Source organism: Trabulsiella odontotermitis (genome assembly GCF_001188485.1).
GTDB lineage: Bacteria > Pseudomonadota > Gammaproteobacteria > Enterobacterales > Enterobacteriaceae > Trabulsiella > Trabulsiella odontotermitis_A.
In genome coordinates this window covers 1-57,252 of record NZ_JNGH01000103.1, presented here as the reverse complement: position 1 = coordinate 57,252, position 57,252 = coordinate 1, and the positions used below count along the sequence as shown (strand labels likewise).

The window sequence follows — 57,252 nt, the reverse complement described above, 5'->3', positions numbered from 1 at the left end:
GATCGTATTCACTGTCCGGCGCTTCCGCTGCAGGCTCATACGGCAGGGCGAAGATGGTCGCTTTGCCATCCGGCTTACCGTAGAACTTGTAGCTTTCACCGGCTTTCACGTACGGGTCGTTGCCTTCGCTGTAACGCCACAGAGTTTCTTTACCGTTGATGACTGGCCAGCGCAGACCGCGCGCTTTGTGGTAGTCGTCGAACGGCGCCAGGTCGTGAGCGTGACCGCGGCCAAACGCGGCATACTCTTCGAACAGCCCTTTTTGCAGGTAGAACCCGACGTCATGGGACTCGTCGTTAAGCTGCCCTTCTGCCAGCTCAGTGAGCGGGAATTTAGTGGTTTCAGAGTTGGCGAACAGTACGTCAAACAGCGTTTTGCCACGCAGTTCCGGTTTCTTCGCCAGCAGCTCTTCGGTCCACACCTCTTCGGTTTTAAATCGACGGGCAAACTGCACCAGCTGCCACAGGTCGGATTTAGCTTCGCCCGGCGCTTTGATCTGCTGACGCCAGAACTGAGTACGACGCTCGGCGTTGCCGTAGGCGCCCTCTTTCTCTACCCACATGGCGGTTGGCAGGATCAGGTCCGCAGCCAGCGCGCTCACCGTCGGATACGGGTCAGAAACGATCACGAAGTTACGCGGATCGCGCCAGCCAGGCATACGCTCCTGGTTAATGTTCGGACCAGCCTGCATGTTGTTGGTACACATAGTCCAGTAGACGTTCAGCTTGCCGTCTTTCAGCGCGCGATCCTGCGCCACAGCATGGAGACCGATTTTCGGCGGAATGGTGCCTGCCGGGATCTGCCACTGCTTCTCGGTGATTTCACGGTGTTTCTCGTTGGTCACCACCATGTCGGCTGGCAGACGGTGGGCGAAAGTACCGACTTCACGCGCCGTACCGCACGCGGAAGGCTGCCCGGTCAGGGAGAACGGTCCGCAGCCTGGCTGCGAGATTTTACCGGTCAGCAGGTGCAGGTTGTAAACGAGGTTGTTGGCCCAGACGCCACGGGTGTGCTGGTTGAAGCCCATCGTCCAGTAAGAGATGACTTTTTTCTTCGGATCCGCATAGAGTTGCGCCAGTTTTTCCAGCTGATCGGCCGGTACGCCGGACATCTGCGCGGCTTTCTCGAGGGTATATTCCGCGACAAACGCTTTGTACTCGTCGAAGGTCATCGGCTCAGAAGTATCCGCGCCGGGGTTTTTCGCTTTTTGCTCCAGCGGATGGTTCGGACGCAGACCGTAGCCGATATCCGTCGTGCCTTTACGCAGGGTGACGTGTTTATCGAGGAAATCCTGATTCACCGCGTTGTTCTGAATCAGGTAGTTGGCGATGTAGTTGAGGATCACCAGATCGGTTTGCGGCGTGAAGACCATGCCGTTATCCGCCAGCTCAAAGCTGCGGTGCTGGAAGGTCGAAAGAACGGCTACAGTGACGTTCGGATCCGCCAGACGGCGGTTGGTGATGCGCGACCACAGGATCGGGTGCATCTCCGCCATGTTTGAACCCCAGAGCACAAACGCGTCGGCATGTTCGATGTCATCGTAACAGCCCATCGGTTCGTCCATGCCAAAGGTACGCATGAAGCCGACCACCGCCGACGCCATACAGTGGCGGGCGTTAGGATCGAGGTTGTTGGAGCGGAAACCGGCTTTGAACAGCTTCGCGGCGGCGTAACCTTCCCAGATGGTCCACTGACCGGAACCAAACATGCCAATGGATTCTGGCCCTTTTTCCTTCAGCGCGGTTTTGAACTTCTCTTCCATGATATCGAAGGCTTGTTCCCAGCTGATCGGGGTAAATTCGCCTTCTTTGTTGAATTTGCCGTCAGTCATACGCAGCAGCGGCTGTGTCAGACGGTCTTTTCCGTACATGATTTTGGGCAGGAAATAGCCCTTAATGCAGTTCAGACCACGGTTAACCGGCGCATCGGGGTCACCCTGACAGGCAACAACGCGCCCGCTCTGCGTACCCACCAGCACGCCACATCCGGTACCACAAAAGCGGCAGGGTGCCTTATCCCATNGCCCCCCGCCGCAGCGGCCGCAACGGCGTTAGCTTTCATAAAGCTACGACGACTGAGTTTCATGGTGCTTCCTCACCTTGCTCATCCTGCTGGTGATAAACCAGCGAAACCGCCAGCACGCCCTCTACGTTGCGTACTGACTCGATAGTGTCTAACAGCATCTGGCTTTCTGTCGCTTCAACCACCACCACCAGATTGCCGCTTGTGACATCAGAAACTGCGACTTCACAGCCAGGTAACCCGCTCAGCGTTTTGCTGACCTCCGGGACCCGCTGATTTTTTGCCTGAACCACGAGGCTACAAACCTGCCAGAGCGTTTCCATGGCTATACTCCGCCGTTATTGCATTGATCGGGCAACGGGTGACGCACGCGCCACAACCACTGCACGTTTCCTGATTTAATTCCGGTTGCCAGATGCCGCGCATCCCGGGACGAAAGACAATCGCCGATGCTTCACAGCTATCCTGACAATGGCGACAGTCGATGGACTGTTGCGCCAGGCAGCGATCCCCGATGGTGACTGAGAGATCCCATGCCCTGGTGTGGCGCGGCATAAAAAGAGTTTCGGGGCAGGCATCAGCGCAGGCATAACAAAACGTGCATTCACCGCGCGGAAAGTCGATGGTGGGATATCCCCCGGATCCACGTTGCAGCACGCCGGTTTCGCAATGCGCCACACAGCGGTCACAGCGCGTACAACGTGCGAGAAAATCCGCTTCATCACCACTCCAGGGTGGGCGGATGGCCGGAACGGCATTACGCCAGGATCCGGTTAGCATGCCGCGACGCGTGACATCAACCATGACAACTTCCTTGCAAGGCTCAGGGATTGATCAAAAACCCTTTATTTATTGCGTACCCATCTACTGTGTACGTTATGTGAGGAAGGGTGACAGGTGCATACCCCGATGGAGGTAAATGCCGTGGCGGGATCAAAAAGAGTTACGATTTGTTACACACAGGGGGCGATAGCGTCTGTGCAGACCGGATCACAACCGATCTGATTGCGGACAGATTCAACGATTTAAGATAAATTCTTGCAAAATGGCTGATAAAGTGACCATTATTTTTCAGCCACGCTCTGTGGTGAAGCCAACGGATTTACCCATAATACAGGAAGTTAATCGATGAAAATCAACGCCATGTTTAGCGCGCTGCTGGTCAGTTCTGCGCTGTTTCTCTCCGCTTGTGATAGCGCCGACTCCACAGACAGCGATAAAGCCACCAAAATCCTCGATGGCAAAGCGTCTGTTGTGTTGCCGGAAGGCTTCGTGAAGATGCCGAAAGAATTGATGGATAAGAAATACACCAACCCGGGTCAGCGTCCGCAGGAAGCCTGGTACGTGGAAAGCGAAGGCGGCAAAGTGACGCTCGCATTCGCTCAGACCGACAACCGCATGACGGAAGCCCAGCTCCCGCAGTTCGCCACCGTCCTGAAAACCCAGATGAGCGCTTTCTCACCGGCGGTGTCTGACGTGACCGTCGACGGTAAAAAAATGACCCGTCTGGAAATGACCACCCCGAGCCCGGACGGAAAAATCTTCAACGTGATGCAGATTTCCTCTATGGACGGGAAGCTGATGATCTCCACGTTTAACGCCACGGAAGACATCAAAGATAAATACGCGCAGGCGGGCAGATACGCCCTTTCCACCCTGAAATATTAATCTCGCTTCTCACGCTCTGCCGACACGCGCCGTCGGCAGAGCGCATATACTTATTCTCAGTATTCACAGAAAGCAGGTATAGCGATGAATCTCACCGACATAGATGTGCTGTTTATTGCAGGCTTTGGCCCCATCTCTCGTGATACAAAAATCAGTCAGGCGTTTTACCAGCAAACGCTGGGGCTGCCGCTGAAGGCGATGGAAGGGAATGAAGAATATCTGCTCACCGAAGAAAACGCGCTGGATGGCGTGAAGCATTTCGCTCTGTGGCCGCTGTCGCAGGCGGCGGAATCCTGCTTCGGCACCCGCGAATGGCCTGCGGAATTGCCGCTCCCTCAGGCGTGGATCGAATTTGAAGTACAGGACATCGATCGCGCCACGCGCACGTTGGTCGCCCGAGGCTATCAGTTGCTGGTCGCCAGACGTGAAGAGCCCTGGGGTCAGACGGTGACGCGCCTGTTAAGCCCGGAAGGGCTGCTGACCGGCGTCACTATCACGCCGTGGTTGCGGGTGGAAAATCAGTAATCCCCGCACACGCTACTCGCAGAAATAGAGCAGGAAAGTCTGATAAACGTGGCCGAAATACCCTGAAATCAATAAGGTGTTTCGGCCATTTTTTTGCCGTTTCGCAGCGTCGCTCGAATGTAATATATTACCCACCGAAATTAATCTGTCGCCGATTCACGACACTTGTAAGTTGCTAAAAATAAATAAAAAAATCCCTCTTGCTACCCCTCTTTTTTAGGCGTACATTAGCGCCGTCTGGAGCGAGATCGCACAGAATTCTGAGGTGGTGCCAGAGTGAACGCGGGAGTATTCCTAATTCTGTTTCAGTCGGGTGTCAGCTCTCTATAATCAGTCATTTGAGCGTATCAGTACGACGCGGAGTGGTGAGACGTGAAATATTTCTTTATGGGCATTTCTTTTATGGTCATCGTGTGGGCCGGTACCTTTGCCCTGATGATCTAAACTGAGCATAATGCAAAAAAAAACAGGAGCCATCTGGCTCCTGTTTGCGTTTTTATGACGCCTCTTCGGCTGACGTTTTTGCCGTTGAAGGCAGCAGGCCATCAGCACGGAACATCGCTTTAATGCCCCTCACCGCCTGGCGGATACGGTCGCGGTTTTCAATCAGCGCAAAACGGACGTGCGTATCGCCGTAGTCGCCAAAGCCGATGCCGGGGGAAACGCAGACCTTCGCATCCTTCAGCAGCTTCTTGGCAAACTCCAGGGACCCCATTTCAGCGTACGGTTCAGGGATCTTCGCCCACACGTACATCGACGCTTTCGGCATGTCCACCCTCCAGCCCGCCTCGTGCAGTCCTTTCACCAGCACATCGCGACGGCGCTTGTACTGCGCGGCAATGTCGCGAACACATTGCTGATCGCCTTCCAGCGCCGCAATCGCCGCCACCTGCAACGGCGTAAAGGTGCCGTAATCGTGATAGCTCTTGATGCGCGCCAGCGCGTTGACCAGCACCGGGTTGCCGACCATAAAGCCGATGCGCCAGCCCGCCATGTTGTAGCTTTTCGACAGGGTAAAGAATTCCACGGCAACGTCCCGCGCCCCCGGCACCTGCATGATCGACGGCGCTTTCCAGCCGTCGTAAACGATATCGGCGTAGGCCAGATCGTGAACCACCAGCACGTCGTAGCGTTTCGCCAGCGCGACCACTTTCTCAAAGAAATCGAGCTCCACGCACTGCGCCGTCGGGTTGGACGGGAAGCCGAGGATCATCATCTTCGGTTTCGGGTAACTTTCGCGGATCGCCCGTTCCAGTTCGTTAAAGAAGTCGACGCCTTCCACCAGTGGTACCGAGCGCACCTGCGCGCCCGCAATCACCGCACCGTAAATATGGATCGGATAACTGGGATTTGGCACCAGCACCGTGTCACCATGATCGAGCGTTGCCAGCATCAGGTGCGCCAGCCCCTCTTTCGAACCGATAGTGACAATCGCTTCGGTTTCCGGATCGATATCGACATGATAGCGATCCTGATACCAGCGAGAGATCGCCCGACGCAGGCGCGGAATGCCTCTGGAGGCCGAATAACCGTGCGTATCCGGGCGCTGCGCCACGGTACACAGTTTCTCAACGATATGCGGCGGTGTCGGGCCATCGGGGTTGCCCATGCTGAAATCGATAATATCTTCGCCGCGCCGACGCGCAGCCATTTTCAGCTCAGCGGTAATATTAAATACATAGGGGGGAAGACGATCGATACGCGAAAAACGGCGTTCAGGACTGATGTCAGCCATAGATTCCTCGGATTAACGTTAGCGCCCGGACCGTCCGAGCGACGCTGCCACGTGTGTGGCGTCATTAGAAAATACGCTGAAAAATTTCACGCTGTCGAGAGGGTGAGCAAAAAATAATTAAATAAGGAACTCTTTCGGGCAGTGAAACCCTGACTCTGTTCCGCAAATTCACGAAATGATATTTTTAATTAACACAATAACATCAGATTTTTTACTTTCATTTTTCCCTGTCGCCACGATTTCCTTGCGTTACGGAAAATCCGTAACAATCCCCTTTTAAAATTAAGGTTTTTCCGGTTTATGCGCCTGATGCGGGATAACTGGTCATTCGCCGCCAGGTTTCTTATCATACCTTCTCCCTGCGTTATCGATGACACCCCCATGCACGAAATATTCACCATGCTGCTCGCGGTCTTCGATCGGGCCGCGTTGATGCTGATTTGTCTGTTCTTCCTGATCCGTATCCGCCTGTTCCGCGAGCTGCTGCATAAATCCGCCCACACGCCGAAAGAGCTGCTGGCGGTGACCGCGATCTTCTCGCTGTTTGCCCTGTTCAGCACCTGGTCCGGCGTGCCGGTGGAAGGATCGCTGGTCAACGTGCGCATTATTGCGGTGATGTCCGGTGGCATTCTGTTTGGCCCATGGGTCGGCATTATTACCGGTCTGATCGCCGGGACGCATCGCTATCTGATCGACATCGGCGGCGTGACGGCGGTGCCCTGTTTTATCACCAGCATTATTGCAGGCGTGCTCTCCGGATGGATCCACCGCCGCATCGCGAAAGCACAGCACTGGAAGGCGGGGATCCTGGGCGGCATGCTGTGCGAATCGCTAACGATGATTCTGGTGGTGGTGTGGGCACCCTCAACCGAACTGGGCATTGATATCGTCTCCAAAATCGGGATTCCGATGATCCTCGGCAGCGTCTGTATTGGCTTTATCGTGCTGCTGGTACAGAGCGTGGAAGGCGAAAAAGAAGCCAGCGCCGCGCGTCAGGCCAAGCTGGCGCTGGATATCGCCAACAAGACGCTGCCCCTGTTTCGCCATGTTAACAGCGAATCGCTGCGCCAGGTCTGCGATATCATTCGTCGTGATATCAGTGCCGACGCCGTCGCCATTACCAATACCGAACACGTGCTGGCTTACGTCGGCGTCGGGGAAAAGAACTACCGTGACAGCGACGATATTGTCAGCCCGACGACCCGCCAGTCGATCAACAGCGGTAAAATCATCATTAAAAACAACGATGAAGCGCACCGCACGCCCGAAATACACTCGATGCTGGTGATCCCGCTGTGGGAGAAAGGTATTGTGACCGGCACACTAAAAATCTATTACTGCCACGCGCACCAGATCACCTCTTCGCTGCAGGAGATGGCCATTGGTCTGTCGCAGATTATCTCCACTCAGCTGGAAGTCTCCCGTGCCGAACAGTTACGCGAGATGGCAAATAAGGCAGAGCTTCGCGCGTTGCAAAGCAAGATCAATCCCCATTTCCTGTTTAACGCTCTCAACGCCATTTCGTCGTCCATTCGTCTGAATCCCGATACCGCGCGGCAGCTGATTTTTAATTTATCGCGCTATCTGCGCTATAACATTGAATTAAATGACGATGAACAGATCGATATTAAGAAAGAGCTTTACCAGATAAAGGACTATATCGCGATAGAACAGGCGCGTTTTGGTGACAAGCTGACGGTGATCTACGACATTGATGAGGAGGTCAGTTGCGTGATCCCGAGTCTGCTGATCCAGCCGCTGGTGGAAAACGCCATCGTGCATGGCATTCAACCCTGCAAAGGCAAAGGCGTGGTGACCATCAGCGTCGCCGAATGCGGTCATCGGGTGCGCATCAGCGTGCGTGATACCGGCAACGGTATTGACCCGAACGTGGTGGCGCGTGTGGAAGCCAATGAGATGCCAGGCAATAAAATCGGGCTGCTGAACGTGCACCACCGCGTGAAGCTGCTGTATGGCGAAGGGTTGCACATTCGCCGCCTCGAGCCAGGCACTGAGATTGCGTTTTACGTACCGAACCAGCGTTCGCCTGTCGCTGCGCCAGTCACGCTCTTACCCTGAACCGGAGTTCATATGAAAGTCATTATTGTTGAAGATGAATTCCTTGCACAGCAGGAACTGACCTGGCTTATCAAAGAACACAGCCAGATGGAGATCATCGGCACGTTCGACGACGGGCTGGACGTACTGAAGTTTCTGCAGCACAACAAAGTGGACGCCATTTTCCTCGATATCAACATCCCCTCACTGGACGGCGTATTGCTGGCGCAGAACATCAGCCAGTTTGCCCATAAGCCGTTTATCGTATTCATCACCGCGTGGAAAGAGCACGCAGTAGAAGCCTTCGAACTGGAAGCTTTTGACTACATTCTGAAACCGTATCAGGAGTCGCGGATCATCAATATGCTGCAAAAGCTGGAAAATGCCTGGCAGCAGCAGTCGGGGACAAGCACCCCGGGTGTGACGCGTGAAAACGACACCATCAATCTGATCAAGGACGAGAAGATTATCGTCACCAGCATCAACGATATTTATTACGCTGAAGCGCATGAGAAAATGACGTTCGTTTATACGAAGCGCGAATCCTACGTAATGCCGATGAATATCACCGAGTTTTGCAGCAAACTGCCGCCGTCACACTTTTTCCGCTGCCACCGATCCTACTGCGTGAATCTTAATAAGATCCGTGAAATCGAACCGTGGTTTAACAACACCTATATTCTGCGCCTGCGGGATCTTGATTTTCAGGTGCCGGTCAGCCGCAGCAAAGTGAAAGAGTTTCGCCAGCTGATGCACCTGTGAGGACAGGGCCCGGCGACGACCGGGCCAGCAAGATTAGAGGAACTGCCCCAGAATCTGACGCAGATGCGCGCCGGAACCGAGAAGCCCCGGATTTTCATGGACGATCAGGTACACCGGGATATCCTGCACGTAGGATTTAAAACGCCCTTTATCCTCAAAACCACCGCGGAAACCGGAGGCGGTAAAGAAGTCGAGGAAGCGCGGCACAATGCCACCCGCGATGTACACGCCGCCGAACGTGCCCAGCGTCAGCGCCAGATTCCCGCCAAACCGCCCCATGATGACACAGAACAGCGACAGCGCGCGACGGCAGTCGATGCAACTGTCGGCGAGTGCCCGCTCGGTGACGTCTTTCGGCTGCAGGTTTTCCGGCAGGCGACCATCTGATTTCACAATCGCCCGATAGAGATTGACCAGCCCCGGCCCGGAGAGTACGCGCTCTGCAGAAACGTGCCCAAGTTCGGTGCGCAGCTCTTCGAGGATAATCCCCTCTTCTTCGCTGTTCGGCGCGAAATCCACATGGCCGCCCTCGCCTGGCAGGCTGACCCAGCGCTTGTCGACGTGAACCAGATGCGCCACGCCCAGCCCGGTTCCTGCACCAAACACTGCCACCGGTTTACCGTCAACCGGTTCAGCACCGCCGAACTGGATCAGGTTCTCTTTTTTCAGCATCGGAATGGCCATCGACACCGCGGTGAAATCGTTGATGATTTCCAGGTGCGAGAAGCCCAGATTTTTTTTCATCTCTGCGATAGAAAAAGCCCAGGTATGGTTGGTCATCGCCACCCAGTCGCCGGTAATGGGGCAGGCAATGGCGATGCAGCCATCTTCGACCTCCACATTGTGCTCTTTGAGATACACACGTACGACCGCTTCCAGACTGGGGTAATCCAGCCCGGAATAGGTTTTGGCCAGTGAAATCTCACCGCTGGTCATATCGCACAGAGCCAGACGCGCATTGGTACCGCCAACATCACCCACTAACGCAAACTTTGTCATTCTGTTACTGCTCCGCTAAAGTCAGAATACTTTTCTGCAAACACTGTAAATTCATGACGCCAGAACGACAACGCCCGCCGCACGAGCACCCCAGGATTATCGATCTGCGTCACAGATTAAGTTTATCGTTTCAGCACCATTTGCACTGACGCTTCCCGAAAACGGGAGCACTGTGCTGTGCGCTGAAACTAAAAGGAAATCATCATGCTCCATCCGCGAGCCCGTACCATGTTGCTGCTCTCCCTGCCGGCATTAATGATTGGCATCGCGTCCAGCCTGATTTTAGTCGTGGTGATGAAAGTTGCCGCCCTGTTGCAGACGATACTTTGGCAATCCATCCCGCTCAGCCTCGGCGTGGGTCTCGATTCCCACGTCTGGATCGTGGTGATGTTGACCCTGACCGGGCTGGCGGTGGGTCTGGTCATTCGCTACAGCCCGGGGCATGCGGGGCCCGATCCGGCGCTGGAGCCGCTGATTGGTACGCCGACCGGTACCGGCCCGCTGCCTGGGCTGATCCTCGCCCTGATTATCGGTCTTCGGTGTCAGCCTGGGGCCGGAGCATCCGATCATGTCGGTGAACATCGCGCTGGCGGTGGCGATTGGCGCGCGCGTTTTCCCGCGCGTGAACGCCCTCGACTGGACGATCCTTGCCGCCTCCGGCACCATCGGCGCGCTGTTTGGCACCCCGGTCGCCGCCGCGCTGGTCTTTTCACAAACCCTGAGCGGCAACGGCGAGGCACCGCTATGGGATCGCCTGTTTGCGCCGCTGATCGCCGCCGCAGCGGGCGCGCTGACCACCAGCCTGTTCTTCGAGCCCCACTTTTCGCTGCCGATCCCGCATTACGGACAGATGCGCATCGTGGATATTTTTAGCGGCGCGATAGTCGCTATTATCGCCATTGCCGTCGGGATGGTGGCCGTCTGGTGTCTGCCGCGCCTGCATACGCTGCTACACCGCCTGAAAAACCCGATCCTTGTCCTCACGCTGGGCGGTTTTTTACTTGGACTGCTGGGCGTCGTGGGCGGTCATATCACCCTGTTTAAAGGGCTGGATGAGATGCAGCAACTGGCATTCAGCCAGACGCTGACAGCCTCCGATTTTATGCTCATTNTTCCCGCCGCCAGCGGCTTTCGTGGCGGGCGCATTTTCCCGGCGGTATTTGTCGCCGTCGCCCTGGGACTGATGTTGCATGCCCATGTGGACGCGGTGCCGGCAGCGATCACCGTCTCCTGCGCTATTCTGGGGCTGGTGCTGGTCGTCACCCGCGACGGCTGGCTCANGTGGTGCCGGATACCACTCTGCTGCCGCTGCTGTGCATCGTGATGCTGCCAGCCTGGCTGCTGCTGGCAGGGAAACCGGTGATGATGGCGCAGCGGCGCGAGTGATTATGCGGTCTGGTTGCGCGCTTCGATGGACTGCGTGAGCACGCGGAGGAAATCCGGAATATCCATTTTCGGGAGCATGACTTCCACCAGCGTTAACCGGTCGCGCTGTTCGCTGCGGGTTAACGCCTCTTTCAGCTGTACCGCCTGGGTGACACGCCAGCACTGCGCCTGACTGTCGAGGTTGAGCGCCTGCGGCAGTTGCGTCCAGTTCCACAGCGAAATGTCGTTGTAACGCTCTTCCGGCCCGTGAATGGCTCGCTCCACCGTATATCCTTCGTTATTCAACAGCAGGATCACCAGCCGCTGGTCGTCCCGCATCATCGAGCCGATTTCCTGAATCGTCAGCTGTGCGGCGCCGTCGCCGATGATCAAGACCACCCGGCGATCCGGTGCGGCGGTCTGCGCGCCAAACGCAGCGGGCAGTGTAAAGCCAATCGAGCCCCACAGCGGCTGAACGATCAGCGTCACGTCACGCGGCAGCTTCAGCGCCCCCACGCCAAACGCCGAGGTTCCCTGATCGGCCAGTACGATATCTCCCGGCTGCAGCTGCTCCTGAATCGTGCTCCAGAAATTTTTCTGCGTCAGGTCGCCCTGCTTTTCTTTCGGGATCGGACGGCTGGAATAGTGCGGCGATACCCATTGCGAGGCCAGTGCTGCGGTGACGTCAATCAATGCCGGGAGCGCCTGTTGCATCGACAAACCGCTGAACCAGCGGTTGCCCACCCGGGCGGCAAACGGCTGCAGTTCGATGGTTTTTTCGGGGTCGATTTGATGGGTAAACCCGACGGTCAGGGTATCGGTGAAGCGCGTCCCGACGCAGATCAGCGTTTCAGCGCTTTCAACAATTTCGCGGGTGTGTTTGTCGCTGGCAACGCCGCAATAGGTTCCGATAAATTCCGGATGTTGCTCGTTAAAAAGCCCTTTCCCCATCAGCATGGTGGCATGTGGCAGTGGCTGTGATTCCACCCATGCCTGAAGCTGTTGTTGCAGTCCAAAGCGCTGCGCCAGGAAATCGGCCAGCAGCACGACGCGGCGGCTGTTACGTAACAGGCGCTGTGCCTGCTCTTTGAATTCGGCCAGTTGATTGTCATCCACCACCGATGACTCAACGGCCAATGGACAGCCAGGCGGCGACGTCGGCGCATTTGCCACATCGGCAGGCAGCATCAGATAGGCCGGGCGTCGGTGGGCGATCATCTCCTGCAACACACGGTCGATTTCACGGCAGGCGTTATCAACCGTAAGCTGCGCCTGTGAACAGCTTACCGGCCCGCTCATTTGATAAAAATGGCTAAAGTTTCCGTCGCCCAACGTGTGATGCAATAATTCACCACGCTGTTGTGCCGAGGTGCGTGGCGCGCCGACGATATGCAGCACCGGCACATACTCCGCAAAGCTTCCGGCGGTGCCATTGATGGCGCTCAGTTCGCCCACGCCATAGGTGGTTAACAGGGCACCAGCCCCCTGCACACGGGCATAACCGTCGGCCGCGTAGGCCGCGTTCAGTTCGTTGGCACAACCAACCCAACACACAGAATCATGCGCGATGACATGATCGAGGAACTGCAGATTGTAATCCCCAGGGACGCCAAACAGATGGTCAATGCCCAGCGCAGAGAGACGATCCAGTAGATAATCACCAATGGTGTAAGTCAGTTGCATAGCGTCATTACCTCCTCTGTTAAGATAAATTTGAGTATTGGAGAAGCGCTAATGCTGTCCAGGATGTATCGGAGATAGCGTCTGGAAATTCTGCTTTACGAAATTCGGCAGTGTACTCAGCGCTGAACATTCATTAGTGTAAGTACTTACCCACCCTGACAATTTGTGGAGACGAGAATGATTTACCAGGCAAATAGTGCGCGGTACCAGTCTATGGACTACCGCCGCTGCGGGAACAGCGGGCTGAAGCTGCCGGCCATCTCGCTTGGGCTCTGGCATAACTTCGGTGATGCGACACAGGTCGAGAACAGCCGCCAGTTGCTGCGTCATGCGTTCGATCTCGGTATCACCCATTTTGATTTAGCCAATAACTACGGCCCGCCCCCCGGTTCAGCGGAGAGCAATTTCGGCCGCATTTTGCGGGAAGATTTTCTGCCCTGGCGCGATGAGCTCATCATCTCCAGCAAAGCGGGATACACCATGTGGGACGGTCCGTACGGTGACTGGGGCTCGCGAAAATACCTGATTGCCAGCCTGGATCAGAGCCTGAAGCGCATGGGTCTCGAGTATGTCGATATCTTTTATCACCATCGCCCGGACCCGGAGACGCCGTTAAAAGAGACCATGCGCGCGCTGGATCACATCGTCCGCCAGGGCAAAGCGCTGTATGTCGGGCTGTCGAACTATCCGGCGGCACTGGCGCGGGAAGCGATTGAGATCCTCGACGACCTCGGCACCCCCTGCCTTATCCATCAGCCGAAATACTCTATGTTTGAGCGCTGGGTGGAAGACGGGCTGCTGGATACGCTGCAGGAAAAAGGCGTCGGCAGCATTGCGTTTTCACCGCTGGCGNGGGCAACTGACCGATCGCTACCTGAACGGTATACCCGCCGATTCACGGGCAGCCAGCGGCAGTCGTTTTCTTAATCCCGATCAGATCACCGAAGAGAAGCTGCATAAAGTTCGACAGTTGAATACGCTGGCGGCGCAACGCGGGCAGAAACTGTCGCAGATGGCGCTGGCATGGGTGATGCGCGATGAGAAAATTACTTCCGTGCTGATTGGCGCCAGCAAGACGTCACAACTGGATGACGCAGTGGGCATGCTGGCGAACCGGCAGTTCACGGCAGAAGAACGCGCTGCGATTGAGACGATCCTGACAGGGCAAAAGTAGATTTTTCTTTAGCAAAAAGTGCTCTCACTGCATGTTTCAGAGTGTTGCCGATGCGACGGGACTTTACCACCCCGTAATATTGCGGTAACAGGCCGCTCAAGGCCCCGATCGTGAAGGAGAAGAGTATGTTCAGGTCACTGATTCTTGCAGCAGCATTGCTGGCTTCATCAGCGCCGCTGATTGCCAGCGCTGGCGAAATCACCCTGTTGCCATCGATAAAATTACAAATTGGCGATCGTGACAATTACGGTAACTACTGGGACGGCGGACGCTGGCGCGACCGGGATTACTGGCATCGTCACTATGAATGGCGCGACAGAGGCTGGTGGAGACATGACAACGGTCGCCATCGTGGCTGGGATAACCGCAAAGCCTATGAACGCGGCTATCGTGAAGGCTGGAGTGACCGTGACGACCATCGCGGTCGTGGCCGGGGTCATGGCCATCATCATTAAGGCAAAAAAAAAGCCAGAGTCCGAAGGAGAATGGACTCTGGCAACCGGTCTACTGCTTTATGGAAATCAGGCGGTCATTTCCGTCATAATTCTGTTTTTCAGGGAGTAGATGGCGTTCACGCTGCTGCCGCCGAGCTTACTGAAGACATTCGCACGGTGCGTATACACCGTTTTCGGCGACATGTTCAGCACTTTCGCAATCTGCTCTACTTTCTGACCATTCATCGTTTCACGCAGAATGATTTTCTCTTTCGCCGAAAGCGAAACGCGCAGCTGGTTTTCCAGCTTCTTATTGCTCATCAGCACATTCACCGCACGCATTAATTCCGGCAGAGAACTTCTGGACGTGGTGATCACGCTCGCATCACAGATGTAAATCAGGTTCGGGTTGTTGAGCACCAGCATCAGACGACATTTTTCATTAATCCGTGCGGTGTAATCGAAGTATTCTGCAGGCGTATTTCTGTCGATATGGACGATAACCGCATCGTCTTTACCAAGAGAATCGATAAACGTCGGCTCACGAATATCTGCTGGCTGAATGGTGATACTGGATTCCTGCGCCAGCGTAATCAGGCCTGAACGTAAGAACGCATTGTCGGTAACGATATAGGTGTTTTTCATATTGTCTGTCTGTACTGTTTAGTGGTCTCTGTCGCGGGACCAGGGTGAAATTTAGTCAGTACAGAATGCCAGCGAGATCACGCCGGACGCAGTGAAATGGTCTTATATAAGAAGATCACAAAATGGTTGTAAACGGTTTAAGAAGAGCCTGGCACGCGGGTTTCACGTTGCCAGGCTGGCTGAGAAGTCGGAGATTTAAGGACTTCCTTACAGTCCGAGTGCGGTGCCTATCAGCAACCAGGCGTTCAATGCGACCACTAAAATAACAATGATCCAGCCAATGCGTTTCACTAATTCTGAATTGACTAAATCCCCCATCAGCGTTTTATCACTGGTGAAAATCAGCAACGGAACCAGCGCCAGGGCGATACCAAAACTGAGCAGGACCTGGCTCATTACCAGAATGCGGGTCGGGTCAAGTCCCATCAAAATAACAATGAACGATGGCGCCATTGTCACCACCCGGCGGAACCACAGTGGAATATGGAAGCGGATAAATCCCTGCATCACCACCTGCCCTGCCAGCGTACCAACGACCGTCGAGGACAGCCCGGCAGCGATCAGGCTGAGGCCGAAGATCGTTGCCGCCGCATGGCTGAGCAACGGCTCCAGCGTCAGGTACGCTTCATCAAGATCGGCGATGCCGGTATGGCCGTTAAAGTGGAACGCGGCGGCCGCGGTCGCCATCATCGCCAGGTTGACGAAACCGGCAATCGTCATAGCAATGGCGACATCCCAGCGGGTGGCGTTGTAACGTTCCTTACGCGTGCCGCCGTGAAGATGTTGCGTCAATGAAGAGTGCAAATAAATGACGTGCGGCATAATCGTCGCCCCGAGCACCCCGGCGGCGAGGAATACCGCTTCGCTGGTCGGCAACGACGGGATCACCATCCCTTTGGCGAGCTGCGCCAGTTTGGGCTGAGAGAATATCAGTTCGACAATATAAGCCGCGGCGACAAACAGCAGCAGACCGCCAATCACTTTTTCCAGCGGTTTCTGGCCGCGGCGTTGCAGCATCAGGATCAGGAAGGTGGCGACCCCAGTCAGCACGGCCCCCTGCAAAAGTGAAATACCTAAAATAAGCTTAAAGCCGATGGCGGCCCCGATAAACTCAGCGAGATCGGTCGCCATGGCGATGATTTCCGCCTGCACCCAGTAAAACCAGACCACCGGGCGCGGATAATGGTCGCGAATTTGTTCTGCGAGGTTTTTTCCGGTAGCAATGCCGAGTTTCGCCGACAGCACCTGGATCAACATCGCCATCAGGTTTGCCCATACCACTACCCACAGCAACTGGTAGCCGAAGCTGGCACCCGCCTGAATGTTGGTCGCAAAGTTACCTGGATCGATATAGCCAATGGCAGCAATGAATGCCGGCCCCATCAACGCCAGCCGCATTCGGCGCGCTGCACGACCACGACTGTTTTCAACGCGACTGTTTGTCATTTTCTGCCTCTGAAATATAGCCTTTGCTATGTTTCATATTACTAAAATGAGAATGATTATCAAGTTCATTTAGCAAGGTGATAATGATTGCTCTGATAGCTATGATCGATAAGCTGGGCTGAATTAAATGAGGATACGGGCGAGCAGTCCGGAGACATGCTACCTTGTTATCAAGATTAGAACAAAAAGACAACTTTTAACACATTTACCAAACATAACAAATTTGTATGCCTGATCACTTTTTTCAGAGTTTGCTCACAGGCTGTTATTATAATGCGGCATGGATCTCGTTTTCTTTTAGCTTGTTGCATAGAATGTGCACGGAAATATAACCTGCCTCATATTTGGAGCAAATATGAACCGCGTTTTGCACTTTGTCCTCGCACTTGTTGTTGTAGCGATTCTTGCGTTACTGGTCAGTCATGACCGTAAACAAATTCGCATTCGCTATGTTGTTCAATTACTCGTAATTGAAGTTTTACTGGCCTGGTTCTTCCTGAACTCTGATATTGGCCTTGGATTCGTTAAAGGCTTTTCTGAAATGTTTGAAAAACTGCTCGGATTCGCCAATGAAGGGACAAATTTCGTCTTCGGCAAAATGAACGACGAAGGCCTGGCATTCTTCTTCCTGAGAGTCCTGTGCCCGATCGTCTTTATCTCTGCTCTGATTGGTATTTTGCAGCACATCCGCGTTCTGCCGATTGTCATTCGCGCGATCGGGACCGTGCTGTCCAAAGTGAACGGTATGGGGAAACTGGAATCATTTAACGCGGTCAGCTCCCTGATCCTCGGTCAGTCAGAAAACTTCATTGCTTATAAAGACATTCTCGGCAAGATGTCCCGCAACCGCATGTACACCATGGCGGCCACGGCAATGTCTACCGTTTCCATGTCTATCGTCGGTGCATACATGACCATGCTGCAGCCTAAATATGTGGTTGCCGCGCTGGTGCTTAATATGTTCAGTACCTTTATCGTGCTGTCGCTGGTGAACCCGTACCGCGTCGAAGAAAGTGAAGAAAACCTGCAGATGTCTAATCTGCATGAAGGTCAGAGCTTCTTCGAAATGCTCGGTGAATACATCCTGGCTGGTTTTAAAGTTGCGATTATCGTTGCGGCGATGCTGATCGGCTTTATCGCGCTGATCTCTGGCCTGAACGCGCTGTTCGCGGCGGTGCTGGGTATCTCCTTCCAGGGCATCCTCGGCTACATCTTCTACCCGATTGCCTGGGTGATGGGTGTTCCGGCGAGCGAAGCGCTGCAGGTCGGCAGTATCATGGCGACCAAACTGGTATCCAACGAATTCGTGGCAATGATGGATCTGCAGAAAGTGGCAGGCTCGCTGTCTCCGCGTGCGGAAGGCATCCTGTCCATTTTCCTGGTTTCCTTCGCTAACTTCTCTTCAATCGGTATTATCGCAGGCGCGATTAAAGGCCTGAACGAAGAGCAGGGTAACGTCGTTTCCCGTTTTGGCCTGAAACTGGTTTACGGCTCTACGCTGGTGAGCGTGCTGTCTGCTTCCATTGCCGCACTGGTTCTGTAAGCCGCAGCAATAAAAAACCGGCATTCGTGCCGGTTTTTTTACGCCTGTAACTCACTGAGCGGTCGCGGTTTCCCCAACAAATATCCCTGCAGATAATCCACCCCAAGTTTCAGCAGCAACGCTCTCTGCTCCTCGGTTTCGACAAACTCGGCCACCGTCGTCAGGTTCTTCACTTTCGCCATATCGCATATCGATTTCACAATCATGCTGTCCATCGAATCCGTCACGATGTCACGGACAAAGCAGCCATCAATTTTGATGATGTCCGCCTGCAGGGTTTTCAGCCGCTCATAGTTGGCATAACCGGTACCGAAATCGTCAATTGCGATCCGGCAGCCAAAGTCACGTAATTGCTGAATGTTTTTCGCGTTGGTTTCCGAATTAGAAAACGCCTGCTCTTCGGTAATTTCGATGGTAATGGTCTGCGCGTCCACACCGTAGCGGGTAAACAGCGCGATGATTTCCGCCGCGCTCTCTTTTTGCATCAGCGTAAAAGGCAGCAGGTTGACCGAGAAATGCTGCCCCGGATGCGCATGAAGCGACGTAAACAGCGTCTCCAGCACCTGCATATCAAACCGCTTGCTCAGGTTGAATTGCGCAACCACCGGAATGAAAAGATCGGGAGTGATGATCTCGCCGTCACACACCAGACGGCTCAGGATTTCGTGATACCCCTTCCCTTGTGCATCGACGATCGGCTGCGCATAGAGCGCGATGCCGTTACCTTCCAGCGCGCGCTTAATGCGATTGAGCAGCAGAACACGCTCGGTCGTCTGGTCAGTGACCGTCGACTGGCTGTTGTCCAGCGCCAGCACGTGCTGCGTCTGGCAGGCTTCTTCGGACAACCAGCTCAGTTGCCCCAACATATGGTGTAAATCTTCCCCCTGCCCGTCTACCACGCCCCAGGCGGCGCCAAACTGCAGCTCCAGCCGGGTATTGTGCCAGTAGATGGGGCGATTGTTGAGAAAATCGACAATGTGCGTCAGGCGCGCCAGGGTTTCCGGCCCGTTCAGTACCAGCAGCAGTTCGCTTCCCGGCAGTTGAAACAGCTTCTCATCAACGCCGAGCAGCGGCTGCAAATCGCGGGTAATCACGCGCTTACAGTGGACCCGCATCATCATGCCGTAATGGCGGCTGAGAAATTCCAGATTGTCCATACGCAGGCAACAGATGCTGACCTTCTGATGCCGGGATAAATAGTTTTCGAGGGCGCGCAGGTTGGGCAAACCGGTGAGCGGATCCTGCATCGCCTGGCTTTGCCATTTGCGCTTCAGCACGTCGCTGCGGTAGTAGATTTGCGACATATACAGCATGCAAATCGTAAAGGAGATCAGCACGGACAGCACAAACGACAGCGAATATTCGGTATCCACGCCATGCAGAAAGTTTTTGTTGTAAATCAGTAACGAGAAGACGGAAGCCGCCCACGTCAGGTTGATAAAGGGCCAACTCATCCGGCTCACCGCAAGGAAATAGAGAATGAAGATGACCGGCACGAGGTAACCGGCAATGTAGTCAGACTCGTAGGGCGCGCAAAGAATGATTAACACCAGCACCAGGGCCAGCGCCCAGTTTAGGGTGAAGAAAAGGCGTGGACGGCTAATGCTGGGCTGTACGTGGCGCAACCAGAAGGCCCGGGCATAGCGCGGGTTGAGGATCATGCGCATCGGATAATAAAACAGCATGGTGAAAATCAGCGCCGCACTGACAAGGCTCTGGACATCAACGATCATGTAGATCACTGACGTTGAATTGAAATAGCTGGAGACGGTCAGCGGGAAGTCCATATATTCCCCCGACAAATACATTGAGCATTTTATCAGTGCAGGTGTAATGAATCCGAACCAGAAGATCCGCACGCCCATGTTTCGGTTCGACATGCCAAACCGCCACCGCCGTCCTAACATCAGACGCACACAGGCGCCGGTCACGAACACGCCGGAAAGCTGGCAGATAATCAGCACCAGCGACTGGGGATACGGCAGATTCAGCAGCCAGTCGTTACTCAACGACAGCCCGACGACCAGCGGCAGCACGGCATGACGGCCAAACAGCATCATGATCGCCAGCATCACGCTGAGCGGCATCCAGGCCAGAAAAATACTGTTGTTGTCGATAATCGCGCGGGGCGAGATAAAACGCGCAAACGGAATAAAGATCAGGCACAGGAGCAGCGCAAGCAAAAACTTTTTGGCTGGGGGGTTCAGTGTGATGCGCATGGTGGGTAATAACATTTCCTGTGCCGTGCTGGATTAGCGGCACAGATAGTAAGTTTATTAATTGCGCGAATCAAGTTTACACGCATGCGAAAAAATCCTGGTTTTACGGCAGCCAAAGATCCGGTGATTTACGTTAAGACATCTGGATAAGAATAACAGAAATAAAAAACCCCCGCCTGAGCGAGGGTTCATTAATTTGGTGGAGCTAAGCGGGATCGAACCGCTGACCTCTTGCATGCCATGCAAGCGCTCTCCCAGCTGAGCTATAGCCCCACGGGCGTTTTACGTTCCAAACCTGATGGGAGCAGGATTTGGTGGAGCTAAGCGGGATCGAACCGCTGACCTCTTGCATGCCATGCAAGCGCTCTCCCAGCTGAGCTATAGCCCCGATACGTAAAGCTGTCGTGTTGACGGGCGGCATAATATGAATTCCATTGCCAGGTGTCAACGGCAAAATATCTCCCCCCCTTTCAATCGCTGAAAAAGCAGACAAATGAATGACATTGCGAGCGGCTTCGCAGACAGTACTAAAAGCTGTCACATTTTCCACTAAAATGATGCTATAACAGGAACCACTAATTCCCACACTTCCAGTCAGGAAATACTATGCTCAAGGAACGAATGACGCCGGAGGAAATTGCTCATCTGACCGGTTACAGCCGGCAAACCATTAACAAATGGGTGAGAAAAGAAGGTTGGGAAACCTCTCCTCGCCCTGGTGTTCAGGGCGGTAAAGCACGCCTGGTACACGTTAATGACAGAGTGAGAGAGTTTATCCGCAGCGCGCAAAGAGCAGCCAACGGTGCGGCCACGGTGCATCCTGCCAGCAATAGCTTTGACTCACTTCTTCTTACTCTCGCTAAAGAAATGACCGATGCGGAACGACAGCAACTGACGTCACTTCTGCTGCGCGAGGGTATCTCCGGGTTATTACAACGTCTGGGCATTCGAAGCTAACAACATCTATGAAAATATTACATAGCAAAATGACCACGGAAGAGCTGGCTCAGTGCCTCGGCATCGCAAAACAGACCATCAACAGATGGATCCGCGAACAGGGCTGGCAAACAGAAACGATTCCGGGTGTAAAAGGTGGACGCGCGCGACTGATTCATATCGATCATCGCGTCAGGGAATATCTGGCGAACACGCCTGCGCTGCGTCACGGTTCAACGCAATATCAGCTTGCTGAGCCAGTGAAAAATTATGTGGTGAAGGAAACTGACCCTGCCCTGCGACAGATTGCCGATATTTTACAGGTGATGACCGACGCGGAAAAACAACGGCTGGCGGTGTTTCTCGCCCGGGAAGNGGCCTCCCCTGCCGTTTTTGTAGCCTGCTCTCTTACTGCTGGGATTCTCGTTCCGCAATAAAAGCGAGTGCTTTGTTGATGCGCTCAATGCTGCGGGTTTTGCCGATCGCATGAACGGTAACATCCAGTCCTGGAGACTGACCAGCACCGGTCACTGCAACGCGCAGCGGCATTCCCACTTTACCCATTCCCACTTCCAGCTCATCGGCGGTGGCCTGAATCGCATGATGCACATTCTCAGCCGTCCAGTCGGTAATGTCGGCCAGCTTGTCGCGAACCACTTCCAGCGGCTGACGCGCTACCGGNGCTCGCCGCCATCTCTTTCAGCGTTTTGCAGCGTTCGCCCAGCAGTTTCACCAGATCAGCCAGCTGCGGGCCGTTGCGGGTGTCGATGTTTTCCTGCTCGATGTGCCACTGCAGATGCGTCGCCACGTACTCCGGTGCCAGCGAATTAATGTAGTGATGGTTCAGCCACTGCAGTTTTTCGGTATTGAACGCACTGGCGGATTTACTGACCGCGCTGAGGCTGAACAGTTTGATCATCTCTTCACGGGTGAAGATTTCCTGATCGCCGCTGGACCAGCCCAGACGCACCAGATAGTTGAGCAGTGCTTCCGGCAGATAACCGTCGTCGCGATACTGCATCACGCTCACCGCGCCGTGACGCTTGGAGAGCTTTTTGCCGTCGTCGCCGTTGATCATCGAAACGTGCGCGTATACCGGCACCGGCGCGTTCAGCGCTTTGAGGATGTTGATCTGGCGCGGTGTGTTGTTGATATGGTCTTCACCGCGGATCACATGCGTGATCTCCATATCCCAGTCATCCACCACGACACAGAAGTTGTAGGTGGGTGAACCATCGGTACGGCGAATGATCAGATCATCCAGCTCCAGGTTGCTGAACTCGATAGGCCCACGGATCTGGTCGTCAAATANNAGCGCGAAAAGCCGTTCTTTGGAGCAATAGCATTTGTATGCCGTGCCCGCATCCAGCATTTCATCAATGACCGCGTTGTAGCGGTCAAAACGTTTGGTCTGGAAGTACGGACCTTCGTCCCATTCCAGGCTCAGCCAGTTCATGCCATCCATAATGGCTTCAATAGCTTCCGGCGTTGAGCGTTCGAGATCGGTGTCTTCGATACGCAGCACAAACTCACCACCGTGGTTACGTGCAAAAAGCCAGGAATAGAGAGCAGTTCGTGCTCCGCCGACGTGCAGATAGCCTGTCGGGCTTGGCGCGAAGCGAGTTTTGATTTTCATGAAAAGGCCTTACGTTGGTATAGATGCCGACAACCGGCAAATCCTGGAAAGAGAAACAGGGTGGTATTCTATCACTGTGGTCTGATTCCTCAATCTTGTTCCCACCCGGACGCTTCGCTTTGCCATTTTTGTTTATAAATCAGGCCATGCGGAGGCTTCAGTGAGAGTTTTGTTTAAATTTACGACGAACGGACAATTTCTTTTGAAAATGCGTTGACTCATTTTCAACTCTCCCTATAATGCGACTCCACACAGCGGAACCCGCCGCGAAAGCGGCTGCGGATGCCAAAGCAAAAGCGGAAGCTGACGCCAAAGCGGCAGCAGAGGCAGCGAAGAAAGCCGCTGCCGACGCACAGAAAAAAGCCGAAGCGGATGCCGCAAAAGCTGCCGCCGATGCGAAGAAGAAAGCCGAAGCCGACGCCGCAAAAGCCGCTGCGGATGCTAAAAAGAAAGCCGAAGCTGATGCCGCGAAGAAAGCGCAGCAGGAGGCTGAGAAGAAAGCGGCTGCAGAGGCTANCTCCCGCCAAAGCCGCGGCCGAGAAAAAAGCCGCTGCTGAAAAAGCGGCAGCAGCAGAGAAAGCCGCAGCGGATAAAGCTGCCAAAGCCGCCGCCGCGAAGAAAGCTGCCGCAGCAAAAGCGTCAGAAGCAGATGTTGACGATCTTTTCGGCGACCTGAGTTCAGGTAAGAATGCGCCGAAAACAGGGGGCGGAGCGAAAGGGAACAATGCTTCACCGGCCGGAAGCGGTAACAATAAAAATAACGGTGCATCAGGGGCGGATATCAGTAACTACGCCGGGCAGATAAAAGCAGCTATCGAAAGCCGTTTTTATGATGCTTCCTCTTATGCCGGTAAGACATGTACATTACGTATCAAAATGGCGCCAGATGGCATGCTTCTGGATATTCAGTCTGAAGGTGGTGACCCTGCGCTCTGTACCGCGGCGCTTGCAGCAGCCCGACAGGCGAAGTTCCCCAAACCACCGTCACAGGCTGTTTACGAAGTGTTCAAAAATGCGCCGCTGGACTTCAAACCTTAATGGATTTCTCCCCAGGAAAAAGGGGAGAAAACAAACTACGGTAGTCTCAGGGTTTTGGTAGTCTTGTGTATTTGAGTTTGTTAACATTCTGCTAAATTATCGTGGATTTTGTATCCGGATAAGGGAGATATGATGAAGCAGGCATTACGAGTAGCATTTGGTTTTCTGATGCTGTGGGCAGCGGTGCTGCACGCAGAAGTACGTATCGAGATCACCCAGGGGGTGGACTCGGCGCGCCCGATTGGCGTTGTGCCTTTCCAGTGGGCCGGGCCGGGTGCAGCACCTGAAGATATCGGTGGCATCGTTGCGGCTGACCTGCGCAACAGTGGTAAATTTAACCCGTTGGATCGTTCTCGCCTGCCTCAGCAGCCGGGTTCCGCGCAGGAAGTTCAAGCTGCAGCATGGTCCGCGCTCGGTATTGACGCTGTCGTTATCGGGCAGGTCTCGCCTAACCCGGACGGCTCCTACAACGTCGCCTATCAACTGGTGGATACCGGCGGCGCACCGGGTACCGTACTGGCTCAGAACACCTACAAAGTGAACAAGCAGTGGCTGCGCTATGCCGGTCATACTGCCAGTGACGAAGTGTTTGAGAAGCTGACCGGTATTAAGGGCGCGTTCCGTACCCGTATCGCCTATGTCGTGCAGACCAACGGCGGTCAGTTCCCGTACGAGCTGCGCGTGTCTGACTATGATGGCTACAACCAGTTCGTCGTACACCGCTCTCCGCAGCCGCTGATGTCTCCGGCATGGTCTCCGGACGGTTCCAAACTCGCTTATGTGACCTTCGAAAGCGGTCGTTCTGCGCTGGTCATCCAGACGCTGGCGAATGGCGCGGTGCGTCAGGTCGCTTCTTTCCCGCAGCACAACGGCGCGCCGATGTTCTCGCCGGATGGCAGCAAACTGGCCTTTGCACTGTCTAAAACCGGTAGCCTGAACCTGTACGTAATGGATATCGGCTCTGGCCAAATTCGTCAGGTAACTAACGGTCGCAGCAACAACACCGAACCAAGCTGGTTCCCGGACAGCCAGAACCTGGCCTTTACCTCTGACCAGGCCGGTCGTCCGCAGGTGTATAAAGTGAACATCAACGGCGGTACTCCGCAGCGCATTTCCTGGGAAGGTAATCAGAACCAGGATGCGGACGTGAGCGCAGACGGTAAATTTATGGTAATGGTAAGCTCGGCCAATGGTCAGCAGCACATTGCCAAACAAGATCTGGAAGCGGGTGGCGTACAGGTTCTGTCGTCAACGTTTTTAGATGAAACGCCAAGTCTGGCACCTAACGGCACTATGGTTATCTACAGCTCTTCTCAGGGGATGGGATCCGTGCTGAACCTGGTTTCTACAGATGGGCGTTTCAAAGCGCGTCTTCCGGCGACTGATGGACAGGTCAAATTCCCTGCCTGGTCTCCGTATCTGTAATAATAAATAATTAGTTATATAGGAATCAAAGAAATGCAACTGAACAAAGTGCTGAAAGGACTGATGCTGGCTCTGCCGGTAATGGCAATCGCGGCATGTTCTTCCAACAAGAACGCCAGCAACGACCAGAGCGGCGAAGGCATGATGGGCGCCGGCACTGGTATGGATGCTAACGGCAACATGTCTTCTGAAGAGCAGGCTCGTCTGCAGATGCAACAGCTGCAGCAGAACAACATTGTTTACTTCGGTCTGGACAAATACGACGTAAGCTCTGAGTTCGCTGCGATGCTGGATGCGCACGCTAACTTCCTGCGTAGCAACCCGTCCTACAAAGTTACCGTAGAAGGTCACGCGGACGAACGTGGTACGCCGGAGTACAACATCGCTCTGGGCGAACGTCGTGCTAACGCCGTTAAGATGTACCTGCAGGGTAAAGGCGTTTCTGCTGATCAGATCTCCATCGTTTCTTACGGTAAAGAAAAACCTGCAGTACTGGGTCACGACGAAGCGGCTTACGCTAAAAACCGTCGCGCCGTACTGGTTTACTAAGAGAATCGCATGAACAGTAACTTCAGACATCACCTGTTGAGTCTGTCGTTACTGGTTGGAATAGCGGCCCCCTGGGCCGCTTTTGCTCAGGCACCAATCAGTAGTGTCGGCTCAGGCTCGGTCGAAGACCGTGTCACTCAACTCGAGCGTATTTCGAATGCTCACAGCCAGCTTTTAACCCAACTCCAGCAGCAAGTTTCTGATAATCAGGCCGATATTGACGCCCTCCGCGGACAGATCCAGGAGAGTCAGTACCAGCTGAATCAGGCCATTGAACGCCAGAAACAAGTGCAGCTGCAGATCGACAGCCTGACCAGCGGCGGTGCGGCAGCGCAGACGCAGCAGACAGGCGGCGATCAGAGCAGCAACGCTGGCGCATCCAACACCGCGCCTGCGGCCGGTGCAGCGACGTCTGGCGCACCGGTGCAAAGCGGTGACGCGAACACTGACTACAATGCCGCCATTGCGCTGGTGAAGGACTCTTCTCGCCAGGATGACGCGATCGCAGCATTTCAGAACTTCATCAAAAAATACCCGGACTCAACGTATCAGCCGAACGCCAACTACTGGCTCGGTCAGTTGAATTACAACAAGGGTAAAAAAGATGACGCAGCCTATTATTTTGCTTCTGTCGTAAAAAACTACCCAAAGTCACCAAAAGCCTCTGACGCGATGTACAAGGTCGGCGTGATCATGCAGGANTACGGCAAAAGCGAAAGCGGTCTACCAGCAGGTGGTCAGCAAGTATCCTGGCACCGAAGGCGCAAAACAGGCGCAAAAACGTCTCGGATCGCTGCAATGATGACGGCATGACCAGGAATCGTGTTTTTTCTGGTCGTGTCGCATGAATCGTAAGCAGTTAAGTGATCTTCATCGAAATTTTTGTTGCGCTGAAATCTTAAATCAGTAATATATGCCGCCGTTGCCGAGGGATATCAAACCTCTCCGAAGCAGCAAAAAAGNTTCGAATCCTGCACGACCCACCAATCGTTAGGTGGATAGCGATAGTAAAACGTGAAGGATAACGTTGCGACAGCAACGGCCCGTAGGGCGAGGCGAAGCCGAGTCATCCTGCACGACCCACCACTAAGTAATATCCAGCGTAGTATCGGGTGATTAGCTCAGCTGGGAGAGCACCTCCCTTACAAGGAGGGGGTCGGCGGTTCGATCCCGTCATCACCCACCACTTCCTCAGCTGGGAGAGCACCTCCCTTACAAGGAGGGGGTCGGCGGTTCGATCCCGTCATCACCCACCACTACTTTTGTAGTCTCCGCCGTGTAGATAAGAATGAGAAGTGGGTGATTAGCTCAGCTGGGAGAGCACCTCCCTTACAAGGAGGGGGTCGGCGGTTCGATCCCGTCATCACCCACCACTTTCTCGCCAGCGAATTCTTATCAGTGAAGTACCGTTGGTAGAGCAGTTGACTTTTAATCAATTGGTCGCAGGTTCGAATCCTGCACGACCCACCAATCGTTGGGTGGATAGCGATAGTAAAACGTGAAGGATAACGTTGCGTCAGCAACGGCCCGTAGGGCGAGGCGAAGCCGAGTCATCCTGCACGACCCACCACTTCAAGTGGTTCCGAGTAAAATTATCTTCGAAGCCTGGCCCGTANNATCCTGCACGACCCACCAATGTGGAAAGGCGCCCTAAAGGCGCCTTTTTGCTGTCTGCAAATCGTCAGGATGAGAACCTGCTGCAGGTTCGGGTCGAACGTAGTGAGACAACGGAGCCGCTTGCGGCGACGGCCCGAAGGGCGAGCGAAGCGAGTCATCCTGCACGACCCACCAATGTAGAAAGGCGCCCTAAAGGCGCCTTTTTGCTGTCTGCTATTTATCCATCAAGATTCTCACCAAACTGCCGATATTGCTGTTTTAGGGCAAAGAAAAGGAGTTTGATATGACGACCATTCTGACATCAACACCATCAATACAAAGCAGTTCGACCAGCACGCCGCAAGGTGACGATACGGCAGCGCAGATTGCGCGCATCACTAAGAAAATTACCGAACTGACGCAACAGCTGAAGGATATTCCCAACTCCAGCGCCAGCGTTGAAGAGAAGAAAAAGCAGCAGGAATTGATTCAGGCGCAGATCAAAGTATTGCAGGCGCAGCTTGCACAGTTGCAGCGTCAGCAGGCTGAAAAAGCGCAGCAGAAACAGGAGCAGCAGGACGTTAAGGCGACCGGCGGTAATACCGCTGCCAGTCAGTACCAGATCGACATCTATATCTGATATCGCCGCGCTTCAATGCGAGCAGCCGACAGCCTCTCTGCCTGCTCGCCCTTTCCCTCCCCCACGCGTCCTGCCACCGTCTTTGCGCTAAGGATGTAAGAAATCCGTTTTATTTCTCAAACCAGACAACGCACAATAGTGTTATCGAATTTGAGGAGTGTTTATGAAACTGTTTCGTATTCTGGATCCCTTCACGCTCACACTGATTATTACTGTAGCTCAGTTGGTAGAGCAGTTGACTTTTAATCAATTGGTCGCAGGTTCGAATCCTGCACGACCCACCATTCCACAGGTGGTCACAGGTAGAGAGTGTGAAGGATAACGTTGCGTCAGCAACGGCCCGAAGGGCGAGGCGGAGCCGAGTCATCCTGCACGACCCACCACTTCGAAGAACAATCCCGCAAGGGGTCGTTAGCTCAGTTGGTAGAGCAGTTGACTTTTAATCAATTGGTCGCAGGTTCGAATCCTGCACGACCCACCAATCGTTAGGTGGATAGCGATAGTAAAACGTGAAGGATAACGTTGCATCAGCAACGGCCCGTAGGGCGAACGAAGCGAGTCATCCTGCACGACCCACCAGTGTAAAAAAGCGCCCTAAAGGCGCTTTTTTGCTATCTGCGATATACCTTGCCCTCAACAATCTGATATCTTGTTTAGCATATAAAACATATTGGCCGTCTGTAGCCGCCTCTCAGCGACCATAACGGCATTTTGTTAAGCCTGTAAAACGAGATTGCAAGATGAGCGTCATGTTTGATCCCGAAACCGCCATTTATCCTTTCCCGCCGAAGCCCGTGCCGTTGAGTACGGATGAAAAGCAGTTCTATCGTGAAAAAATCAAACGCCTGCTGAAAGCGCGTGATGCGGTGATGGTGGCGCATTACTACACCGATCCTGAAATTCAACAGCTTGCAGAAGAGACGGGCGGTTGTATCTCTGATTCGCTGGAGATGGCGCGTTTCGGCGCGAAACATCCGGCTTCCACGCTGCTTGTCGCTGGTGTGCGTTTTATGGGCGAAACTGCCAAAATCCTCAGCCCGGAAAAAACTATCCTGATGCCGACGCTGGCGGCGGAATGCTCGCTGGATCTCGGTTGCCCGAGCGATGCGTTTAACGCATTTTGTGATGCGCACCCGGATCGCACGGTGGTGGTTTATGCCAACACCTCGGCGGCAGTAAAAGCGCGAGCAGACTGGGTAGTGACCTCCAGTATCGCCGTTGAACTGATTGAACATCTCGACAGCCTCGGCGAGAAAATCCTCTGGGCGCCGGACCGCCACCTCGGCCGCTATGTGCAAAAGCAGAGCGGAGCGGATGTCCTGTGCTGGCAGGGCGCCTGTATCGTCCATGACGAATTTAAAACCCAGGCGTTGACTCGCATGAAAGCGTTGTACCCGAATGCCGCCGTGCTGGTTCACCCGGAGTCGCCGCAATCCGTCGTTGATATGGCCGATGCGGTGGGCTCGACCAGTCAGCTGATTGCTGCCGCCAGAACGCTGCCTCATCAGCAACTGATTGTGGCAACCGACCGTGGCATTTTTTACAAAATGCAGCAGGCAGTGCCGGAAAAAGAGCTACTGGAGGCGCCAACCGCAGGCGAGGGAGCCAGTTGCCGTAGCTGCGCGCACTGTCCGTGGATGGCAATGAACGGCTTAAAAGCGATTGCCGAAGGGCTGGAGAACGGCGGCGCGGCGCATGAGATTCACGTCGATGCCGCGTTGCGTGAGGGCGCATTGCTGCCTCTCAACCGGATGCTCGATTTTGCGGCTACACTTCGACCTTAACGATGGTTAACTTGCGGAGTTAAAAATGGATTTCTTCAGCACGCAGAACATACTGGTACACATTCCGATTGGCGCAGGTGGTTACGATCTGTCGTGGATTGAAGCCGTCGGGACGCTGGCAGGGTTATTGTGCATCTGGCTCGCCAGCCTCGAGAAAATCAGCAACTATGCTTTTGGCCTGATCAACGTCACCCTGTTCGCCATTATCTTCTTTCAGANGATGGTGCTGTCGATTGTAGCGATGATCCTGATGACCCGTAAGTATGTTGAAAACTGGCTGCTGTGGGGGATCATTAACGTTATCAGCGTGGTCATTTTTGCCTTACAGGGCGTCTACGCGATGTCACTGGAATACCTGCTGCTTACCTTCATCGCACTCAACGGTAGCCGGATGTGGATTAATAGCGCACGTGAGCGAGGCTCTCGCGCGCTTTCACGCTAATGGTGGTGGTGATGGTCATGCCCGGCGTGCAGCTCGCTAAGGCGGCATTCCGGGCCGCTACAGGGCTGGTACTCCATTTGAATGGTGGCATGCTCAATGTTGTAGTTGTGCTCCAGGAAATGCTGAATGCGCTCAAGCAGCGCGTCGTGGTCGTGAGGCGGGATCACCTGAACATGCAGCGTCATGATCGGTTTCTCGCCCACCATCCAGACATGTACATGGTGCACGTCGCGCACGTCCGGTAACGCCCGGTTCAGCTTGCGCTTCAGTTCGCCAACGTCAATGGCCCGCGGCGCACCCTCCAGCAGCTCATTCACGCTCTCTTTCAGCAGTTGCCAGGCGCTACGCAGCACGAGGCACGACACCAGTACCGACAGAATCGGGTCGATGGGCGTCCAGCCGGTCAGCAGAATGACAATCGCCGCACCGATAGCGCCAACTGACCCTAACAGGTCCCCCAGCACATGCAGCGCGGCGGCACGTACATTGAGATTTTTCTCTTCACTGCCGCGATGCAAAATCCAGAACGAAAAAATGTTCGCCAGCAGCCCCGCCACGGCAATCACCATCATGGTCGCCCCGGCCACTGGCTGCGGATGATAAAAACGCTGGATCGCCTCCCAGACAATCAGAATCGTAATCACCACCAGGGCAANTTCACAACCGCCGCCAGCGTCGTCAGGCGCAGCCAACCGAACGTATGGCGGTTGTTGGGTGGACGACGGGCAAAATGCACGGCCAACAGGGCAAACAGCAGCGCGGCGGCATCGGTCAGCATATGCCCGGCATCGGCCAGCAGCGCCAGCGAGCCGGAGATAAGGCCGCCAATGACCTCGATAACCATAAAGCCTGCGGTAATACAAAACGCCAGCAGCAACCGACGGGCGTTGCCGTCCTGCGGTGGCGGAGTATGGGAGTGCGAATGGGAGTGCGCCATAACGTGGTCCTGATTATTTACATTTTATGCCTGTTATCATTACAGATCTTTCCCGGTTGCGCATACAAATAAGGAGAGCCGAAGCTCTCCCGGGTGGGGTGCAGAGAGGAGGGGTTACTGCGTGGTGCCGTCCGTTTTAGTATCAGCATCGTTGTTGATGCCGTCACCAGTCTGGACTTTCTTGTTGATGTCAGGACATTTACCGTCTTTACACATCGAGTTTTTGTGCACTTCATCTTTAGTCATCCCTTCCTGATTCGCACTGCCTGAAGTGGAATCATTCGGATGAAGCATGGTGCCGCCGGTGTTGATTTGGCTGTTATCAACATTATTCGGCGCGGTATTTTGACGGACCGGCTTCTGCCGCCGCGTTTGCGTCGCCGTTACTGTCCGAACCGGTGGTGGCGGCCAGCACTGCACCGCTGGTCAGGGAGAGAGTTGCCGTCAGGAAAAGTGAGGCTAATTTATTCATTTTCATAAGGATGCTCCTGTTCTGGTCGTTACGTCGGATAACTTCTTCCAACAGTGCATGCGCGAGGGCAAGACGCCCTCAATAGGGTTAAAACTCCACATCGCTGATTTAACTCAGCATGGAATTTTGTCAAGTGGCATAAACAGAGTGTTTCCAGGTAAAAATTGTAGTCGTGATCTCACTTTCCGCTACTTTGTCGCGAAATTTTCTCGAATTCCAGGAATTATCCGTCCCGAGTGTAAAAGCCCGTTTACACTTCCTGACCGACAAGTTAGATTGGAGGGATTGCACACAATCAGATAAGTATGGCAACGCTGGAAAGAACATGAATTATCAGAACGACGATTTACGAATTAAAGAGATCAACGAGTTATTGCCCCCTGTCGCGCTCCTTGAAAAATTCCCTGCTACCGAAAACGCCGCGAATACTGTTTCACATGCCCGCAAAGCGATTCACACGATCCTCAAAGGCAATGACGATCGTCTGCTGGTGGTGATTGGCCCGTGCTCAATCCACGATCCGGCGGCGGCGAAAGAGTATGCCACTCGCCTGCTGGCGCTGCGTGAGGCGCTGAAAGGCGAGCTGGAAATTGTCATGCGCGTCTATTTTGAAAAGCCGCGTACCACGGTGGGCTGGAAAGGGCTGATCAACGATCCGCACATGGATAACAGCTTCCAGATCAACGACGGTCTGCGCATCGCACGTAAGCTGCTGCTGGAAATCAACAACAGCGGCCTGCCAGCGGCAGGTGAATTCCTCGACATGATCACGCCGCAGTATCTTGCCGATCTGATGAGCTGGGGCGCTATCGGCGCCCGTACCACGGAATCACAGGTGCACCGTGAACTGGCGTCCGGTCTGTCCTGCCCGGTTGGTTTCAAAAACGGCACTGACGGGACGATTAAAGTGGCTATCGATGCGATCAACGCCGCCGGCGCGCCACACTGCTTCCTGTCGGTCACCAAATGGGGCCACTCCGCCATTGTAAACACCGGCGGCAACGGCGACTGCCATATCATTCTGCGCGGCGGCAAAGAGCCGAATTACAGCGCGCAGCATGTCGCTGAGGTCAAAGCGGGTCTGAAGAAAGCCGGTCTGCCGGAACAGGTGATGATCGACTTCAGCCATGCCAATTCCTGCAAGCAGTTTAAAAAGCAGATGGAGGTCGCGCAGGATGTCTGCGCGCAGATCGCCAGCGGTGAGAAAGGGATCATCGGTGTGATGATTGAAAGCCACCTGGTGGAAGGGAATCAGAACCTGGNGGGGCGGGGAGCCGCTGGTCTACGGTAAGAGCGTCACCGACGCCTGCATTGGCTGGGATGACACCGAAACGGTGTTGCGTCAGCTGTCGAACGCGGTCAAAGCGCGTCGCGGTTAAGCATATGCCAGACAGAAAAAAGGCCCGGTAACCGGGCCTTTTTTATTACTTCGCTTTACCCTGGTTTGCCACCGCAGCCGCTTTCGCAGCGATTTCGTCGGCGTTACCCAGATAGTAATGCTTGATCGGCTTGAAGTTCTCGTCGAACTCATACACCAGCGGCACGCCGGTCGGGATGTTCAGCTCGAGAATTTCGTCTTCGCCCATGTTGTCGAGGTATTTCACCAGCGCACGCAGGGAGTTACCGTGAGCCGCGATGATCACGCGCTCACCGCTTTTCAGGCGCGGCAGAATGGTTTCGTTCCAGTACGGCACCACGCGGTCGATGGTCAGCGCCAGGCTTTCGGTCAGCGGCAGCTCTTTGTCGGTCAGTTTTGCGTAACGCGGATCATGACCCGGATAACGCTCGTCATCTTTGGTCAGCTCCGGCGGCGTGATGGCAAAACCACGACGCCACTGTTTCACCTGCTCGTCACCGTACTTCTCAGCGGTTTCGGCTTTATTCAGACCCTGCAGCGCACCGTAGTGACGCTCGTTCAGTTTCCAGGATTTCTCAACCGGCAGCCAGGCCTGATCCAGTTCATCCAGCACGTTCCACAGGGTATGGATGGCACGTTTCAGCACAGAGGTATAAGCAAAATCAAAGCTGAAGCCTTCTTCTTTCAGCAGCTTACCCGCCGCTTTTGCTTCGCTCACGCCTTTCTCAGACAGGTCAACGTCATACCAACCGGTAAAGCGGTTTTCGTTGTTCCACTGGCTTTCGCCGTGGCGAACCAGAACCAGCTTAGTTACAGCCATATTTTACTCTCCTCACGTCTTACTCTAATGATAATAATTCTCATTGTATTGCCATGGCGATGTACGCGGCAACGGTTATCCATAACCATAGCGAAAATAGTGCCCGAGTGTAAGATGCTTGTGAATTCAGGGTTATGATTTTGTCTGCGAATGGCGCTATTTTCAGCAATTTGCAGTGAAAAAACCCTCCATCAGGAGGGCTTCGCGTTATCGGGCGATGAACTGGTATTCCGTGAGGCTGATGTACTCTTCGCCGGGGAGCAGAATACAGTCGGGCTGCGGCCATTCCGGATGGTTCGGACTGTCTGGCAGAAATTCGCTCTCCAGTGCCAGCCCCTGCCAGTCGTCATAGGTTCCAGGTTCACGCGACGGCGTACCGCCGAGATAGTTGCCGGAGTAAAACTGCAGGGCAGGGGCGGAAGTGTATACCGCCAGTTGCAATTTTTCGTCCTGCGACCAGACGCGGGCCACTGGCTCGCGCACGTTGCCTTTGGCCTGTAACAGAAAGGCGTGATCGTAGCCTTTCACTTTTTTCTGATCGTCATCACTGAGGAAATCCTGCGCGATCGCTTTTGGCGTGCGGAAATCAAAGCTGGTGTCCGCCACGCTTTTCAGCCCCTCGCGTGGGATGCCCATCTCGTCCACCGGCAGATACTCATCAGCGAGGATCTGCAATTTATGCTGACGCACGTCGCCCTGCACACCGTCGAGATTAAAATAGACGTGGTTGGTCAGGTTGACCGGGCAGGCTTTGTCGACGGTGGCACGATATTCAATGGAGATCCGGCAGTCGTCCGTCAGACGATATCGCGCAAGGGCGGTGAGATTGCCGGGATAGCCCTGATCGCCATCGTCAGAGGCCAGCGTAAACAGTACCTCTTCTTCGTTCTGGCTGATGATTTGCCAGCGGCGTTTGTCGAAGCCGTCCGGGCCGCCGTGCAGCTGGTTCACGCCCTGGCTCGGTACCAGTTCGATGACTTCATCGTTCAGCGTATAACGGCTGTCGGCGATGCGGTTCGCGTAACGCCCTACCGAGGCGCCAAGAAAAGCGGATTGTTCCGGGTACTGTTCCGGGCTGGCGCAGCCAAGCAGCGCTTCGCGCACGCAGCCGTCAGAAAGGGGAATACGGGCGGAGAGCAGCGTGGCTCCCCAGTCCATCAGCGTGACGACCATCCCCGCACGGTTGCGCAGGGTCAGGAGTCGAAAGGGCTGACCGTCGGGGGCCAGCACAGGTGTCTCATTAAGCACGGCCTGCTCCTTGTGATGGTTTACAAACGTAGAAAGTCTCTTTGATGCCGGTTTTGGCTTCATACTGCGCGGCTACCGCCTGTTGCACAGTCCCGACCAGATCTTCCGGGACCAGCGCCACGACGCACCCGCCGAAACCGCCGCCGGTCATGCGCACGCCGCCTTTGTCGCCGATCGCCGCTTTCACAATCTCCACCAGCGTGTCGATTTGCGGCACGGTGATTTCGAAATCGTCACGCATTGAGGCGTGAGATTCGGCCATCAGTTTACCCATGCGCTGCAGATCGCCTTTTTCCAGCGCATCGGCGGCTTCCACGGTAAAGAACCGCGCCCCGGTCTCGCATTGCTGACGGCGAGTGTTGTATTCACTGCCCACCAGCGTACGTTTAAAGTTACTGTTGATGATCACGACTGCAACGCCTTTCGGCATCGACACCGCTTTGCTGCCCAGCGAACGACAGTCAATCAGTAGCGCATGATCTTTCTTGCCCAGCGCGGAAATCAGCTGATCCATAATGCCGCAATTACAGCCGACAAACTGGTTTTCCGCTTCCTGGCCGTTTAGCGCGATTTGCGTGCCATCCAGCGGCAGATGATACAACTGCTGAATGACGGTACCCACCGCCACTTCCAGCGACGCCGATGAGCTTAAGCCCGCGCCCTGCGGCACGTTACCGCTGATCACCATATCCACGCCGCCGAAATTGCGGTCGCGTTTTTGCAGGTGTTTCACCACGCCGCGCACGTAGTTCGACCACTGCTGGCTGTCGTGAGTGACAATCGGCGCGTCCAGTGAGAACTCATCGATTTGATTGTCGTAGTCGGCGGCGATGACGCGCACCGTGCGGTCGTTACGTGTGGCGCAACTGATCACCGTCTGGTAATCAATGGCGCACGGCAGTACAAAACCATCATTATAGTCGGTGTGCTCACCGATCAAATTCACGCGGCCTGGTGCCTGGATAACATGGGTGGCAGGGTAGCCAAATTTTTCAGCAAACAGGGATTGGGTTTTATCTTTCAGACTCATTGTTATTCTCCGGATTCGCNNCGGCACGCAGACGTTCAGCCGCCTGTTCTGCCGTGAGATCGCGCTGGGTTTCCGCCAGCATTTCGTAACCGACCATAAACTTGCGTACGGTGGCCGAACGCAGTAATGGTGGATAGAAATGGGCATGCAGTTGCCAGTGCGAATGGGTGTCATCGTTAAACGGCGCGCCGTGCCAGCCCATCGAGTAGGGGAAAGAGCACTGGAACAGGTTGTCATAGCGGCTGGTCAGCTTTTTCAGCGCCAGCGCGAGGTCGCTACGCTGCGCGTCGCTGAGATCGGGCATCCGCAGAACGTGCGCTTTCGGCAGCAGCAATGTCTCAAACGGCCACGCTGCCCAGTAGGGAACTACCGCTAGCCAGTGTTCGGTTTCGACCACTGTTCGGCTGCCGTCAGCCTGTTCGCGCTGGACATAATCCAGCAGCATCGGCGAGCCGTACTGCTGAAAATAATCACGCTGCAGGCGGTCTTCGCGTTCGGCTTCGTTCGGCAGAAAACTGTTTGCCCATACCTGACCGTGCGGATGCGGGTTGGAGCAACCCATCGCCGCGCCTTTGTTTTCAAACACCTGTACCCACGGATAGGTTTCGCCCAGCTCGGCGGTCTGCTGCTGCCAGGTTTTCACCACCTCTTTCAGTGCGCTGACGCTCAGTTCCGGCAGCGTTTTGCTGTGATCCGGCGAAAAGCAAATCACCCGGCTGGTGCCGCGCGCGCTCTGGCAACGCATCAGCGGATCGTCGCTTTCTGGCGCGGCGGGCGTGTCCGCCATCAGCGCCGCGAAATCGTTGGTAAACACATAGGTGCCGGGGTAGTCCGGGTTTTTATCACCAGTCACACGGGTGTTGCCCGGGCAGAGAAAACAGTCCGGATCGTGGGTTGGTAGCGTCTGCTTAGCCGGCGTTTCCTGCGCCCCTTGCCAGGGGCGTTTCGCGCGGTGTGGAGAAACCAGGATCCATTGCCCGGTCAGCGGGTTATAACGACGATGCGGGTGATCGACGGGATTAAAGCGCTCCATTACATGTAGTTCCTTAGTCTGCATAGCCCTGAGGATGACGTGACTGCCAGTGCCAGGTGTCCTGCGCCATCTGATCGAGATCGCGGGTTACACGCCAGTTCAGCTCTTTATCGGCTTTGCTGGCATCGGCCCAGTACGCCGGCAGGTCGCCGTCGCGACGGGGGGCAAAATGATATTTCACCGGTTTACCACAGGCTTTGCTGAAGGCGTTGACCACGTCCAGCACGCTGCTGCCGATGCCGGCACCGAGGTTATAAATATGCACGCCCGGTTTACCGGCCAGTTTTTCCATTGCGGCCANNATCGCGGGGGGTAGCCACTGGCGGCTGCATTTGTGGGTGATGTGTAGCACGTTTGTGCTGTTTCCTGTTTTAGGGGTGTTGTTTGCGAAATGGGCGCCAGTGAATGTCGATCCCGCGCTGTATACCGGTTTTCTGTATCTGTGTATTTTGCCCGCGACGGTACAATCCGCTATTGCCTTTACGTCGCTGGCAGGCGGTAACGTTGCGGCCGCGGTCTGTTCAGCGTCGGCATCCAGCCTGCTGGGGATTTTTCTGTCGCCGCTGCTGGTGGGTCTGGTGATGAATATTCATGGCGCGGAAGGCAGTCTGGAGCAGGTGGGTAAAATCATGCTGCAACTGTTGCTGCCGTTCGTCCTTGGTCACCTGTCACGCCCGTGGACTGGCGAATGGGTCAGCCGCAACAAAAAGTGGATTTCGAAAACGGATCAGAGCTCGATACTGTTAGTCGTCTACTCTGCCTTCAGCGAAGCCGTGGTGAACGGTATCTGGCATAAAGTGGGCCTGGGCTCGCTGCTGTTTATCGTGGTGGTCAGCCTGGTGCTGCTGGCGATCGTCATCCTGGTTAACGTGGGGGTGGCGCGTAAATTCGGCTTCAGCAAAGCGGACGAAATCACGATTGTCTTTTGTGGATCGAAAAAGAGTCTGGCCAACGGTATCCCGATGGCCAATATTCTCTTCCCGACCGCAATGATTGGGATGATGGTGCTACCGCTGATGATATTCCATCAGATCCAGCTCATGGTCTGCGCGGTGCTGGCGCGTCGCTATAAACGCCAGATCGAAAACATGCAGCAGAACCAGGCCAGCGCTTAACGCGGTTTTTTCAGGGGCTGAACCAGATGGGTCAGCCCCTCGCTTTTGATGAGCAGCGTAAACGCCATCAGTTGCCCCAGATGCCCGGCAGGAAACTCATCCTTACGGGCAAACCACAGCAGATACTCTTCCGGCAAATCAATCAGCCTGCGGCCTTTGTATTTACCAAACGGCATTTCAGTGTTGGCAATTTCGATAAGCTGCTCGCTGTCCACGTTACGCTCCCAGAAGCCGCAACATTTCGGCTTCGTCGATGACCTCAATTCCCAGCTCCTGCGCTTTGGCGAGTTTGGAGCCCGCCGCTTCACCGGCAATCACCAGATCGGTTTTCTTCGACACGCTGCCCGCCACTTTCGCGCCCAGCGCGGTGAGCCGTTCTTTGGCTTCCTCACGCGAAAGCTGGCTCAGGCTGCCGGTCAGCACAATGGTTTTCCCGGCGAACGGGCTGTCTATTTCTTCGGCGTTGAACACCACCGGTGCGGGCCAGTGTACGCCCTGATCGCGAAGCTGCTGGATGACGTCGCGGTTGCTCTCTTCGGCAAAGAAGTTGAAGACGTGCGTAGCGACCACAATCCCGACATCCGGTACCTTTTGCAGCTCGTCAATGGAAGCCGCCGCCAGCGCATCGATGCTGCCAAAATGCGCCGCCAGCCCGGCGGCCGTTGCCTCGCCCACTTCGCGGATACCCAGCGCGTACAGGAAACGGGCAAAGGTGGTTTCTTTCGCCTTTTCCAGCGCATCCACCACGTTTTGCGCCGATTTCGGCCCCATGCGATCCAGACCGGTCAACACACCCGCCGTCAGTTTGAACAAATCCGCTGGTGTGTGAACGTACTCTTTCTCCACTAATTGATCGATGATTTTGTCGCCCATGCCGTCGACGTCCATCGCCCGGCGCGAGACAAAATGCTTCAGCGACTCTTTACGTTGCGCGCCGCAGATAAGCCCGCCGGTGCAGCGCGTGACCGCTTCACCTTCGACACGCTCCACGTCAGAGCCACATACCGGGCAATGAGTCGGGAACTCAACGGGACGCGTATCATCCGGTCGCTCTGACAGAATGACATTCACCACCTGCGGGATAACGTCACCAGCGCGGCGGATCACCACCCGGTCGCCAATCCGCAGGCCCAGACGTTCAATTTCATCGGCATTATGTAGTGTGGCGTTGCTGACCAGCACCCCCGCCACCTGCACCGGTTCAAGACGCGCCACAGGCGTGATAGCGCCGGTGCGCCCGACCTGAAACTCCACATCGCGCACCACGGTCATCTGTTCCTGCGCCGGGAACTTAAAGGCCACGGCCCAGCGCGGCGCACGCGCCACGAAGCCCAGCTGTTCCTGCAACGCCAGTGAGTTGACTTTGATCACCACACCGTCGATATCAAACCCAAGCGTGGGGCGATCCTCTTCAACTTTATGATAGAACGCCAGTACCGCTTCAGGGGAATCGCACAACGTCACTCTGTCGCTGACCGGTAGCCCCCATTCTTTAAATTGCAGCAGGCGCCCGAGATGGGTATCCGGCAGTTCACCGCCTTCCAGAATACCGATGCCGTAGCAAAAGAAAGTGAGCGGTCGCTTCGCCGTAATGCGCGGATCGAGCTGGCGCAATGAACCTGCGGCAGCATTACGCGGATTAGCAAACACTTTGCCGCCGGTACGACGGGCCTCATCGTTTATTTTTTCAAACCCGGCCTGCGGCAGAAATACTTCGCCACGCACTTCCAGACGCGCCGGAATATTGTCGCCGCGAAGCTTAAGCGGAATAGCGCGAATAGTCCGCACGTTGGTGGTGATGTCCTCACCGGTGGTGCCATCGCCACGCGTTGCCGCCTGCACAAGCACACCGTTTTCATACAGAATGCTGACCGCCAGCCCGTCCAGTTTCAACTCGCAGCAGTAGGTCAGGGCATCCGGGCTTTTCAGGCGATCCTGCACGCGTTTGTTGAAGGCGAGAAAACTCTCTTCATCAAACACGTTATCCAGCGACAGCATGGGAATTTCATGGCGGATCTGGCTGAAGGCCGCCAGTGGCGCTGCACCGACGCGCTGCGTAGGGGAATCCGGGGTGATCAGTTCGGGATGTTGCGTTTCCAGTTCGCGCAGTTCGCGCATCAGGCGGTCATATTCTGCATCCGGGACTTCAGGGGCATCCATCACGTGATAGAGATATTCATGATGGCGAAGCGTGGTTCGCAGTTCTGTTATTTGTTGTTCAATAGAGGCCATATCACACCATCAATGATAAAAAACCCCCGGCAGGCGGGGGTTCAGGAGGAATTGCGAAACACCAGCGATCAGGCGTTGGCGTCTCTGACTTCGCGAATGCGGTCCTGATACTCGCGCAGCTTTTGCGGGGTCATCATCCGGCGCTGGTCGTCCAGCACCACACCACCTACTTCATCCGCAATGTACTGGGCGGATTGCAGCATCAGCTTAAAGTTTTGCAGTTCGTCGCCGTAGGACGGCACCTGCATGAAAATGGTGATCCCTGGCGTGGCCATGTCGACCATGCTTTCCGGATCAAACGTCCCCGGTTTTACCATGTTCGCCAGGCTGAACAGGGCCGGGCCGCTACCGTCCGGGCTGAGATGACGATGGAAAATGTTCATATCGCCAAATTTGAAACCGGCCTGTTGAATGCTGTTAAGCAGCAGTTCGCCGTTGATCTGCGAGCCATGATGCGCCGCGACGTTCATCACGATCACCGCTTCTTTGCGCTCTTTCTTCTCAGGCTCAGGTGCCGGAGCGGGAGCCGCTTCTTCAACCTGCGTTTCAGGCTCTGGCATGTGCTGTACGGGTTCCACCGGTGCCGGGGTTGGTTCTGGCTGCGGTATCGCGGGTTGTGGCGGCGGTGGCGCGACAGTATCAAACTCCAGTTGCTGCTGCGCTGGCTGGGCCGGTTGCTGCGCATGCGGCTGCTGAACCGGCTGAGACTGAGGGCGCGGAGTGGATTGAGATTGTGGTGGTTGATGTGCCGGTGCCTCACGGCGAGCAGGTTGCTGAACCTGACGCTCATAAGGGGGCTGGTACTGGTGTTGCGGCGACTGACGAGGGGCGTCTTGCTCCCCGTGCGGCGCATGCTGGGCAGGGGTCACCCGGTGAACGCGCACTTCACCTACGCCTTCGTCATCAAAGCCGTCATCGTCAGACTCATCGTCATCACGCTGCGACTTCATGCGTTTCAGCGGGCGATCGCGGAACATAGAAGACCGTTCTTTGCGACTGGTCCAGAAACCGTGAACCAGCAGTGCAATTATGGCGATCGCGCCAACTATGATTAATATCAGACGCAAATCCTGCATCATTATATTCTCTGTTGTTCTAACACCTTGCCACCACGGCAAACATTTACTCACTAAGAGTATTTGCCGTTGACCTCAAGTGCAAGTGCGTGGGTGGATTTCACCCCATAAAGATGAACTAAATCGTGCTTTTTGCTGCTTTTTCGAACATTTCTGAACTGGTTATTCACGGACAACCCGATAAGATAGATGGGCATTTTATCAGGCTGTTATAAAAGGAGCACCACCTGACCATGGTTTCATCTTCTGCAACTGCCCCGCGTAGCGGTGTGTATTACTTTTCCCAGGGCTGGAAACTGATCCGTTTACCGGGTATCCGCCGTTTCGTGATCCTGCCGTTGCTGGTCAACATTGTGCTGATGGGAAGCGCGTTCTGGTGGCTGTTCACCAGGCTCGACACCTGGATCCCGTCGCTGATGAGCCGAGTACCCGACTGGCTGCAATGGCTGAGCTACCTGCTGTGGCCCGTCGCCGTCATCTCCGTGTTGCTGGTGTTCGGCTATTTCTTTTCAACGATTGCCAACTGGATTGCCGCCCCTTTCAGCGGCCTGCTGGCAGAACAGCTTGAAGCGCGGATGACGGGCGCGACACCGCCGGATGTCGGCGTGTTCGGCATCATGAAAGATATCCCGCGCATTCTGAAACGCGAATGGCAGAAACTGGCGTGGTATCTGCCGCGCGCCGTGGTGCTGCTGATCCTCTATTTCATTCCGGGCATCGGTCAAACCGTGGCGCCGGTACTGTGGTTTCTGTTCAGCGCCTGGATGATGGCGATCCAGTATTGCGATTATCCCTTCGACAACCACAAAGTCCCTTTCGCCACTATGCGCGAAACGCTGCGCACCCGCAAAGTGACTAACATGCAGTTTGGCGCACTGACCAGCCTGTTCACGATGATCCCGGTGCTCAACCTGGTGATCCTGCCTGTCGCCATCTGCGGCGCCACCGCCATGTGGGTTGATTGCTACCGCGATAAACACGCGATGTGGAAATAATCTGAAAATCGGGGTGGCTTATGCCACCCTTATTCCATACCGTTCATCTTTATTTCACATCAGCATATAGATATGCGAAATCCGTACTTCCGCATATTCCCTGAGCAGGTATGCTGATGGCGGTTCCCAATTTCAAACAGTTAAGGACGGGCTATGAGCAAGATTTTTGAAGATAATTCGCTGACAATCGGTCATACGCCGCTGGTTCGACTGAACCGAATCGGTAACGGACGCATTCTCGCGAAGGTAGAATCCCGTAACCCAAGCTTTAGCGTCAAATGCCGTATCGGTGCCAATATGATTTGGGATGCCGAAAAGCGTGGCGTACTCAAGCCTGGCGTCGAGCTGGTTGAGCCGACAAGCGGTAACACCGGGATTGCACTGGCGTACGTTGCCGCCGCGCGCGGTTATAAGCTGACGCTGACCATGCCGGAAACCATGAGTATTGAACGCCGCAAGCTGCTGAAAGCGCTGGGCGCAAACCTGGTGCTGACCGAAGGCGCGAAAGGCATGAAAGGCGCGATTCAGAAAGCCGAAGAAATTGTTGCCAGCGATCCAGAAAAATACCTGTTGCTGCAGCAGTTCAGCAACCCGGCCAACCCGGAAATTCACGAGAAAACCACCGGCCCGGAAATCTGGGAAGATACCGATGGCCAGGTTGACGTGTTTATCTCTGGCGTGGGCACTGGCGGTACGCTGACCGGCGTGACCCGCTACATCAAAGGCACCAAAGGCAAAACCGATCTGATTACCGTGGCGGTTGAACCGACTGATTCCCCGGTGATCGCCCAGGCGCTGGCTGGCGAAGAAATCAAGCCTGGCCCGCACAAAATCCAGGGCATCGGCGCGGGCTTCATTCCGGGCAACCTCGATCTGAAGCTTATCGATAAAGTCGTCGCCATCACTAACGAAGAGGCTATCTCCACCGCCCGTCGTCTGATGGAAGAAGAAGGTATTCTGGCAGGCATCTCTTCCGGGGCAACCGTTGCAGCGGCACTTAAGCTCCAGGAAGATGAAACCTTTACCAATAAGAATATTGTGGTTATCCTACCGTCTTCGGGTGAGCGCTATCTGAGCACCGCACTGTTCGCCGATCTCTTTACTGAGAAAGAACTGCAACAGTGATGCCAGGTTGAAGATAATGCGTAAAAAAGCACCCAGTCGGGTGCTTTTTTGTGGCGTACTTCAAATTTTTACCCCCCCTGCCATTGCTTCACCTCCTCGGGTCTGGTATTTAACCATCACATTTATTTTGAAGCGCGAAATTATTCATTACAGGATTTCCGCATGCTGAATCGATTTTATGATTTGGTTCAAGTCTTGCTTTCGCGGCATAATGTTTAATGACGAACTAAACGTCAGTGGCCAGAAGTGCCCGTCAGGATTGCGTATAATTTTCTGAGTCGCGATCGTAAACGCCGGCGCTAACAATACAGGCTAAAGTCCAGCCGCCAGGCTAGACTTTAGTTCCACAACACTAAACCTATAAGTTGGGGAAATATAATGTTCCAGCAAGAAGTTACTATTACCGCTCCGAACGGTCTGCACACCCGCCCTGCTGCTCAGTTTGTTAAAGAAGCGAAAGGCTTCACCTCTGAGATCACTGTGACCTCCAACGGCAAAAGCGCCAGCGCAAAAAGCCTGTTCAAACTACAAACTCTGGGTCTGACTCAGGGCACTGTTGTTACTATCGCCGCAGAAGGTGACGATGAGCAAAAAGCTGTTCAGCATCTGGTAAAACTGATGGCGGAACTCGAATAAGTTCTGGGGTTCGTTTAAATATCAGTCACAAGTAAAGGTAGGGTTATGATTTCAGGCATTTTAGCATCCCCGGGTATCGCTTTCGGCAAAGCACTTCTGCTGAAAGAAGACGAAATCGTCATTGACCGGAAAAAAATTTCTGCCGATAAGGCTGACCAGGAAGTTGAGCGTTTTCTGAGCGGGCGTGCTAAGGCATCTGCGCAACTGGAAGCGATCAAAACCAAAGCTGGTGAGACGTTCGGTGAAGAAAAAGAAGCCATCTTCGAAGGGCATATCATGCTGCTCGAAGATGAGGAGCTTGAGCAGGAAATCATAGCCCTGATTAAAGACAAAAGCATGACTGCTGATGCAGCGGCTCATGAAGTGATTGAAGGTCAGGCTACTGCGCTGGAAGAACTGGATGACGAATACCTGAAAGAACGTGCGGCTGACGTGCGTGACATCGGTAAACGTCTGCTGCGCAACATTCTCGGTCTGGCCATCATCGACCTGAGTGCGATTCAGGATGAAGTTATCCTGGTTGCCGCTGACCTTACCCCGTCCGAAACCGCACAGCTGAACCTGAAAAAGGTGCTGGGTTTCATCACTGACGCGGGTGGCCGTACCTCTCACACCTCAATTATGGCGCGTTCTCTGGAACTGCCAGCTATCGTGGGTACCGGCAGCGTCACCTCTCAGGTGAAAAACGACGACTATCTGATTCTGGATGCCGTAAACAACAAGGTTTACGTCAACCCTACCAACGACGTTATCGAAAAACTGCGCGCCGTTCAGGAGCAGGTTGCTACTGAAAAAGCCGAACTGGCGAAACTGAAAGATCTGCCGGCGATTACGCTGGACGGTCATCAGGTTGAAGTGTGTGCCAACATCGGTACCGTACGCGACGTAGAAGGCGCTGAGCGCAACGGCGCGGAAGGCGTTGGTCTGTATCGTACTGAATTCCTGTTCATGGATCGTGACGCGCTGCCGACGGAAGAAGAGCAGTTTGCGGCCNNAAGCCTGCGGCTCTCAGGCCGTGATCGTCCGTACCATGGATATCGGCGGTGATAAAGAACTGCCGTACATGAACTTCCCGAAAGAAGAGAACCCGTTCCTGGGCTGGCGCGCCGTGCGTATCGCCATGGATCGTAAAGAGATCCTGCGTGACCAGGTGCGCGCGATTCTCCGTGCGTCCGCTTTCGGAAAACTGCGCATCATGTTCCCGATGATCATCTCTGTTGAAGAAGTGCGTGCACTGAAAAAAGAGATCGAGATTTACAAGCAGGAGCTGCGCGACGAAGCGAAAGCCTTTGACGAAAGCATTGAAATCGGCGTGATGGTGGAAACACCGGCGGCGGCGACCATTGCGCGTCATCTGGCCAAAGAAGTTGACTTCTTTAGTATTGGTACCAATGATTTAACACAGTACACTCTGGCAGTTGACCGTGGTAATGATATGATTTCACATCTCTACCAGCCGATGTCACCGTCCGTACTGAACTTGATCAAGCAAGTTATTGATGCTTCTCATGCAGAAGGTAAGTGGACCGGCATGTGTGGTGAGCTTGCAGGCGACGAACGTGCTACACTTCTGTTGCTGGGTATGGGTCTGGACGAATTCTCTATGAGCGCCATTTCCATCCCGCGCATTAAGAAGATCATTCGGAACACGAACTTCGAAGATGCGAAGGTGTTAGCAGAGCAGGCTCTTGCTCAACCGACAACGGACGAGTTAATGACGCTGGTTAACAAGTTCATTGAAGAAAAAACAATCTGCTAATCCACGAGATGCGGCCCAATTTACTGCTTAGGAGAAGATCATGGGTTTGTTCGATAAACTAAAATCTCTGGTTTCTGATGACAAAAAAGACACCGGAACTATTGAGATTGTTGCACCGCTCTCTGGCGAAATCGTCAACATCGAAGATGTGCCGGATGTTGTTTTTGCTGAGAAAATCGTTGGTGACGGCATTGCCATTAAACCAACTGGCAACAAGATGGTTGCGCCGGTAGACGGCACCATCGGCAAAATTTTTGAAACCAACCATGCGTTTTCTATTGAATCTGATAGCGGCATTGAGCTGTTCGTCCACTTCGGTATCGACACCGTTGAACTGAAAGGCGAAGGCTTTAAGCGTATTGCTGAAGAAGGTCAGCGCGTGAAAGTGGGCGATCCGGTTATCGAATTCGATCTGCCGCTGCTGGAAGAGAAAGCCAAATCAACCCTGACACCGGTTGTGATCTCTAACATGGATGAGATCAAAGAGCTGATCAAACTGTCCGGTAGCGTAACCGTTGGCGAAACGCCGGTTATCCGCATCAAGAAATAAGCCTTGCTGCACAGCAATAAAAATGGCGCCTCCGGGCGCCATTTTCACATTTAAAGCGCAGGTAAAATCAGTTCGTCATAACCCTTTTCGAGGGTGTAACGCATCACATCCACCACTCTGTCGCCCGCGGCCTGTACCGCCTGCGCCAGCGCTTTACCCTGCACAATATTGCTCACCAGCTCCGAGCAGAACAGATCGCCCGTGCCTTTCAGCTCAGCGGCTACGCGTGGGTAATGGCTCACCTCAACGCCACTGGACGACACCAGCACCACATGAACGCGCTGCCATCGTTCACCGGCGCGCTGGTGATGGCAACCCATTTCAGCGTTTCCGACAACAGTCCTTTCGCCGCCGCGATAGCGGAATCCAGATCCCGACACGGCTTACCGGTTAACACTTCCAGTTCAAACACGTTCGGGGTAATGCCCTGCGCCAGCGGCAACAGCAGCTCACGGTAGGCGTCTGGCAGTTCGGGTTTGACGTAAATCCCGCTGTCGGTATCGCCAATCACCGGATCGACCATAATCAGCAGATGCGGGTGTTTTTCCCGCTGCGCGGCCAGCCACGTTGCCAGAATCGCTATCTGGCTGGCAGTACCCATATAACCGGTAGTGACTGCCTGCAGATGGCGCAGCGCATCGCGCTCGTCCAGCGCCGCCAGATAGCCGCTGAACCACTCATCCGGGATCACCCCGCCGTAGAACGTATCGTAATGCGGCGTGTTGCTGAACAATACCGTCGGCACCGCCAGCACGTTCAACTGATGCAGCTTAATGTTCGGTACCGCGACGCTGTTACCGACGCTGCCATAAACCACCTGAGACTGCACGGCGACAATATCTGCCTGCTGCGCGCGGGTTTTGTCGCGAAATAAAATCATTTCCATGTGTCTAGATACCTGCCCCCTGGCTGTAGCTCTCTTCTCCGAATACGCCGGTGGAGAGGTAACGATCGCCACGATCGCAAATAATCGCTACCACCACCGCACCGGGGTGTGCTGCCGCTACTCTCAGCGCCCCGGCGACCGCGCCGCCAGAACTGACGCCGCAGAAGATCCCTTCGCGCACCGCCAGCTCGCGCATGGTATTTTCCGCTTCCCGCTGGTGAATATCCAGTACCTGGTCCACAAGTGCGGCATTGAAGATGCCCGGCATGTACGCTTCCGGCCAGCGGCGGATCCCCGGAATACTGCTCCCCTCCTCCGGTTGCAGGCCGACAATGGTGACCGGTTTCGCCTGTTCACGCAGGAAACGCGAGACGCCGGTGATGGTGCCGGTGGTGCCCATGCTGGAGACAAAATGAGTAATGCGGCCCCCGGTTTGCTGCCAGATTTCCGGGCCGGTCGTGGTGTAGTGCGCGTAAGGGTTATCGGGATTGTTGAACTGATCGAGCAGCTTGCCTTCGCCATGATCGGCCATTGCCTGCGCCAGATCGCGGGCGCCTTCCATCCCCTGCTCTTTCGACACCAGAATCAGCTCGGCCCCGTAGGCACGCATCGCCGCGCGGCGTTCCTGACTCATGTTGTCCGGCATCAGCAGCTTCATGCGATAGCCTTTCAGGGCGGCAATCATCGCCAGTGCAATGCCGGTATTGCCGCTGGTCGCTTCGATCAGCACGTCGCCGGGTTTAATTTCACCGCGTTTTTCCGCCTGCACGATCATGGACAGCGCGGCCCGGTCCTTCACCGAACCGGCCGGATTGTTGCCTTCCAGTTTGACCCAAATTTCGCTGCCGTTGTCCGGCCCCATTCGCTGCAGTCTGACCAGAGGGGTATTGCCGATGGTGTGTTCTAATGTGTTCAAAAGCGCTATCCAATAAAAAGCCCGGTGGCGCTTCGCTTACCGGGCCTACAGGGATCATATTGTAGGCCGGGTAAGCGCAGCGCCACCCGGCAAAACCACGTAGATCTAACCTATCAGGCAGATTCTGCCAGAGCAAGATCCGCGCGATTTTCGATGCGATCGTTGCCGTTATACAAACGGGCATTTTGCAGACCGACGAACAGGCGATCGCCGCGCTGCGGAACCTCATCATCCTGCATCACGACGGTCAGCGGATCCGGATACCAGCCGAGCGGCTGCACCACCAGCTGGATGTAATGCCCTTTCGGACTGGCTTCCAGCACATGCACCGGCAACGGCGAATCAAGATTCGTGCGACGGCTGATGTCTATCTCCCAGGGACGCAGGAACAGATCCACCGGCCCCTGATACGCAGGCGTGTAGCCCAGCGGCCAGCGGTGCGCGCCAACGTGGAACTGCCCGCCACGGATAGTGCCTTTCAGGCGATTGACTTCGCCCATAAATTCCAGCACAAAACGGGTCGCCGGTTCGCGCCAGACCTGATCCGGCGCATCGGCCTGTTCGATATTCCCCTGGCTCATCACCACCACGCGGTTAGCGACTTCCAGCGCCTCTTCCTGATCGTGAGTCACGAAAACGCTGGTAAATTTCAGTTCTTCATGCAGCTGACGCAGCCAGCGACGCAGCTCTTTTCGCACCTGCGCATCCAGGGCGCCGAAAGGCTCGTCAAGCAGCAGGATCTGCGGCTCAACCGCCAGCGCGCGGGCCAGCGCCACGCGCTGTTTCTGCCCACCGGAAAGCTGCGCCGGATAGCGCTCCGCCAGATGCGACAGCTGCACCATCTCCAGCAGTTGGGTGACTTTAGCTTTGATCGTCGCCGCATTCGGACGTTCACGACGCGGCAACACCGTCAGGCCGAAAGCGATATTGTCGAATACCGTCATGTGGCGAAACAGCGCGTAATGCTGGAAGACAAACCCGACTTTGCGGTCGCGCGCGTGCAGACGGCTGACATCGGTGCCGTGAAAGCGGATCTGCCCGCTGGTCTGGTGTTCCAGTCCAGCGATAATACGCAGCAGCGTTGTTTTACCCGAACCGGACGGCCCGAGCAGCGCCACCATCTGACCTGACGGAATATCAAGGGAGATATCATTCAGCACCTGGGTGCGGCCAAAGGATTTTTTAATGCTGGCAATCTCAATGCTCATGATGTTTCTCCTGTTGCGCGCGCTTCTCCTGATGTTCGAGGCGCCACTGCAACATACTCTTCAAAAACAGGGTCAAAATAGCCATTAACGTCAGCAGGGCCGCGGCGGTAAAGGAGCCGACGGTGTTGTAATCCTGCTCAAGTAATTCAATCTGTAGCGGCAGCGACAGCGTTTCACCGCGAATCGAGCCGGACACCACCGACACCGCGCCGAACTCACCGATGGCGCGCGCGTTAGTCAGTACCACGCCGTACAGCAGCGCCCAGCGGATGTTCGGCAGCGTCACGCGGCGGAACATTTGCCAGCCGGACGCGCCCAGCAGCACCGCAGCTTCGTCTTCGTTGCTGCCCTGGCTCAGCATCACCGGCACCAGCTCGCGCACCACAAACGGACAGGTGACGAAAATGGTCGCCAGCGCCATGCCCGGCCAGGCGAACATAATTTGCAGATTATGCTCATCAAGCCAGCCGCCCAGCGGGCCGTTGGAGCCGTAAAACAGCAGATAAACCAGTCCCGCCACCACCGGCGACACGGCAAAGGGAATATCCAGCAGCGTCAGTAGTAGCTGGCGGCCCGGAAAGTTAAAGCGCGTCACCAGCCAGGCCAGCAGCGTGCCAAACACCAGGTTGACCGGCACGGTGATCAGCGCGATCAGCACCGTCAACCAGATGGCATGCAGCATGTCCGGATCGGCCAGATTCTGCAGTACCGGCATCAGCCCTTTGCTGAATGCATGCACAAAAATATAGATCATCGGCACCAGCAGAATGAGAGCCGAAACCAGCATCCCGGTGCCAATCAGAAACCATTTCCCCCAGTTGATGCGGGGGGTGTCATAGCGCTTCAATTGCGTAATTTCCGCCATTAGTGACCTACCACGCGTCGACCAAAACGACTCTGCAGGGTGTTAATGGAAAACAGCAGCAGCAGCGAGGCCGCGAGGATCACCGACGCAATCGCGCTCGCCGCCGGGTAATCAAACTCCTGCAAACGGACAAAAATCATCAGCGAGGTGACTTCCGTCTTCCAGGCAATGTTGCCGGCGATAAAAATCACCGCGCCAANNACCCCCGCCAGCAGCGCCGGAGAAAGCTCCGGCAGCACCACTTTACGAAAGCTCTGCAGGCGCGTGGCGCCCAGCGTTTCCGCCGCCTCTTCGTATTCCGGCCCCAGCTCTTCCAGCACCGGCTGTACGGTGCGCACCACAAACGGAATGCTGGTAAAGGCCATCGCCACCGCGATGCCGAGCCAGGTGTAAGTCACTTTGATATCAAACTTCGCCAGCCATTCGCCGTAAAAACCGTTAACGGAGAACAGTGATGCCAGCGTCAGGCCCGCCACCGCCGTTGGCAGTGCAAACGGCAGATCCATCAGCGCATCCAGCAGCGTCCGGCCCGGAAAGCGATAGCGGGTTAAAATCCACGCCATCAGCAGACCAAACACGCCGTTAAACAGCGAGGCCACAAACGCCGACAGCAACGTAACCTTATAGGCCGCGACCACCTGCGGGTTGCTGATGACTTCCCAGTACTGCGCCCAGCTCATCTGCGCCAGTTGCATCACCAGCGCACTCAGCGGCAGCAGCAGAACCAGGCAGACATACAGCAGACTGGTGCCGAGGCTTAAGGTAAAGCCTGGCAGCACGCGCCGGGATGAGACTGCAAACATTACTTACGCCCCGCCGCCAGCAGTTTGTCGAGCTCGCCACCGCTGGCAAAATGGGTTTTCATCACCTCAGGCCAGGCACCAAACTGATCTTCCACGCGGAACAGCTCGGTCTGCGGGAATTTATCTTTCAGTTTTTCCATGACTTCCGGGTTGTTCACGCGATAGTAGTAATCAGTGATGATAGTCTGCGCCTGCGGGCTGTAGAGCCAGTTCAGATAGGCCTTCGCCGCTTTCTCAGTGCCGTTGGCTTTGACGTTTTTATCCACCCACGCCACCGGAAACTCGGCCAGAATATTCACTTTCGGCACCACGACTTCAAAGCCCTGGTCTTCATACTGTTTACGGATGTTGTTCACTTCGGATTCAAAAGTGATCAGCACATCGCCCAGCCCACGCTCAACAAATGTCGTGGTCGCGCCACGACCACCGGTATCAAACACTTCGACATTTTTCAGGAACTGAGTCATGAACTGTTCGGTTTTCGCTTTATCGCTGCCGTCCGCTTTGTTCGCCGCACCCCATGCCGCCAGATATGTGTATCGTGCGTTACCGGAGGTTTTCGGATTCGGGAAAATCAGCTTCACGTCCGAACGCACCAGGTCGTTCCAGTCGTGAATGTTCTTCGGGTTGCCCTTACGCACCAGGAACGCCATGGTGGAGTAGAACGGCGAGCTGTTATTCTGCAGACGGGTCTGCCAGTCAGCCGGGATCAGCTTGCCCTTGTCGTGCAGAATCTGCACATCGGTGACCTGGTTATAAGTTACAACGTCTGCTTTTAAGCCCTGCAGGATCGCCAGCGCCTGCTTCGACGAACCGGCGTGCGATTGCTTGATGGTCAGCTTGTCGCCGCCATTGTCTTTCGCCCATTGCTGTTCAAACGGCGGATTCAGGGCGGCAAACAGCTCGCGAGAAACATCGTAGGAGCTGTTGAGCAATTCTGTCGCCTGCGCCTGTGCTGCCAGCAGCACCAACGCGCCCAGCGCCAGATAACCTTTTTTCAGTGATTTAACAACGACCATTGCGCACCCTTATCGAAATATGACGACTCAATGATCATCATATTTATAACCAGGGTTAAAGCTGTAACGGTTTTATATACCGTTTGGTGATTTAGAAGTTGAAAAGAGAATAAGCGCGCCGGGCTATCTGCAGAACGAAGCTAACGCCCCTGCCAGCGCCCGCGGATTTTCCCAGGACATAGAATGCCCACAGGCCGGCAGGACCACCGTGGAGACGCCCAGGGCGCTAAGACGGGAGAAATCGTCGTCAGGTAATGAGTCTTCGCCGAAGATCAGCTGTTTGGGTTTTGGCAGATTAACAAACTGCATAAACCAGTCATTACCGGCCACCAGGCTTGCCGCGCCGCGCCACACGGCCCAGGGAGCATCGACTGCCATGCTGCCGGCCCACGGGCTCTCATCCTCTGCAATCATTTGCTGGCAGATGACCTCAATGAATGTCTCTTCGCTGTGGCTGCAGATCTGACGGCTAAAGAAACCGCCACCGGGGTGAAAGTTCGGTTCAGACACCACCAGTCCAGCGACCGTGTCACCCAGCAGGACCGCTGCTTCGATGCCGATACTGCCGCCCATGCTGTGACCATACAGAAAACAGCTTTCCAGCCCCAGATGCGCTACCAGTTCGGCCACCACGCGGGCTTGTTCAGCGATGGTATAGCGGTAGTCCTGCGGTTTTTCACTGTAACCGCAGCCCGGCAAATCCAGCAGGATCGCTCGCCTGCCGCCAAATGCGCTGTCCACCACCACGCGGGGATATTCACACGAAGACGCGCAACCCAGACCGTGGATAAACACCAGCGGAACGCCGTTGCCGGGAAGATCCTGCCAGCGGACGCGACAGTTTGCGGTCGGAGAAAAGAAAGAATCCATTATTTGTACCCTGCCTGGTGGTATAACAAGAGATAACTCAACAAGATGACATACGGAGAGAGTATGCGCCAACGAATTATTGTTTGTCCGATTATTGAAAATAACGGGGAATATTTGCTGTGTCAGATGGCGGCGGATCGCGGTGTGTTTCCCGGCCAGTGGGCCCTGTCAGGCGGTGGAACCGAGCCGGGCGAAACGATAGAAGAGGCACTGCGACGCGAGATCCGCGAAGAGCTGGGCGAGGCGCTGAATATTACCCACATCACGCCGTGGACCTTTCGCGATGACGTGCGCGTCAAAACCTATGCCGACGGCAGCCAGGAAGAGATCTACATGGTGTACCTGATGTTTGACTGCATCAGCAGTAATCGTGAGGTAACGTTTAACGAAGAATTTCAGGCGATTGCGTGGGTGAAGCCAGAAGCACTGGGCAATTACGATCTTAACGTCGCCACCCGGCAGACGTTTAGGGATAAAGGCTGGCTGTGACAGAAAAAGGGCTGCCGGACCGGCAACCCCTCAATGATTTACAGCGCCAGCAGTCGGTCTAACGACGGGGCAAAATAGTAGCCGCCGGTTACCGGTTTGGTGAAACGCAGCATCGCGTCGCGTTTGCCGTCGGTGTCGCCAAACATGCTCAGCAGTTGTTGTTCGATGTTGTACAGACGCGCGCAGTAGGCGCAGAAGTACAGACCGTGCGTGCCGCTGGCGGTGCCGTACGGCAGGCTCTGGCGGACGATTTTCAGCCCTTTGCCGTCTTCTTTCAGATCCACGCGGGTCAGGTGCGACGTGACCGGGCGATCATCGCCGTCGATCTCTTCGTTGGCGTCTTTCGTACGGCCAATCATCATTTCCTGATCGTGCAGGCTCATGCGGTTCAGCTGTTTGAGGTTATGCTCCCAGCGCTGAACGAACACGTAGCTGCCGCCCGCATCAATACCGTCGTTGATGACCGCCACTTCACGGCGCGTCTCTTCACCCGCCGGGTTTTCCGTGCCGTCGACAAAGCCGCTCAGATCGCGTTCTTCCACCCAACGGAAACCGTGGATTTCTTCTTTTACGTCGATGGCATCGCCAAATGCCGCCATGGCCGCCTGCGCGACGGAGAAGTTCACGTCATGACGCAGGGACAGAATGTGGATCAGCACGTCATACTGCGTCGCGGGTGCCAGCCCCTTGCCGTAAGGAATGAAATCTTTCAGCTCTTCGGCACCGACACCGCCGCTGAGCGTACGCCAGGTATCATGACCAAAGGCGACAACCGCACCGAGGTGCGCATCGGGGAATTTGGTCTGAAAAGTGGCCAACTGGTCAGCAAAACGTTTACTGCACTCGCGCAGGGCGTCGACGTCCCCTTTTACGTTGGCTTCAATCCAAATCGCCGCGCGACAATGTTCCGGCAAAATGCCGCTCTGAACCTGAGACATCGCTCCTCCTGAAATAAAGATGCCACGACACCGTGGCATTGTTGCGCGCTATTGTACCCGTTTTTGCTGACCGTGCGGATCGATCAGATCAATTTAGCGACGCCAGATAGTTTTGCTGACTTTCCAGTTTTTCAGCGTGTCGTCAGACGGCATCAGATCTTCCGGACCGCGCCATTCGCCGCTGAAAATATAGCTGATATGCTGGCTGCCTTTGGCTTTACACTCCACGCCTGCACTGTCGTCGCCGGTTGCTTTCTGGCAGTTGCCGTAGGCTTTATCGAAAACGTCGCTGAACGGTGTGATCCCGCCACTGGCGGTTTTCATTCCGCTGCGCACGCGGTAATCACCATCCAGCGCGTCGCTGACGGCGTTTTCGTCCAGCGGCGTTGCCGCCGTCAGGTTACCGACGCCCTGCTCCGTTACCGCCGTTGATGAGCCAAACCAGTTCCACGGATACGCCGCCGACCAGTTCACTGAGCCGAGCGTCGCACAACCGGTCAGCGCCAGGGGAAATACACAGAGCAGTAAACGTAATGATTTCATTAAAAAATCCTTTCTTATCGATTCAACNAGCAGTGCCAGCTGCGCGATAATCAACAGCCCGTGAATGCCCCGCCACAGGCGAGGGAACAGATGGCGGCGCCCGCTGAGCAGAAAAGCAGCCACCGCAGGTATGCCGGGCAACAGCCCGAGCCAGAAATTGTCGTGATCGGGGTAGAACAGGTTTAGCAGCGTATCGCCCTGCTGACGCGACGCGCCCGCCATCACAAACAACACCCAGGTGCGCGCCTGCAAAAGCAGGATGCCCCAGAACAGCACCGGCAGCCGCAGTCGCCCGTGACCGTCGTAATCGGAGGGCAGAAGCTCAGTACTCTTCATCTTCAATCAGGCGCTTGCCCAGAACCTCTACATCGCCGTGCTCATAGCCGAGACGTTCATACATCCCCAGCACCATATCGTTGTCATCGCGCACCAGGATCTGAATTTTCGGGCAGCCGCGGGCGATGAGTTTTTTCTCAAGACGATTGAGCAACGCGTTAGCGATGCCGCGACCACGGTATTCCGGATGAACGCCGAGGTAATAGGCCGAACCACGGTGGCCGTCGTAGCCGCCCATAATGCTGCCCACCACTTCGCCGTTCACCTCGGCGACCAGAAACAGGCTGACGTCGTGATTCACTTTACGTTCGATATCCATTTCAGGATCGTTCCACGGACGCAGGAGATCGCAGCGCTCCCACAGGGTAATGACCTCTTCGAAATCTTCCTGGCGAAAAACGCGTATCTCCATGGTTTTACCTGCCCTTTTGTGGTCTAAAAACTGTGATTATGGCGCGAACATCCGAAACAGCCAATATCCAACGCCAGCAGAGCAAAAAAATGGCATAATAGGCCGCTTGTCACGTATTGAAATGAAAAGTAAAACAATTCTTATTATGAACAGTCGTAACGGAAAACGCGATACGATATAACATCTGGAACATTAATTTTCACAACTCAGGCCGCATGAGCACGTTTAAACCATTAAAAACCCTCGCTTCACGCCGCCAGGTGCTGAAAGCCGGGCTAGCCGCATTGACGTTATCAGGGATTTCCACCGCCACCGCCGCGAAAGAAGCGCCACTGAAAACCAGCAACAGCCACAGTAAACCCGCCGCCAAAAAACCCGGTGCGAAGCGCGTTGTCGTGCTCGATCCCGGTCACGGCGGTATTGATACCGGTGCCATCGGGCATAATGGCTCAAAAGAGAAGCACGTCGTACTGGCGATTGCCAAAAACGTGCGCGCGATTCTGCAACGCAACGGGATCGACGCGCGACTGACGCGCACTGGTGATACCTTTATTCCGCTTTACGATCGCGTTGAAATTGCCCATAAGCACGGCGCGGATCTGTTTATGTCGATCCATGCCGATGGCTTTACCAACCCCAGCGCCGCCGGGGCGTCGGTGTTCGCCCTTTCCAATCGCGGCGCCAGTAGCGCCATGGCAAAATATCTTTCCGAGCGTGAGAACGCCGTTGACCAGCTGGCGGGCAAAAAAGCGCTTGATAAGGATCACCTGTTGCAGCAAGTGCTGTTCGACCTGGTGCAAACCGATACCATTAAAAACAGCCTGACGCTCGGCTCGCATATACTGAAGAAGATTAAGCCCGTTCACCGGCTGCACAGCCGCAACACGGAACAGGCGGCCTTTGTGGTGCTGAAATCCCCTTCTGTGCCGTCTGTGCTGGTAGAAACCTCGTTCATCACTAACCCTGGTGAAGAGAAATTACTGGGCACCACGGCGTTTCGCCAGAAAATTGCTAATGCCATCGCGTCAGGCATCATCAGCTATTTTCACTGGTTTGATAACCAGAAAGCCCACGTGAAGAGACGATAATGAAACCAGACGCCCAACAGGTAAAAACCGTTCTGCTGCGTTTGCAGGACAGGCTCTGCCAGCAGCTTTCCGCGCTGGACGGCAGTGGGTTTGCCGAAGATCTGTGGCAGCGCGCCGCGGGCGGCGGTGGCCGCAGCCGCGTGCTGCGTAACGGCGGCGTGTTCGAGCAG

At 55.0% G+C, this 57,252-nt stretch carries 48 protein-coding genes, 5 tRNA genes, 3 other RNA genes and 11 pseudogenes (1 of these 67 only partly in view); 34 read left to right on the top strand and 33 right to left on the bottom strand.

Annotated features, from left to right (window positions below):
* The 3 genes and pseudogenes from napA to napF all read right to left on the bottom strand — a co-directional run.
* Positions 1–2,085, bottom strand: a pseudogene (napA, locus tag GM30_RS16935) (nitrate reductase catalytic subunit NapA); it reaches 347 nt to the left of the window's first position.
* Entirely contained in the window at positions 2,082–2,345 is a 264-nt protein-coding gene (gene napD / locus GM30_RS16930) for a chaperone NapD (protein ID WP_049849578.1), read from the bottom strand. The pseudogene napA and the gene napD overlap by 4 nt, the downstream one beginning before the upstream one ends.
* A complete protein-coding gene (gene napF, locus GM30_RS24770) occupies positions 2,320–2,826 on the bottom strand; it encodes a ferredoxin-type protein NapF (protein WP_072094157.1) in 507 nt (168 codons plus the stop codon). The genes napD and napF overlap by 26 nt, the downstream gene beginning before the upstream one ends.
* Before the next feature lie 324 nt (positions 2,827–3,150).
* On the opposite strand from napF, the gene GM30_RS16925 reads away from it, so the two are divergent.
* The 3 genes from GM30_RS16925 (at position 3,151) to ypdK (ending at position 4,659) form a co-directional block, all read left to right on the top strand.
* Positions 3,151–3,690 (top strand): hypothetical protein, encoded by a 540-nt coding sequence (locus GM30_RS16925; protein ID WP_049849577.1) that lies wholly within the window; start codon positions 3,151–3,153, stop codon positions 3,688–3,690.
* An 84-nt stretch (positions 3,691–3,774) separates the two neighbouring features.
* A complete protein-coding gene (locus tag GM30_RS16920) occupies positions 3,775–4,215 on the top strand; it encodes a VOC family protein (protein WP_049849576.1) in 441 nt (146 codons plus the stop codon).
* Positions 4,216–4,587: 372 nt separating this feature from the next.
* Complete coding sequence (ypdK, locus tag GM30_RS26315; protein ID WP_010723117.1) at positions 4,588–4,659, top strand: membrane protein YpdK; 72 nt, start codon at positions 4,588–4,590, stop codon at positions 4,657–4,659.
* A 52-nt stretch (positions 4,660–4,711) separates the two neighbouring features.
* On the opposite strand, the gene alaC is transcribed toward ypdK, so the two are convergent.
* Positions 4,712–5,950, bottom strand: a complete 1,239-nt coding sequence (alaC, locus tag GM30_RS16915; RefSeq protein WP_049849575.1) for an alanine transaminase — start codon at positions 5,948–5,950, stop codon at positions 4,712–4,714.
* A 381-nt stretch (positions 5,951–6,331) separates the two neighbouring features.
* Between alaC and GM30_RS16910 the strand changes: the two genes are divergently transcribed.
* Complete coding sequence (locus GM30_RS16910) at positions 6,332–8,029, top strand: sensor histidine kinase (RefSeq protein ID WP_049849574.1); 1,698 nt, start codon at positions 6,332–6,334, stop codon at positions 8,027–8,029.
* A 12-nt stretch (positions 8,030–8,041) separates the two neighbouring features.
* Entirely contained in the window at positions 8,042–8,770 is a 729-nt protein-coding gene (locus GM30_RS16905; RefSeq protein ID WP_049849573.1) for a LytR/AlgR family response regulator transcription factor, read from the top strand.
* 33 nt (positions 8,771–8,803) lie between these two features.
* On the opposite strand, the gene glk is transcribed toward GM30_RS16905, so the two are convergent.
* Positions 8,804–9,769 carry a glucokinase gene (gene glk, locus GM30_RS16900; RefSeq protein ID WP_049849572.1) on the bottom strand — a complete coding sequence of 322 codons (966 nt, stop codon included), beginning with the start codon at positions 9,767–9,769 and terminating at the stop codon, positions 8,804–8,806.
* A 204-nt stretch (positions 9,770–9,973) separates the two neighbouring features.
* Here glk and GM30_RS16895 point away from each other — a divergent pair.
* Positions 9,974–11,155 (top strand): annotated as a pseudogene (locus tag GM30_RS16895) (ion channel protein).
* Here the strand turns inward: GM30_RS16895 and GM30_RS16890 are convergent.
* Complete coding sequence (locus GM30_RS16890) at positions 11,156–12,817, bottom strand: alpha-keto acid decarboxylase family protein (protein WP_049849571.1); 1,662 nt, start codon at positions 12,815–12,817, stop codon at positions 11,156–11,158.
* Between the two features lie 177 nt (positions 12,818–12,994).
* Between GM30_RS16890 and mgrA the strand changes: the two are divergent.
* A pseudogene (mgrA, locus tag GM30_RS16885) lies at positions 12,995–13,991 on the top strand (L-glyceraldehyde 3-phosphate reductase).
* A 125-nt stretch (positions 13,992–14,116) separates the two neighbouring features.
* Positions 14,117–14,446: a DUF2502 domain-containing protein YpeC gene (gene ypeC, locus GM30_RS16880; RefSeq protein ID WP_049849570.1), complete on the top strand. Its 330-nt coding sequence runs from the start codon at positions 14,117–14,119 to the stop codon at positions 14,444–14,446.
* 66 nt (positions 14,447–14,512) lie between these two features.
* Here ypeC and GM30_RS16875 read toward each other — a convergent pair whose 3' ends face one another.
* Entirely contained in the window at positions 14,513–15,070 is a 558-nt protein-coding gene (locus tag GM30_RS16875) for a helix-turn-helix transcriptional regulator (RefSeq protein WP_049849569.1), read from the bottom strand.
* A 207-nt stretch (positions 15,071–15,277) separates the two neighbouring features.
* The gene (locus GM30_RS16870) at positions 15,278–16,516 is read right to left on the bottom strand and encodes an Nramp family divalent metal transporter (RefSeq protein WP_049849568.1); all 1,239 of its coding nucleotides are present in this window, start codon (positions 16,514–16,516) and stop codon (positions 15,278–15,280) included.
* Positions 16,517–16,871: 355 nt separating this feature from the next.
* Between GM30_RS16870 and GM30_RS16865 the strand changes: the two genes are divergently transcribed.
* Positions 16,872–18,059 (top strand): NupC/NupG family nucleoside CNT transporter, encoded by a 1,188-nt coding sequence (locus GM30_RS16865; RefSeq protein WP_049849567.1) that lies wholly within the window; start codon positions 16,872–16,874, stop codon positions 18,057–18,059.
* Positions 18,060–18,097: 38 nt separating this feature from the next.
* On the opposite strand, the gene GM30_RS16860 is transcribed toward GM30_RS16865, so the two are convergent.
* From GM30_RS16860 to GM30_RS16850, 3 genes are all read right to left on the bottom strand, one after another.
* Complete coding sequence (locus GM30_RS16860; protein WP_238582674.1) at positions 18,098–20,293, bottom strand: EAL domain-containing protein; 2,196 nt, start codon at positions 20,291–20,293, stop codon at positions 18,098–18,100.
* Between the two features lie 182 nt (positions 20,294–20,475).
* A tRNA-Ala gene (locus GM30_RS16855) sits at positions 20,476–20,551 on the bottom strand.
* Between the two features lie 39 nt (positions 20,552–20,590).
* Positions 20,591–20,666: transfer RNA gene (locus GM30_RS16850), tRNA-Ala, on the bottom strand.
* A 218-nt stretch (positions 20,667–20,884) separates the two neighbouring features.
* Here GM30_RS16850 and GM30_RS16845 point away from each other — a divergent pair.
* Positions 20,885–21,235 (top strand): YfeC-like transcriptional regulator, encoded by a 351-nt coding sequence (locus tag GM30_RS16845; RefSeq protein ID WP_049849565.1) that lies wholly within the window; start codon positions 20,885–20,887, stop codon positions 21,233–21,235.
* Between the two features lie 8 nt (positions 21,236–21,243).
* Positions 21,244–21,651 (top strand): YfeC-like transcriptional regulator, encoded by a 408-nt coding sequence (locus tag GM30_RS16840; protein WP_080993461.1) that lies wholly within the window; start codon positions 21,244–21,246, stop codon positions 21,649–21,651.
* Here GM30_RS16840 and gltX read toward each other — a convergent pair.
* Positions 21,623–22,850, bottom strand: a pseudogene (gene gltX, locus GM30_RS16835) (glutamate--tRNA ligase). The gene GM30_RS16840 and the pseudogene gltX overlap by 29 nt on opposite strands.
* 282 nt (positions 22,851–23,132) lie before the next feature.
* Here gltX and tolA point away from each other — a divergent pair.
* The 13 genes from tolA (at position 23,133) to pnuC (ending at position 30,324) form a co-directional block, all read left to right on the top strand.
* Positions 23,133–23,888, top strand: coding sequence for a cell envelope integrity protein TolA (gene tolA / locus GM30_RS16830; protein ID WP_238582673.1), 756 nt, complete (start codon positions 23,133–23,135; stop codon positions 23,886–23,888).
* Positions 23,889–24,020: 132 nt separating this feature from the next.
* Complete coding sequence (gene tolB, locus GM30_RS16825; protein ID WP_049849564.1) at positions 24,021–25,313, top strand: Tol-Pal system beta propeller repeat protein TolB; 1,293 nt, start codon at positions 24,021–24,023, stop codon at positions 25,311–25,313.
* Positions 25,314–25,346: 33 nt separating this feature from the next.
* The gene (gene pal / locus GM30_RS16820) at positions 25,347–25,862 is read left to right on the top strand and encodes a peptidoglycan-associated lipoprotein Pal (RefSeq protein WP_049849563.1); all 516 of its coding nucleotides are present in this window, start codon (positions 25,347–25,349) and stop codon (positions 25,860–25,862) included.
* A 9-nt stretch (positions 25,863–25,871) separates the two neighbouring features.
* The gene (gene cpoB, locus GM30_RS16815; RefSeq protein ID WP_238582672.1) at positions 25,872–26,675 is read left to right on the top strand and encodes a cell division protein CpoB; all 804 of its coding nucleotides are present in this window, start codon (positions 25,872–25,874) and stop codon (positions 26,673–26,675) included.
* Between the two features lie 297 nt (positions 26,676–26,972).
* A tRNA-Val gene (locus GM30_RS16810) sits at positions 26,973–27,048 on the top strand.
* A gap of 111 nt (positions 27,049–27,159) precedes the next feature.
* Positions 27,160–27,235 (top strand) — tRNA-Val (locus tag GM30_RS16805).
* Between the two features lie 28 nt (positions 27,236–27,263).
* Positions 27,264–27,432: non-coding RNA, RtT sRNA (locus GM30_RS24765), on the top strand.
* A 96-nt stretch (positions 27,433–27,528) separates the two neighbouring features.
* Positions 27,529–27,653: non-coding RNA, RtT sRNA (locus GM30_RS24760), on the top strand.
* A gap of 109 nt (positions 27,654–27,762) precedes the next feature.
* Positions 27,763–28,098: a FlxA-like family protein gene (locus tag GM30_RS16800; protein ID WP_049849562.1), complete on the top strand. Its 336-nt coding sequence runs from the start codon at positions 27,763–27,765 to the stop codon at positions 28,096–28,098.
* Positions 28,099–28,313: 215 nt separating this feature from the next.
* Positions 28,314–28,481, top strand: a non-coding RNA gene (locus tag GM30_RS26310) — RtT sRNA.
* Positions 28,482–28,503: 22 nt separating this feature from the next.
* Positions 28,504–28,579 (top strand) — tRNA-Lys (locus GM30_RS16790).
* A 259-nt stretch (positions 28,580–28,838) separates the two neighbouring features.
* Positions 28,839–29,882 carry a quinolinate synthase NadA gene (gene nadA, locus GM30_RS16785; RefSeq protein WP_049849561.1) on the top strand — a complete coding sequence of 348 codons (1,044 nt, stop codon included), beginning with the start codon at positions 28,839–28,841 and terminating at the stop codon, positions 29,880–29,882.
* A gap of 25 nt (positions 29,883–29,907) precedes the next feature.
* On the top strand, positions 29,908–30,324 hold the full coding sequence (gene pnuC / locus GM30_RS16780) for a nicotinamide riboside transporter PnuC (RefSeq protein ID WP_049849560.1): 417 nt from the start codon (positions 29,908–29,910) through the stop codon (positions 30,322–30,324).
* On the opposite strand, the pseudogene zitB reads toward pnuC, so the two are convergent.
* Both zitB and GM30_RS16770 read right to left on the bottom strand, forming a co-directional pair.
* Positions 30,321–31,261: pseudogene (gene zitB / locus GM30_RS16775) on the bottom strand (CDF family zinc transporter ZitB). The gene pnuC and the pseudogene zitB sit on opposite strands and share 4 nt — an antisense overlap.
* A gap of 114 nt (positions 31,262–31,375) precedes the next feature.
* Positions 31,376–31,739, bottom strand: a pseudogene (locus GM30_RS16770) (YbgS-like family protein).
* Between the two features lie 319 nt (positions 31,740–32,058).
* Here GM30_RS16770 and aroG point away from each other — a divergent pair.
* Positions 32,059–33,112, top strand: a pseudogene (aroG, locus tag GM30_RS16765) (3-deoxy-7-phosphoheptulonate synthase AroG).
* A gap of 45 nt (positions 33,113–33,157) precedes the next feature.
* Here the strand turns inward: aroG and gpmA are convergent.
* From gpmA to GM30_RS16740, 5 genes and pseudogenes are all read right to left on the bottom strand, one after another.
* Positions 33,158–33,910 carry a 2,3-diphosphoglycerate-dependent phosphoglycerate mutase gene (gene gpmA, locus GM30_RS16760; RefSeq protein ID WP_049849559.1) on the bottom strand — a complete coding sequence of 251 codons (753 nt, stop codon included), beginning with the start codon at positions 33,908–33,910 and terminating at the stop codon, positions 33,158–33,160.
* A gap of 207 nt (positions 33,911–34,117) precedes the next feature.
* Complete coding sequence (gene galM, locus GM30_RS16755) at positions 34,118–35,158, bottom strand: galactose-1-epimerase (protein WP_049849558.1); 1,041 nt, start codon at positions 35,156–35,158, stop codon at positions 34,118–34,120.
* The gene (galK, locus tag GM30_RS16750; protein WP_049849557.1) at positions 35,151–36,188 is read right to left on the bottom strand and encodes a galactokinase; all 1,038 of its coding nucleotides are present in this window, start codon (positions 36,186–36,188) and stop codon (positions 35,151–35,153) included. Before galK ends, galM begins: the two co-directional genes overlap by 8 nt.
* A complete protein-coding gene (galT, locus tag GM30_RS16745) occupies positions 36,172–37,221 on the bottom strand; it encodes a galactose-1-phosphate uridylyltransferase (RefSeq protein WP_049849556.1) in 1,050 nt (349 codons plus the stop codon). Before galT ends, galK begins: the two co-directional genes overlap by 17 nt.
* A gap of 13 nt (positions 37,222–37,234) precedes the next feature.
* Positions 37,235–37,519: pseudogene (locus GM30_RS16740) on the bottom strand (GDP-mannose 4,6-dehydratase); the annotation flags it as partial.
* On the opposite strand from GM30_RS16740, the gene GM30_RS16735 reads away from it, so the two are divergent.
* Positions 37,479–38,336 carry a bile acid:sodium symporter family protein gene (locus GM30_RS16735; RefSeq protein WP_049849554.1) on the top strand — a complete coding sequence of 286 codons (858 nt, stop codon included), beginning with the start codon at positions 37,479–37,481 and terminating at the stop codon, positions 38,334–38,336. The pseudogene GM30_RS16740 and the gene GM30_RS16735 sit on opposite strands and share 41 nt — an antisense overlap.
* On the opposite strand, the gene GM30_RS16730 is transcribed toward GM30_RS16735, so the two are convergent.
* The 3 genes from GM30_RS16730 to zipA all read right to left on the bottom strand — a co-directional run bounded on the left by GM30_RS16730 (position 38,333) and on the right by zipA (position 41,647).
* A complete protein-coding gene (locus GM30_RS16730; protein WP_049849553.1) occupies positions 38,333–38,551 on the bottom strand; it encodes a DUF3820 family protein in 219 nt (72 codons plus the stop codon). The genes GM30_RS16735 and GM30_RS16730 overlap by 4 nt on opposite strands.
* 1 nt (position 38,552) lies before the next feature.
* The gene (ligA, locus tag GM30_RS16725; protein WP_049849552.1) at positions 38,553–40,568 is read right to left on the bottom strand and encodes an NAD-dependent DNA ligase LigA; all 2,016 of its coding nucleotides are present in this window, start codon (positions 40,566–40,568) and stop codon (positions 38,553–38,555) included.
* 68 nt (positions 40,569–40,636) lie between these two features.
* Positions 40,637–41,647 carry a cell division protein ZipA gene (gene zipA / locus GM30_RS16720; RefSeq protein WP_049849551.1) on the bottom strand — a complete coding sequence of 337 codons (1,011 nt, stop codon included), beginning with the start codon at positions 41,645–41,647 and terminating at the stop codon, positions 40,637–40,639.
* A gap of 230 nt (positions 41,648–41,877) precedes the next feature.
* Here zipA and cysZ point away from each other — a divergent pair, with 230 nt between their 5' ends.
* The 5 genes and pseudogenes from cysZ to crr all read left to right on the top strand — a co-directional run bounded on the left by cysZ (position 41,878) and on the right by crr (position 46,709).
* A complete protein-coding gene (gene cysZ, locus GM30_RS16715) occupies positions 41,878–42,639 on the top strand; it encodes a sulfate transporter CysZ (protein WP_049849550.1) in 762 nt (253 codons plus the stop codon).
* 153 nt (positions 42,640–42,792) lie between these two features.
* Positions 42,793–43,764, top strand: a complete 972-nt coding sequence (cysK, locus tag GM30_RS16710) for a cysteine synthase A (RefSeq protein ID WP_049849549.1) — start codon at positions 42,793–42,795, stop codon at positions 43,762–43,764.
* A 378-nt stretch (positions 43,765–44,142) separates the two neighbouring features.
* On the top strand, positions 44,143–44,400 hold the full coding sequence (gene ptsH, locus GM30_RS16705) for a phosphocarrier protein Hpr (RefSeq protein WP_038156906.1): 258 nt from the start codon (positions 44,143–44,145) through the stop codon (positions 44,398–44,400).
* A gap of 45 nt (positions 44,401–44,445) precedes the next feature.
* A pseudogene (ptsI, locus tag GM30_RS16700) lies at positions 44,446–46,159 on the top strand (phosphoenolpyruvate-protein phosphotransferase PtsI).
* Positions 46,160–46,199: 40 nt separating this feature from the next.
* Entirely contained in the window at positions 46,200–46,709 is a 510-nt protein-coding gene (gene crr, locus GM30_RS16695; RefSeq protein ID WP_000522253.1) for a PTS glucose transporter subunit IIA, read from the top strand.
* A 50-nt stretch (positions 46,710–46,759) separates the two neighbouring features.
* Here crr and pdxK read toward each other — a convergent pair.
* From pdxK to GM30_RS16660, 7 genes and pseudogenes are all read right to left on the bottom strand, one after another.
* Positions 46,760–47,595: pseudogene (pdxK, locus tag GM30_RS16690) on the bottom strand (pyridoxine/pyridoxal/pyridoxamine kinase).
* A 4-nt stretch (positions 47,596–47,599) separates the two neighbouring features.
* A complete protein-coding gene (cysM, locus tag GM30_RS16685) occupies positions 47,600–48,511 on the bottom strand; it encodes a cysteine synthase CysM (protein WP_049849548.1) in 912 nt (303 codons plus the stop codon).
* Positions 48,512–48,624: 113 nt separating this feature from the next.
* Positions 48,625–49,719 carry a sulfate/thiosulfate ABC transporter ATP-binding protein CysA gene (cysA, locus tag GM30_RS16680; RefSeq protein ID WP_049849547.1) on the bottom strand — a complete coding sequence of 365 codons (1,095 nt, stop codon included), beginning with the start codon at positions 49,717–49,719 and terminating at the stop codon, positions 48,625–48,627.
* Complete coding sequence (cysW, locus tag GM30_RS16675) at positions 49,709–50,584, bottom strand: sulfate/thiosulfate ABC transporter permease CysW (protein WP_049849546.1); 876 nt, start codon at positions 50,582–50,584, stop codon at positions 49,709–49,711. The genes cysA and cysW overlap by 11 nt, the downstream gene beginning before the upstream one ends.
* Entirely contained in the window at positions 50,584–51,387 is an 804-nt protein-coding gene (gene cysT, locus GM30_RS16670; protein WP_049849545.1) for a sulfate/thiosulfate ABC transporter permease CysT, read from the bottom strand. The genes cysW and cysT overlap by 1 nt, the downstream gene beginning before the upstream one ends.
* Positions 51,387–52,406 (bottom strand): sulfate ABC transporter substrate-binding protein, encoded by a 1,020-nt coding sequence (locus GM30_RS16665; RefSeq protein WP_049849544.1) that lies wholly within the window; start codon positions 52,404–52,406, stop codon positions 51,387–51,389. Before GM30_RS16665 ends, cysT begins: the two co-directional genes overlap by 1 nt.
* 123 nt (positions 52,407–52,529) lie before the next feature.
* Positions 52,530–53,276: an alpha/beta fold hydrolase gene (locus tag GM30_RS16660; protein WP_049849543.1), complete on the bottom strand. Its 747-nt coding sequence runs from the start codon at positions 53,274–53,276 to the stop codon at positions 52,530–52,532.
* Positions 53,277–53,339: 63 nt separating this feature from the next.
* Here GM30_RS16660 and nudI point away from each other — a divergent pair, with 63 nt between their 5' ends.
* On the top strand, positions 53,340–53,765 hold the full coding sequence (gene nudI, locus GM30_RS16655) for a nucleoside triphosphatase NudI (RefSeq protein ID WP_049849542.1): 426 nt from the start codon (positions 53,340–53,342) through the stop codon (positions 53,763–53,765).
* Positions 53,766–53,803: 38 nt separating this feature from the next.
* Here the strand turns inward: nudI and GM30_RS16650 are convergent, their stop codons facing one another.
* From GM30_RS16650 to GM30_RS16635, 4 genes and pseudogenes are all read right to left on the bottom strand, one after another.
* On the bottom strand, positions 53,804–54,703 hold the full coding sequence (locus GM30_RS16650) for a Dyp-type peroxidase (RefSeq protein ID WP_049849541.1): 900 nt from the start codon (positions 54,701–54,703) through the stop codon (positions 53,804–53,806).
* Positions 54,704–54,796: 93 nt separating this feature from the next.
* Positions 54,797–55,246: a DUF1131 family protein gene (locus tag GM30_RS26815; protein WP_049849591.1), complete on the bottom strand. Its 450-nt coding sequence runs from the start codon at positions 55,244–55,246 to the stop codon at positions 54,797–54,799.
* Between the two features lie 30 nt (positions 55,247–55,276).
* Positions 55,277–55,582 (bottom strand): annotated as a pseudogene (locus tag GM30_RS26810) (DUF2919 domain-containing protein); the annotation flags it as partial.
* On the bottom strand, positions 55,569–55,994 hold the full coding sequence (locus GM30_RS16635) for a GNAT family acetyltransferase (protein WP_049849540.1): 426 nt from the start codon (positions 55,992–55,994) through the stop codon (positions 55,569–55,571). The gene GM30_RS16635 and the pseudogene GM30_RS26810, both read right to left, overlap by 14 nt.
* 215 nt (positions 55,995–56,209) lie before the next feature.
* Between GM30_RS16635 and amiA the strand changes: the two genes are divergently transcribed.
* Both amiA and GM30_RS16625 read left to right on the top strand, forming a co-directional pair.
* On the top strand, positions 56,210–57,082 hold the full coding sequence (gene amiA / locus GM30_RS16630) for an N-acetylmuramoyl-L-alanine amidase AmiA (protein WP_049849539.1): 873 nt from the start codon (positions 56,210–56,212) through the stop codon (positions 57,080–57,082).
* The coding region (locus GM30_RS16625) for a coproporphyrinogen III oxidase (RefSeq protein WP_155484000.1) at positions 57,082–57,252 on the top strand (171 nt) is incomplete at its 3' end. The genes amiA and GM30_RS16625, both read left to right, overlap by 1 nt.

Bases quoted from the DNA above. Each gene is read 5' to 3' on its own strand.
- napD (WP_049849578.1), bottom strand. From the start codon at position 2,345: ATGGAAACGCTCTGGCAGGTTTGTAGCCTCGTGGTTCAGGCAAAAAAT.
- napF (WP_072094157.1), bottom strand. From the start codon at position 2,826: ATGGTTGATGTCACGCGTCGCGGCATGCTAACCGGATCCTGGCGTAAT.
- GM30_RS16925 (WP_049849577.1), top strand. From the start codon at position 3,151: ATGAAAATCAACGCCATGTTTAGCGCGCTGCTGGTCAGTTCTGCGCTG.
- GM30_RS16920 (WP_049849576.1), top strand. From the start codon at position 3,775: ATGAATCTCACCGACATAGATGTGCTGTTTATTGCAGGCTTTGGCCCC.
- alaC (WP_049849575.1), bottom strand. From the start codon at position 5,950: ATGGCTGACATCAGTCCTGAACGCCGTTTTTCGCGTATCGATCGTCTT.
- GM30_RS16910 (WP_049849574.1), top strand. From the start codon at position 6,332: ATGCACGAAATATTCACCATGCTGCTCGCGGTCTTCGATCGGGCCGCG.
- GM30_RS16905 (WP_049849573.1), top strand. From the start codon at position 8,042: ATGAAAGTCATTATTGTTGAAGATGAATTCCTTGCACAGCAGGAACTG.
- glk (WP_049849572.1), bottom strand. From the start codon at position 9,769: ATGACAAAGTTTGCGTTAGTGGGTGATGTTGGCGGTACCAATGCGCGT.
- GM30_RS16890 (WP_049849571.1), bottom strand. From the start codon at position 12,817: ATGCAACTGACTTACACCATTGGTGATTATCTACTGGATCGTCTCTCT.
- ypeC (WP_049849570.1), top strand. From the start codon at position 14,117: ATGTTCAGGTCACTGATTCTTGCAGCAGCATTGCTGGCTTCATCAGCG.
- GM30_RS16875 (WP_049849569.1), bottom strand. From the start codon at position 15,070: ATGAAAAACACCTATATCGTTACCGACAATGCGTTCTTACGTTCAGGC.
- GM30_RS16870 (WP_049849568.1), bottom strand. From the start codon at position 16,516: ATGACAAACAGTCGCGTTGAAAACAGTCGTGGTCGTGCAGCGCGCCGA.
- GM30_RS16865 (WP_049849567.1), top strand. From the start codon at position 16,872: ATGAACCGCGTTTTGCACTTTGTCCTCGCACTTGTTGTTGTAGCGATT.
- GM30_RS16860 (WP_238582674.1), bottom strand. From the start codon at position 20,293: ATGTTATTACCCACCATGCGCATCACACTGAACCCCCCAGCCAAAAAG.
- GM30_RS16845 (WP_049849565.1), top strand. From the start codon at position 20,885: ATGCTCAAGGAACGAATGACGCCGGAGGAAATTGCTCATCTGACCGGT.
- tolB (WP_049849564.1), top strand. From the start codon at position 24,021: ATGAAGCAGGCATTACGAGTAGCATTTGGTTTTCTGATGCTGTGGGCA.
- pal (WP_049849563.1), top strand. From the start codon at position 25,347: ATGCAACTGAACAAAGTGCTGAAAGGACTGATGCTGGCTCTGCCGGTA.
- GM30_RS16800 (WP_049849562.1), top strand. From the start codon at position 27,763: ATGACGACCATTCTGACATCAACACCATCAATACAAAGCAGTTCGACC.
- nadA (WP_049849561.1), top strand. From the start codon at position 28,839: ATGAGCGTCATGTTTGATCCCGAAACCGCCATTTATCCTTTCCCGCCG.
- gpmA (WP_049849559.1), bottom strand. From the start codon at position 33,910: ATGGCTGTAACTAAGCTGGTTCTGGTTCGCCACGGCGAAAGCCAGTGG.
- galK (WP_049849557.1), bottom strand. From the start codon at position 36,188: ATGAGTCTGAAAGATAAAACCCAATCCCTGTTTGCTGAAAAATTTGGC.
- ligA (WP_049849552.1), bottom strand. From the start codon at position 40,568: ATGGCCTCTATTGAACAACAAATAACAGAACTGCGAACCACGCTTCGC.
- zipA (WP_049849551.1), bottom strand. From the start codon at position 41,647: ATGATGCAGGATTTGCGTCTGATATTAATCATAGTTGGCGCGATCGCC.
- cysZ (WP_049849550.1), top strand. From the start codon at position 41,878: ATGGTTTCATCTTCTGCAACTGCCCCGCGTAGCGGTGTGTATTACTTT.
- cysK (WP_049849549.1), top strand. From the start codon at position 42,793: ATGAGCAAGATTTTTGAAGATAATTCGCTGACAATCGGTCATACGCCG.
- ptsH (WP_038156906.1), top strand. From the start codon at position 44,143: ATGTTCCAGCAAGAAGTTACTATTACCGCTCCGAACGGTCTGCACACC.
- crr (WP_000522253.1), top strand. From the start codon at position 46,200: ATGGGTTTGTTCGATAAACTAAAATCTCTGGTTTCTGATGACAAAAAA.
- cysA (WP_049849547.1), bottom strand. From the start codon at position 49,719: ATGAGCATTGAGATTGCCAGCATTAAAAAATCCTTTGGCCGCACCCAG.
- cysW (WP_049849546.1), bottom strand. From the start codon at position 50,584: ATGGCGGAAATTACGCAATTGAAGCGCTATGACACCCCCCGCATCAAC.
- GM30_RS16665 (WP_049849544.1), bottom strand. From the start codon at position 52,406: ATGGTCGTTGTTAAATCACTGAAAAAAGGTTATCTGGCGCTGGGCGCG.
- GM30_RS16660 (WP_049849543.1), bottom strand. From the start codon at position 53,276: ATGGATTCTTTCTTTTCTCCGACCGCAAACTGTCGCGTCCGCTGGCAG.
- nudI (WP_049849542.1), top strand. From the start codon at position 53,340: ATGCGCCAACGAATTATTGTTTGTCCGATTATTGAAAATAACGGGGAA.
- GM30_RS16650 (WP_049849541.1), bottom strand. From the start codon at position 54,703: ATGTCTCAGGTTCAGAGCGGCATTTTGCCGGAACATTGTCGCGCGGCG.
- GM30_RS26815 (WP_049849591.1), bottom strand. From the start codon at position 55,246: ATGAAATCATTACGTTTACTGCTCTGTGTATTTCCCCTGGCGCTGACC.
- GM30_RS16635 (WP_049849540.1), bottom strand. From the start codon at position 55,994: ATGGAGATACGCGTTTTTCGCCAGGAAGATTTCGAAGAGGTCATTACC.
- amiA (WP_049849539.1), top strand. From the start codon at position 56,210: ATGAGCACGTTTAAACCATTAAAAACCCTCGCTTCACGCCGCCAGGTG.